Here is a 57,671-nt window from a genome sequence, read left to right as displayed (position 1 = left end):
TGGGTGCATCTACACAGCAAAAAAAGGGCAAACGCAAGCTGTTCCAAGGATTTCCCGGAAAAGAAAGCGGCTGCCGTCTTGTCCCTGCCGGCCGCACGCCCCTGTTTCCCGGGCGCGAACAGGCCCGCCACCCCTTTGGAAAACTGGCAGCCCGCGTACTGGAGGCTTCCCCATGGCGCTGAGCAAACGCGAACGCATCGTGCGCGACATTCTGGCTGCGGTGCAGTCCCTGGACTGGGTAACCACGGTGGTGCGGCGCCCCTATGCCTGGGCAGAGGAACTGGACGGTTTTGCGCAGACCCAGTTTCCCGTGGTCTCGGCCCTGGCCCACCTGCCCAAACCGGTTCAAGAGCGCCGCGCTGGAGCAGGCAAGGAATTTGTCTCCACATTGGACGTGGACATCTATGTTTTCGCCCTGGAAGCCGCAACGCCGGATGCGACCCTTTCGCAAATGCTGGACGGGCTGTGGCAGGCGCTGTTCGCTGACCGCAGACGCGGGGGGCTGGCCATGGATACCACGGTGTTGCCGGAAACCGAGGCTGCCCATCGCCCTCCCTATGTTGGGGCGTGGCTACGCGCACGTATCACATACGTACATGACCACACAGGTATGTAGTCCGGTGGCGCCACCCCAATGTTACCTGGCCGTTTCACTGAAACAATAACAATTATCGCAACACAATACGCATGAGCATCCAAACCTTTTCAGGGGTGCAATGCTCGCCAACGTCACAACCAAGGAGCACTTCCATGCCTACCGGTCTCTCTTCCAATAACGGTTTCATCGGTTCGGGCGATTTGCTGGTAAAGGACCTTGCCGACGCCACGGGTGGCTACCGCCCCGTCGGCAACGCCAGCCTGTTCCAGCTCACCCCAAAAGTGGAGCAGCTCGAACGCAAAAGTTTTCAACGCGCCTCCAGGGGGCAGACGCTGGACACCGTCAAACGCCTGGACGGTGTGGATATCCGCATCGAGGTGGACACCTTTGGCCGCGACAACCTGGCGCTGGCCCTGGCCGGCGCGGCAGCGGATTTCAGCCAGAGTGAGGTGACCGCCCAGAGCGTCACTATTTCCCTGCCCCATTCGCAGTGGATGGAGTTGGGCGCCTACAATGTTTCCGGGGTTACCATCGCCGACAAAACCGAAGGCGTGGATTTTCTGGTCAAGCCCGAAGCTGGCCTGATCATGGCCTTGCCGGATGGAAGCATTGCCGATGGAGACGCAAGCGAAGTGACGTTCAATGCCGCCGCCATTGCAGCGGGAGAAGGGTACGGCATAGACGGCGGCGTAAAGGCCGACATCCTGCTGGCCCTGCGCCTGGACGGCTACGACGACGTAAGCGGTCTGAGCATGATCACCGATGTGTGGCGCGTGCGCGTCAGCCCCACCGAGGCTTTTGGCTTCATCACCCCGGAATTCAACAAGCTGGTCCTCACCGGTACGGCCGAAACCCCGGACGACAAAGCCAGCCCTTTCCGCACACGCATATTGCCTGCCATGAGCTGAGCCCCCCACCATGACCAGGGCGGTGGAGCTTCTTCCACCGCCTGCAACATTTTACGCATTTACCGGAGATGACATGCTCAGACGACAGAAGGTTGTAACCCTGGACACCTTGCCAACCATAGAAGGCGGCCAACAGGAATCCCTTGGCGTTCTGGTGCGGGAGATAACGCCGCTGCTGGCGCCACTGCTGCACAAGGCAGTGCTCGGCGCCATAGGGTCTTCAGAAGAATCGGAAAATGGACCCAAAACCCTGTCCATGCGGGATGTTGCCGACATGCTCCTGGGAGACCCCGAGCTCAAGCTGCAACTTTTGGAAGCCTGCTGCGACCTGGGGGAAGAGGTGCGCAACATTGGCGGCTACACGTTTCTGCAGCTTTGGGAAGGGTTTGAGGAGGTGAACGCCCCTTTTTTGGAACGGCTGGTCGCGAGCCTGAACCTGCCCCCCACTCAGGAAGAAGACGCCGCAACGCAGCAAAGCGCGGCCGCAAGCTGAGAACAGGCGTTCTGGACATGGCAGCCATCTGCCGCGCCGTTTCCTTTCTGGTGCGCAGGGGGCACGGGCAGGCCCATGCCTACGGGTGGGAGTGGTTTGCCCTTTGCCTGAAAAGTGAACGCGAAGCTGCCAGTCAGGAACGTCGCGCCCGCCTCGCGGATATGGCCCTTGCCACGCGGGGGGCGCCAGAAGCCCTAGAACGCCATTTGAAGGAGCTCTCGTGAACAGAGCAACCATACAACTCATCCTGGAAGCCCGAGACCTGGCGACACCAGCCCTGACACGACTGCGCGACGCCACACGCCAGGCAGAGCGCGACAGCCTGCGCGCCGCCAAAGGCATGACCACTCTGGGGCGCGCTACAAACAGCCTGGCCCCTGCTTCTGAAGCCATGGAGCGCATGCGCCACGCCTTTATGGGACTGGGCAGCAAAAGCGATCCTGCCGGTTCCGGACTGGAGCGCATCCGCTCGGTATTCGGCGAGCTGGCCGGTAAGGGCGCCCCCGGCATGCTGCGCGCCATGGCGGAACACGCCACTGCCCTGCCCCGTGCTGCGGTTGCAGCATCCCGCGCCTTTGACCAATTGCGGGGCGTCTCCCCCCTGCCGCCGGAAAAATACGCTGCCGGAGGAAGAGTCTTCCGCCGGCTTGCCTCCCCACACATCACCATTGGGGGCGGTCACGAAGACGACGTCCCGGCTATGCTGATGCGCGGTGAATTCGTACTGCGCAAGGAAGCAGTCCGCAAATATGGCCTTGGCTTTTTGCAGGCCCTGAACGGCATGCGGCTGCCGGAAGTTCCCTTGACCGTCACCCCGCGCTTTGCGGCCGGGGGGCTGGTTCTGCCGCCCCACCTTGTAGACATGCTCCCCCGGTTCGCCTCTGGCGGGCTGGCCACCACGGGGATTCCTGAGGCAGATGCCCTGCTGCGCAACAACCATGTGCGCAGCACATCACAGATCGCATCCCGCCACGGCTCCATGGTGCAGAGCGTGGTGCAGAAGCTGCAATTGCCTCAGTTGCGCAATGCGCCCGCACAATACCTTTCCCAGGTCATTGGTGCGGCAACAAAGGGATTGCAGGTTTTTGAAAACACCACCACACCCCCCCAGGAAAAAGCCGACGGACTGCTGGGCGCAGCAGCGGAATTGGCCCAGAGCAAGGACCTGATGAACCAGGACTTTGTGCAACGCATCAATGCCGCCAAGCAGGAGGGCAACGAAGAACTTGCCGCCATGCTGGAAATGCAGCGGCTGGAGCTGGAAAGCCTTGTGGATGAGCTGCGCATGATGCTGGAGGAAATCGCCGACGAATACGTGGCCGAGGTGCAGAACACGGCCATTAAAGCGGCGTCCAACATCGAGGAAATGCGCGCCAATATCCAGAAGCTGCGCGATGAGATGGCAAGCCAGCAACTGGTGCGCGGGCACATGGGGGGCAGTTACAACGCCCGGGGCGCGGAAGGCACAGCCCAATACCTGCGTCGCCAGGCCATTGTGAACGCCATGAACGGCGCATCGGGCTCCGGCTATTACGGCAATTACGGGGTCCGCAATCAATACACCATCGAGATGACGCGTCTGGAGAAGCTGGTGCGGGCGGAAGAGCGGCGCGCCGGCGTCATGATCCGCTCGCTTGAGCGTAAGCTGGACCGTGAATCCAGCCGGGCCGTGCGCCAAACCGAGCGCGAAGGCATCAACACGGAGCGCTCCGGGCGTCTGGAAATGCGCAAATATTACCTGGAGACGCTACACCGCATCCAGGAGCTGGAAATTGACTGGAATAAATCACTGAACGACCTGAACACGCAATACGGCAGTGCAGACATCACCGGTTTCAGGCACTGGCTCGCGACAGGCGGACCAGTCGGCTTTGCCAAAGGGGGCCAAGTGCCCCGTACGCCCGGCTCCATTCCAGGGCGCGATTCCGTGCCCGCCCTTTTGATGCCGGGGGAATTCGTGCTGCGAAAAGAGGCGGTGCAAAACCTTGGCCTGGATGCACTGGAAAAATTGAACAGCCTTGACGCGGCCCTGTCCCAGACTCTTGGCCCGGCGCTGCACCGCCCTGGCGCGACGCGTCATTTCGCAACTGGCGGTCTGGTTGCGGGGCAATCCGTCTCCCGTTCGCTTGCCCCGCAACCAGGCGGGGCCGATTTCGGATCCATCACCCTGAATATCGGTGGCGGCGCCCATACCCTGTGGGCGGAGCGCCAGGTCGCGCGCTCCCTGCGTAAAGGGCTGACACAACTCGCAAAGGGGACACTATGAACGACCTTAAAAGCCTGCGTTCTCTCTTGGATTCCGGCACACCCGGCCTTCGCCTGGGCACGGTGGAAAGCGTACTGGACGCCGCACGCATCGTGGTGCGTTTTTCCACCGGAGCACGCCGCAAGGTATACGGCCAGGCGCCAGAAGGCGCTCAGGTCGTGGTCAGGGCAGATCAACTTGTAAGCCGCGTTTCCGCCCCAGCGGCGACAACGCTCACCATACGTTGAGGACATCATGGCCATAACACTCGACGCACTCACCCTGCCACCGGATTTGCTCTGGCAGGACGAATTCGCCTGGACCCGCACGTCGGGCTCTGCGCAACGCACAGTCTCGGGCCGGCTTGTCTCCATGGCTGCCGCCGCGCCCGGCGATTCGGGCCGCCCCATAACCCTTGGCAACGACCATGCCTGGATCCTGCGCTCTGACCTGAAAGTATTGCAGGAATGGGCCGGCTTTCCTGGCAGAGAAATGCTGCTGACCCTGCATGACGGTGCTTCCTTTCTCGTATTGTTTCGCCATTGGGATGCACCGATCATGGAAACCGCCCCTGTCGTGGACTACGCCGATCCGGATGACGCCACGCTATACCGCCTGCAGGCGCTCAAGCTGGTGATACCATGAGCGATCCGACAATTGTGCTGGACTTTTCCGAAGAGCAAAAGGAGCAGGACTGCCCCTTGTTGTATGTGGAAGTGCCCCAGGGAGAAATCGCCCCTGGCGATGCCCTGGAGGTTAGGCTGTGGGGACCGGAGGAACTATTGCAGGGGTGGAACCTGTGCGCTGCCCACGAATCCCTGGGGCCGGGGCGTCTGGGCGGGCTCACCAGGCAAGAGGCGCTTTACTCCCAACAGCTGAACCTGGCGGCCGCCACGGTGGCGCCCCTTGAGTACCCATTTGTAGAAACAGTTTCGGTGACGGCGCTGACGCCTCTTGTCTGGGTGGACCCTGCCGCACCCCACCCCCCTGCCATCTGGCAACCATAGGGGCGCAACCTTCTCTCCCAATGTGCGCGCAAAGGCTACTCCTGCCTGGAGTTCCTGCACGATGCACCGCTTTATGGCTCTGTGCTGGCCACGGTGCGGCGTGTTGCCAGCTACCGCAGCTGGACCTGGACCCTGCCTGTCAATTTTGTGGGGGACCTCTGGTTCTTTCTTTATGATGATCTGGAAACCGAGCCCTACCGAATTTTCAGCATAGAAATGCCCGAGCTTGCCGCCACATCTGTGGAATACAAGGCACTTTCCATCTTTGTGCAGGATTTTTCCACCGAGGCAGCCGTCCCAGGAGCGCAGATTTATCTGGATGGCAACCTGGCAGGCATCACTGACACAGACGGCCTACTGCACCTCACCAATATCGCAACCGGGGAGCATCTCTTCAAAGCGGTGAAGGAAGGCTATCTGGACACTGACGTGGACGGACTCTCCAACGACAGGATAGTTGTAAGATGACGACTCGCAGACTCCGCTCACCCATCACCTGGTTTGGCGGCAAGGGACGGCTTGCCCCCCGGTTGTTGCCACTGCTGCCGCCCCATAGAACGTATGTGGAGCCTTTTGGCGGGGGCGCTTCGGTTCTGTTGGCCAAGGCGCCCGCAGCCGTGGAGGTCTATAATGATCTGGATAGCGGGCTGGTGCATTTTTTTCGCACCCTCCGCGATCCCGTGCTCTTTGCGCGACTCTGCCACATGGCGTCGCTCACGCCCTACTCGCGCGAGGAGTATTTTAACTGCCTGAAGACCTGGGAGCAGAGCCCGGACCCCGTGGAGCGCGCCTGGAGATGGTTTGTGGTCGCTCGCATGTCCTTTTCTGGGCGTTTTGGCGGCTCTATTTCCATGAATGTGGCCAATTCGGCGCGGGGCATGGCCGGCACTTGCTCCCGCTGGCTCTCCATCATGGAAATGCTGCCCGCAATCGCCAGGCGCATGCAGTGCGTGCAGATCGAACATCTGGACTACCGGCGAGTGCTTGCGCTCTACGATACGCCAGAAACCCTGTTTTACTGCGACCCCCCTTACATGCCCCAATCCCGACGGGGTGGTGTCTACCGGCACGATTTCAGTGACGCGGATCATGACTCCTTGCTCGATGCGTTGCAAAACCTTTCCGGCATGGTGGCGCTCAGCGGATACGCAAGCCCGCTGTATGCCCGGCTGGAAAAGGCTGGCTGGCGCAGGGAGGATTTTTCCATCACCTGCAGCGCGGCAGGGCGCACTGCCCGCGCCGGCCTGCAAGGTCCAGGCAGCGCCCGCCTGAAACAATCCAGGGTGGAATCCCTCTGGCTCTGCCCCAAGGCCGCGGCCAGGCTTGATGAACAGGGGGGGCAATCATGACCGGCATAAACAGAGACCTGCAAAGGGTTTCGCTCAGACGCCGTACCCCGCAAACCATGCGCGTGCAGGGGCAAGGGCAAGATCTGGGCGTCCTCTACAAGGACCCCGACGCCGGCGCAACCTGGGGACCATACGTCACCGGTTGCCGCATACAAAACGGGCTCTGCTACGACGTGACAATGCAGCGTTTTGCCGCTGAAAGCGGCGTGTGCGTCTTCATGCAGCCGGAGCCGAACTACCTTGTGCGCCCCATCCAGGCGGTGGCCGCCCTGGACAGTTACTACGCCCTGCTCTCCGACGGCACCGTCGTTCCCGTTGTTGCCCTGGACCGAAACCGCGGCCAGACAAACTGCGTCAACTGGACAGGCATAACCGGCATTGCCGCCTCCAGTTCGTATGTTCTTGGCATACAGGAAGGGGGCGGTGTCATATTCGCCGGCGAACCTTTCCAGGATCCAGACTATCCCCATTTTGGGGCATGGTCCGGCGTGCAAAGCGTGGTGACCGGCTCCTCCGTTGCCATCGGTATCACCGGTGATGCGCCTTTCGTCGCCACCTATGAGATGATTTTCTGGGAAAATCTCTGGCGTGATGCGGCCAATCTGCGAAATGTGGTCGGCTTTGACCTGAACGACGAAGGCGGTGCATACGCCGGCGGTGTTTTTCTGCATGCAGACGGCACCTGCACCTATTATGGGATGCGCCCTTCCGATCCATACGCCCAGGTCGCGTCCTGGAGTGGCGTGCGCCAGATAGCCTGCTGCCGCTACGACACCATAGGTCTGCTGCATGACGGCACTTGCATTGCCGTTGGCGACAACTATCTGGGCGTGATCGACGACGTGCTCTCCTGGACCGATATTGTCAGCATATCTGCCAACTACGACAGCATCATAGGCCTGAAAAACGACGGCTCGCTGGTGGCGGGAGGCCATGGTGACGTACCCCCTGCTTACATGGAGCTTGAAAACATCGAAGGCATAGACTGCGGCCCTGGCAACAAGATCATTTGCACCGAATGCAGCGCCATTGCCCACTGTGCAGACAACGAAGAAACCATGGAACTGGCCGCCATGGCCACCACCCTGTTCAACTATTGCTTTTGATCCAATTACCGGAGGATTCCCATGGCCATACTTCCCAGTGAAATCGCATACTACCGCTCAGAAACCGTTACCAACACCGCAGACAACGGGGGGCGCATGGCCGCCGCCCGTGTTGTTGATGGCGTTAAAAACAACTTTTTCCCGGATGTCACCCAGGCGGGGCGCACGGCCGGGGTGACCCGACTGCGTAAACTCTTTGCCGCCGTGGAAAATGCAGACAACCTCTCGCTTCTGAAAGCAGGCGCACACCTTGCCTCCTGCACACAAGGGCAAGGGTGGTTGACCATATTCACCGCAACCCAGCGCCAGACGCAGGGAGATATCCCTGCCGACCCCGCCCCCCGAGAATATGCCGCCGCGCCGCTGCATGCGTCGGTGGAAGCCGGCGCCGCCTCTTTTGTGCTGGCTCTGGAGGACACGTCCTTGGCCACCTGTTTCCAAGACGGGGACACGATCTGGCTGGGGAACACAAACGGGGGGCAATACTTCGAGAATGTCAGCGTGGACGTGTCAGGCAGCCTGGTCACAGTGACGCTCGATGGTACTAATCAATTGGCGGAATCACACACAGCAGGGCAATCATTCTGCGCTTCCGTACTCCCGGTGGAAGGGGGCGATATCAACGCCACCTATGACGCATGGAGTGCAAACAGCACTGGTGGCAGTTACGATGAAGAAAACACACCGTTGGAAGTCGATGGCATCGGGGCTGTAGAAGACGACTGGCTGCTGACCTTTACCAGCGCAACAAGCTTCAACGTGACGGGCGCCTATTCCGGAGACCAGGCAGCGGGCGAAATATCCAGCGACTATGCGCCTTCCAATCCGGATGGCGGCGTGTTTTTCACCCTGCGCGCAGCAGGGTTTGGCGGAACCTGGCAGGCCGGGGACAGCATAGCCTTCACCACCCACCCGGCGACCATGCCCTTGTGGGTCAGGCATATGGTCCCTGCCGGCGCGGCCGCTGTCGCCAGCATAAGCGCCAACATCGTGCTTGTGGGGGAGAGTGAATAACCTATGGTCACCTCCCAGCAAGTACTTTTGGTATGGGGGCAGGCGCTGCTTGCCCCCCGTCTGCACATGCAGTTCGCAATCCGCGGTCTGGTAACAACGCCCTGCCGCCTTGTTTGGGCAATGACCACGGAACTGAGCAAAGAGCTGCGCCTGCATTGGGCGTTGCCCCCCAGGGACAGGATAGCCGCCCCCCTGCTTTTGCTTTGGAGCGAGCCGGAACAAGAACCGCTTCAGGCACTGCCTCTGTCTGCAACCCTGAACGAAAGGGAGGTGGATTTTCTTTCCCTGGAGCTGGTTGCGGATGAAGACAATCAGGCCATGCAATGCACCCTGCAGATGGCAGACATGAACGACTGGCTGACCGCACTTCCCGGCAGCTCCTTGACCTTGCGGCTCGGCGAGCAGGAAATACGGCTGCTGGTGGATACCCGCTCCCGCACGCGACAATTCGCCAATGACGAGTACCTCATCGAAGCATCAAGCCCAGTATCCAGGCTGGCGGCCCCTTTTGCCGCACCAATGACGCGCACCTGGAGCGAAGGCACGGCCAAGGAAGCCGTTCAGTCATTATGCCAAACAGCCGCCATCACCCTGGACTGGCGCGTGTGCGACTGGCCCGTTCAGGGCGTTGCGTTCGAATCCCTGACTCCGGCGCAGATGCTGCAACAGCTGGCCACGGAGGCCTGTGTGGCCATTTCCACCCTTGGCGGAGAGGTTGTGGTGCAATACCGGTATCCTGTCAGCCCGTCGCTCTATGGCACCGTCAATCCGGACATCGTATTTTCCGACCATGACTCCCTGCTCTCATTGCAGCAACAGAACGAGTACTCCCCCGGGTATGACGCCGTGGAGCTTCTGGTGGAGGCGACAGGAAGCGCCGATGCGCTGCGCATTGTGGAGTGGCATGGCCCTGACGGTGATGCGGAAAACACACTGCCGGCATCCCAAAGACTGGTGGCCGTGTTTGCCTGGCCATTCCAGGAAGTGCAACTCTCCACCTCGGGCTGCCAGGTGACCATTCATGATCAGGGCGCACTGGATTTCAACCATGAAGAAACCATTGAGATTGTAGAAGGCAAGGGCGCCCTTACCTATCCCGTGCATGCACTGCTGGAAAACGAATATCGTTGCGCGCACCTCGGTAATGTCACTGTATCCGGGTATGATGCCGTGACCGAAGAGCCCGGCAATTCCCTGGTGCGCATCCGCTACCAAAGCCGTTGCCGGTTGTTTCTGGTGCAAAGCGCAACAAGAGAGCCCGTGCAATGCTGGGTAACCGGCGCAGGAACAGGAATCGACAGCAACAGCCAGGCGCGGCTGTACCGCATTCAAAGAGGCCAGGGGCAACGGCCGGCGCCTGAACTGGTGGTGGACGGCATCTGCCGTACCCCGGCCATTGCCAGAGAACGGGGGCGCAACTACCTTGATGCCGTAGGCACAAGCAAAGAACGCTACGAAGCGCAAACACCCCTTGTTCCCCTGGCATTGCCGGGCGCACTGGCCCTGGTGCAGGACGCCAGCCTTGGCGAGCGATTCATGGCCAAGGTGACAGGCTGGACCCTTTCGGCCAATGGAGGTGATCCCGAAACGCCCCAACAAGCCTGGATACGCTGGGATCTGGAGCGCAGCCTTACCGAGGGGTAGCTTATCATTATTATAGCGGGCCTCATCCTGCCACTCGCCATTAATACGCCCCTTGCCCGGGTATTGGGGTAAAGGGCGATACGTACGGCCAGTCACCTGCCCATTATTTAATCAACGATTTCAGCATTCTTAATTGATAAGGAAAATTATTTTCCAGAAAACACAATTTTTTGCCTTTCAGTACTTGACGGTTCGGGAAAAACCTGTGAGAACCCAAATCAGAATGATTCTGATTAAGCGCAACTGAACGAAGCACGGGAGAATGAGAAGGCAATGGAAATGGAACGGACGCAACCACAGGCATTTGTGGACGATAAGATTGAGGCGCTGCACCAGTGTTGCAAGCAAACCGGTCTCAAGCTCACGCAGCAGCGGGTAGAAATTTTGCGTGAACTGGCCAGCACCAAAACCCACCCCTCTGCCGAAATGGTCTACCACAGCGTACGAGAACGCCTCCCTGGTGTTTCTCTGGATACGGTCTACCGTACCCTTTCCACCTTTGAAAAACTCGGCCTCGTGGACAAGCTCAACGTATCCCAGGAGCAAAGCAGGTACGACGCTGACCGTTCGCTGCACCACCACATGGTTTGTCGCTGCTGCAAGGAAATCTACGATTTCAGTTGGAACGACATTCACACCCAGGCACTGCCCGAGGATGTTACGGATTGGGGGGAACCCGACGGCGTGCATGTTGTCGTAACAGGAATTTGCCGCAGCTGTTCTGAAAAGGTTCAGGCACAAGAGCATTCTGAGTAGCCAGAACCCATCCTATAGGTTACATCAATACCATCCATCAAAATCCAATCTAGGAGGACGTAAAAATGGAACACGGAATCCCCCTTCTCGGCGAAGCTTTCCCCCCTATGACCGTAAAGACCACTCATGGCCCCCTGGAACTGCCCAAGGCATACGCAGGCAAATGGTTTGTACTTTTCAGCCATCCAGCTGATTTTACCCCTGTTTGCACCACTGAATTTGCTGGCTTCCAGAAGCTGTATGACAAGTTCCGCGAAGTTGACTGTGAACTGGTTGGCCTTTCCATCGACCAGGTGTTTTCGCACATCAAATGGGTAGACTGGATCGACGAGAAACTGGGCATCAAGATTGAATTTCCCGTGATTGCCGACGATATGGGCAATGTCGCAAAAGCCCTGGGCATGGTGCATCCCGGCAAGGGCACCAACACCGTTCGCGCTGTCTTCATCATAGACCCCAACGGTCTGCTCAGGCTGATGATTTACTATCCTCAGGAAGTCGGCCGCAACATGGAGGAAATCTTGCGCGCCGTGAAGGCCCTGCAGACTTCCGACACCAAGGGTGTGGCAATGCCCGCCAATTGGCCCAACAACGACCTTATCGGCGATCACGTCATTATACCCCCGGCAGCCAGTCAGAAGGAAGCCGACGCCCGTAAGGGCCAGGACGGCTGCTACGACTGGTGGTTCTGCCACAAGCAGCTCTAACCCCAGCGCTCCCTCCTCCTCGCGTGTAGGGGTACTGCCCCCTTAGGCAGGACCAGAGCAGTGAAAAAAGGCGAAGCCCCTGGAAGGAATTCCTTCCAGGGGCTTCGAGCCGTATTTGATGCCCCCCGGATGCCCGCATCGTATGGCGGCGCTTACGCGCCTGTAGGCGGCACACCGTTTCCGGTTCCCCCCGGTCGGCTGTTTTTTCTAACCATGGAAGGCTTCGAAGATCATACCGACAAGCAGAACCGTCATCACCGCGATCATGAAAGCATGGGCTATGCGTGTCGTGTCCATTCCTTCACCTCCCAGAAACTTTGGGCTCCTGGTATTCCAAGAGCGCGTTCTTGATGTGCCTGCCTCTTAGTTAGCCATTTCCGTGCCAAAACATGCTTTTCATATTTCATCAATAATAAAAGCCTATTACTTACTATCCATCGTTTCCTGCACACCACGCTGCCTGAACATATTCTGAAGATATAAGATTTTAACGATATTTCATTAATCCCACACAATTTCACCACGCATCGCCCCTGCAAAGCAGGGGCAAGCGCGGCAAAAACATCACAACATTCTGTTATTTAATATTTTATTAAAAATAAAGAGAAGTTGGCACAACTCTGGCTAAGGAAAAACCGGAGCAAGACCTCTGGGGCCTCCGCCCGCGTTTTTGTCCGGTAAAGGCTTGGGACGAGCCTGAACATGCACCAATAACGGTGCAACCGGGGAAGATCGGTGAGCATATCGCTCGCGGATTAAACGGACAGGACGAGGGAGGAGGCCCCCTCTTTTCCCATCATAAAAAATCTACGACACAACAGCTACTAGCGGATCATTGCCCTTGCTGTGGGCTCCCTTTCTTGCAGTGCTTTGCGATGAGTTCTTCTGCACGCTTTGCATCATGCAGGCTTTCCTTGACGAACATGGCGTAGCTGCACCAGGCCGCATCTGCTGACTCGGGGTCTTTGAACAGGGCAAGCGCTTTCAGAAAAAAGCTGTCCGCTTTTTCCAGATCGCCCGCTTTTTCATAGATGCCTGCCATATTCCAATAGTGGCGCGGATTATCAGGCTGCAGTTCTATAGCTTTTTCCGCGTACTCCAGCGCCTTGTCTGGCTGTCCGCCCCTGGCTGCAAATGCGGCAAGGTTGCTCAGCAATTTTGGGTTGTTGGGATACTTTTCCGCAAGTACCTTCAGATACTGCAGCCCCGGGTCATAGGCCTTTGTTTCCCAGAATTCACGGGTAAAGGACAACCACGGATCAAAAGATTCCTTGCCAGTGTAGCGTTGCAGACTATCTTCCAATGCCTGGGGCGCTTTTTCCGCCTGCCCGGAACGCAAAAGAATGAAAAGGCGCATCTGGTGCAGGCTCAAGTCGTCCGTCGCCATGCGCATGGCCAGTTCCAGCTGTTCAATGGCAGCGTCAGCGCCCTCGCGGGTCCACCCCATATGTGGGGCGCCTCCTGTCTGCCCTGCCATATCCTGCCCACCGGTTCTGCTTTTATACAGAATGGTGTTGGCCATGCACTTGTGCCCCTCAACGCGGTCCGCCTGAGATTTCTGCTCCAGCAGTTTTTTGCACACTGCTTCAGATTTGTCGGTTTCACCCTGGCGTAGAAAAGATTGCCAGTCCGTGGCGGATGACGGATGTTCCTGCCCTGCCTTTGAAGGGAAGGCGCCCGCAGCTCCGGCAAAAAGCAGTGAACAGGCGCAAGCAAAAACAAGCAGCAGAAGTGGGCGGGAAAAAAGCGTCATCAGGCGGAACCTCCGTGGCTTTGGTGCGGGAGAAGCCCCATGGCTGGCGTCATCGCATGGTTATGCGCAGGGCATCTTACATACCTGCAACGTGTTTGTAGAGCATGGGCGCATTCTAAGCAATAGCCCATCGGAGTTATATGTACAGGTCTAATCGGCTCGACTTCCACAGCTGATCGTGGCAATGTCCTGGTGATTTCCACGGGCGTTTTCCGCCCAAACAACTGTCCGCCACATCTGATGTATCTAAACGATTACTGGCCGCAAGGCCTGAAAAGGGGATTTTCCATGCTCCATAACGACTCGCCTCTGAAAAAAGGCGTTAGTTTCATCACGCGCGGCCTGACCGCCCTGTTGCTGCCACTAGTCGCATTTGCCCCTGCCACGGCACTTGCCAATGATAATCCGCGCGTGGTGCTGCACACCTCCATGGGCGACATTGTGCTTGAACTGGATCCGGGCAAAGCGCCGACAACAGTAGAGAACTTTCTGCAATACGTGCGCGACGGTTTTTATGACGGAACGATCTTTCACCGCGTCATCAGCAACTTCATGATTCAGGGTGGCGGACTGACTGCGGACATGCAACCCAAGCCCACCAGGGACCCCATTGAGAACGAAGCCGACAATGGCCTGAACAATGATATCTACACCATTGCCATGGCCCGCACCATGGAGCCACACTCTGCAACGGCGCAGTTTTTCATCAACGTCAAGGACAACACCCCCCTGAATCATCGCAACAAGAGCTTGCAAGGCTGGGGGTACACGGTGTTCGGCAAAGTAGTCGAGGGGCAGGACGTGGTGGAGGCCATCAAAGCCGTACCCACACACACTGTGGGTATGAACGAGAATGTGCCCTCTGAGCCGGTGACCATCGAGAAGGCGGAAGTCCTTTAAACAGGAGTGTGTTTTTCCCCTTCGGGGAGTGATACAACACATTCCGTTTAACCAAGTGTTTCACGCAAGGGCAAATGAGAAAAAATGCCGCAACTTTTTTCCATTATTGTCATTTTTTCTAAAACGCGGTTTTCTTTTCCGCAAAGATTGTGTACTTCTGGTGACTCTCGACACGGGTTTGACGAATAATTCGAGGCAACTTTCTTAAGGAGGAAACAGATGAAAAGACTGCTGCTAGGTATCGTGGCACTGCTGCTTCTGTCCTCGCCGGCTTTCGGCCAGGACTCCATCAAGATCGGTTTTGACATTCCCCTGACCGGTGACATTCCGGATGTGGGTGAATCCACCAAGAACGCAGCTGAAATGCTCAAAGAAAAGGTTAATGCTGCTGGTGGCCTGGAAGTTGGCGGCACCAAGTACATGCTGAATTTCATCTACGAAGATAACGAGTCCAAAGCCGAATCCGCAGTGAAGGCAGCCACCAAGCTGATCACTGAAGACGGCGTGCTCGCCATCGTCGGTCCTCAGTCCTCCAAGCAGGCCGTACCTGCTGCCGGTGTGGCCAACCAGTACGAAACGCCGCTGATCAGCCCCTGGTCCACCAACCCCAATACCACCATGGACCGCCCCTTTGCTTTCCGCGGCTGCTTCCTGGACCCCTTCCAGGGCCCCGTTGCCGCCAACTTCGCCACGGAAGAATTCGGCGCCAAGAAAGCCGCTGTGCTGTATGACATCGCCAGCGACTACCCCAAGGGCCTTGCCGAATACTTCAAGAGCGCTTTTGAAAAGATTCATGGCGAAGGTTCCGTTGTTGCCTTTGAAAGCTTCACCACCAAGGACGTTGACTTCAGCGCCCAGTTGACCAACATCGTCAAAAGCGGCGCCGACGTTATGTTCGTTCCCCAGTACTACAACGAAGTTCCCCAGATCGTGGAACAAGCCCGTTCCCTGGGCTGGAACAAGCCGATCATGGGCTCCGACTCCTGGGGCAGCGGCGACCTGATGGGCCTTTGCGGCGATATGTGCAAAGGTTACTTCTTCAGCACGCACTACGCTGCTGCCGGTGCCAAAGGCGCCACCAAGGAATTCATCGACGCTTACAGCGAAAAGTACGGCAAGACGCCTGACGACGTCGCCGCGCTGACCTGGGACTCCGCCAACATCATGCTCGAAGCCATCAAGAGCGCTGGCAAAATCTCCGGCGATCTGAAATCAGACCGCGTTGCTGTCAAGGACGCCCTGGTCAAGATCAAGGACTTTGCCGGTATCACCGGTAACATGACCTTTACCCCTGAAGGCGACCCGATCAAGTGCGCCGTGGTGGTCAAGATCAACGAAGCCGGCGAGTACGAGTTCTACAAGTCGGTATGCCCGTAGGATTTCATAGCAAACAGGCGGACGGTTCTTTTCCGTCCGACAGCCAGAAGGCCCGGAGTGCATCACTCCGGGCCTTCCCCATCCAGCAGGAGCGAGCCTGATGTCGTTCACTTTCTTCATGCAAAACGTGATCAACGCGCTCCAATGGGGAAGCTTCTACGCGATCATCGCACTGGGCTACTCCATGGTGTACTCGATCCTCATGCTCTTCAACTTCGCCCATGGCGATATTTTCATGGTCGGCACCTACATTGGTTTCGGCCTCGCCACGCTGTTCATTGGACTTTCCGAGTCCATGGGACTGGGCCTGCCCAACTGGGTCATGCTGGGCATGACGGTTTTGGGTTCCGTGATGCTTACGTCCCTTTTGGGCGTCACGGTCGAGCGCGTTGGCTACCGCCCTTTGCGGGGGGCGCCCAGAGCATCTGCAGCCATCACCGGCCTTATGATAGGCATTATTCTGGAAACCGCTGTTCTCGCCATCATGGGCGGACAGCGCGTACGTTTCCCAACATTGATGGCCACCGCCACCTTTGATGTAGGCGGTGTTTTCATTACCAGCAAAAAGATAATGATCGTGGTTGTTTCACTCATTATGATGCTGGGAATGCACTTTTTCGTAAAAAGCACCAAGTGGGGCATGGCCATGCGTGCCATGGCCTTCGACTTCGTGGTCGTGCCGCTTCTTGGCGTGCCTTTGAACCGCATTGCCGCCCTTACCTTTGCCATCGGCTCCGGTCTGGCTGCGGTGGCGGGCTGCATGTTCGGCATAGCCTACCCGGTGCTCGCCCCCTACATGGGCATCGTCTTCGGATGGAAGGCTTTTGTGGCCGCCATTCTCGGCGGGCGCGGGTCCATCATGGGCGCCACACTTGCGGGCTTTTTACTTGGATTCATCGAGATTTTCGTGGCCATGATCTTCCCGTCTACATTGCGCGACCTCATCGCCTACTCGATCATCCTGGTGATCCTGGTTTTCAGGCCTCACGGGTTCTTTGGCGAACCTTACAGCGCCAAGCTCAGGCTGTAGGAATGAATCGCCTTGCCGACCCGTTTTTCGTACCGGAAACATGCTGCGTGCATCGCGGCTGAACAGACATACTCGTGCCAAGCTGTGAAGGAACGACTGCCATGACGACAAAAACCAAGACAGCGGGAGACAATAGCCCCGGCATGTGGGGGCGCTTTCTCCAGGCTTTTGCCAATGTCCCGCTCCTGGGCTGGTTCCTGGGTGGACTCGCTGCCGTGATCCTTGAGCACTTCTTTGGCGGCGCTTTGGCCAATGCCCTGGGCCTGCCCAAAGTGCCGGTGCTTTTCGGTTTCATGGTCATGCTTAAAACACCGGCCCTCATCCCCGGTTCCCTGGGCTTCGTCTTACTGATCTATCTCATCCCCATCCTGTTGGTGGCCAAAATAGCTGCGCCTATTACCAATCCCATCTCGGGGGGGCTGTTGAAAACATCGGTAACACTGTCTGCTGTTGTCCACCTGATCCTGCTCTACATGATCTTCCACATATGGACAGACATCAGCGACTACCGTCTGATTACATTGAAATTGATGCTGGTTGCCATCCTGCTGACACTTTCATTGAACCTGATCAACGGCTACATGGGTGAATTCTCATGCTCGCATCCGGGCTTCATGGCTCTGGGCGCATACGGCGCTTCAGTCTTCACCGTGGGTCTTTTTGTCAACGATCAGGTCTTTGGCCCAGCGCTGATTTCAGGCGCATGGGGGCAGGCGCTCTTCCCCATCGGCCTCTTTTTCGGCGGCGCTGTCGCCGCACTCGGAGCGCTGATCATTGCCTTCCCCAGCTTCAAAACCCGTGGCGACTATCTGGCCATTATTTCTTTGGCGTTTCTCTTCATCGTCAAGAGCCTGATAGAAAACCTCGAGTTTGTCGGCGGCCCCCGCGGCCTTGGCAATCAGCCCGACTGGGCCACTTTGCCCATGGTCTTTGCCGTGGTCGTTTTCGGTGTCTGGGTCATAAACAACTTTGTGACCTGTACCGTGGGCAAGGCGATGAATGCTGTGCGCGACGATGAAAGCGCAGCAGACGCCATGACCGTTGACACCCGCAAAACCAAGATGACCGCTTTCCTCTTCGCCGCCTTTTGGGCGGGCGTGGCCGGCGGCCTTTTTGCACACGTGCTGCGTTACGTGAACCCGGCAACCTTTGGCGTGCAGAAACTGGCTGAGGTGCTGGCCATGGTTTATTTTGGCGGGCTCAACTCGGTCTACGGCTCCATTGTCGGAGCAGTCAGCATCAGCATGCTGGGTGAAATGCTGCGGCCCTTGGAAATATTCAAGTGGATATGCATTCCGCTGCTGCTCATCCTGGTGATGATCTACCGGCCAACCGGCCTGGTTGCCTTCAAGGAATTCAACCTGCGCGAGATTCTCAAGCCGCGTAAGGCCTAGGAAAAGGACAGAGTCATGGCGCTTCTCGAAGTCCATAACATGAGCCATAATTTCGGCGGCCTGCGCGCCGTTAACATGTACAACCTCAAGATCGAAGAGGGTGAAATCGTCGGCCTTATCGGCGCCAACGGCGCAGGCAAGACCACGATCTTCAACCTGATCACCGGCGTCTACCGCCCCACCGAAGGAAGCATCACCTTCGACGGGCATGAGATTGTCGGTCTCAGACCCAACCAGATCGCTTCGCTGGGGATAGCCCGCACCTTTCAGGAAATGCGGCTCTGGCGACACATGAGCGTGCTCGAACACGTCATGATGGCGCGCTATTCCAAGCTGCAGTACGGCCTAATAGGGGCATTTTTCGATACCCCACGCCGCCAGCGCGAAGAGCAAAAGGCCAAGGAACTGGCCATGCATTACCTTGAAATCATGAACGTGGCGCGCTTTGCCGACCAGTGGGTGATAAACCTGCCCTACGGCGCAGCCAGGCGTGTGGAAATGGCAAGGGCCCTGGTTACCGAGCCCAAGCTGCTGTTTCTGGACGAGCCCACCGTGGGCATGACGCCTGAGGAAATGCACGACATGATCGACGTTGTGCGCAAGATTCATGACCGCTTCAAGCCGGCCATCTTCCTCATTGAACACAGGCTTCGCGTGGTTACCGACCTCTGCTCCCGCATCCAGAGCCTCTTTTTCGGCGAGGTGCTGGCAGAGGGCGAACCCAAGGAAGTGCTCAACAATCCCAAGGTCGTCGAGGCCTATCTGGGCGAAGAAAGGGTGGACTGATGCTTCTCACCGTGGAAAATCTGCACGTATCGTACGGGCGAATCAGAGCCCTGCACGGTATCAATTTCCAGATCGACAAGGGCGAAATCGTCACCATCATCGGCGCCAACGGCGCTGGAAAAAGCTCGACCCTGCGGGCCATTTCCCGTGTGGTCCCTGCGGACCCGGGTTCGAAAATGACCTTTGACGGGCACGACCTGCTTAAATACCAGCCCGACAAGGTCGTCAGCCAGTTGGGCATTTCCCACGTGCCAGAGGGCAGACGCCTCTTTGGAAACCTGACCGTTCTCGAAAACATGCAGCTCGCCGCCTTTGCCCGCAAGGACAAAAAGCAGGTTGAGCAGGATATTGAACGGATGTTCTCCATTTTCACCAGGCTTGAAGAACGCAAGGTGCAAAAGGCAGGCACGCTGTCCGGGGGCGAGCAGCAAATGCTGGCCGTGGCGCGGGCCTTTATCAGCGCCCGTAAGCTCATGATCCTGGACGAACCCTCCATGGGACTTTCGCCACTGTTGATGCAACGCGTGTTTGATTCGCTGCGTGAAATCAACCAGGAAGGCACCACCATTCTGCTGGTGGAACAGAACGCACGCATGGCGCTGAAATTCGCCAACCGCGCCTATCTGCTGGAAACCGGAGAAGTTGTTACCTCCGGCAAATGCGAAGACCTGTTGAACGACCCTGAGGTTACCAAGGCCTACCTGGGCGGCTGATGCACGGCTGTTTGCGCTTTTTTTGATAGCTGCACCACTTTTACACGAGGGCTCCGGGTATGTGAGTCCTCGTGTTTTTTTCGCCCGGTGCCGTGCTTCGGCTCCAGGAAAAAAAGCGTACGCCATACTGTAGGGAAAACTACGGGCAACGATACGGATAAAGGGCCGAGGCCGATTCCAGAACGTTGCCACAGCTACCCGTCAGCATAACGCCAACCTGTAGATGAACCGCTCGTAGTACCCCATCAGCCGTGTGGCGCGGGCATCGCTTATGCCCATCTCACGCAGCCGACAGTATACGTGCAGCGGATTCAGTCTGTGTTGCAATCTGTTTCTGAACGAGCCCATCTTGCCTCTCCTCGTTTACCAGCATATCGTCTGGTCGGGAAAAAACCTTTACCGTTTTTCAAGCAAAACGTGTGCCCTCCATAAGTTGTATACAAAATTCAAGGGGCTGCACGTTGCTCCTTTATGTTGGGCAAAGTTTGCAGTATAGTAAAAGTGACGCTTCTCAGACGTTTTCCATTTTTTCCGGACTGCATCTGTCATAATTTGCATTACATACTCACCCAAAACGTCACCGCAACGTCATGCACCACGTCTATCTCTCTCCCCTTCCCTTGACCTTTGTATATCTCATCACTTATGTTATGCTAAGAAGTGTAAAAGTAAGGAAGACATGCCCGCCTTGTCAGGTAATCATGTCCCTGATAATCGTTTGAAATTACAATGTCCCTTCGTAGACACTAGTTTTGGAACAATAAGGAGCTTCGATGCAGGTTCGTTCTAGCGGTATACTTCTGCACATATCTTCTCTTCCTTCAGATTTCGGCATCGGCGACATGGGGCCCTGGGCCTTCAGATTCGCTGCATATCTCGAAACCCTGGGGCAAAGTTTCTGGCAAATTCTGCCTCTTTCCCCCACGTCGCCCGCCATGGGCAACTCACCTTATTCCAGTTCCAGCGCCTTTGCCGGCAACTTGCTTCTTCTCAGTCCTGAGATGCTTGTCGCCGAGGGGTATCTTGCCGCGGAAGACCTCCCTCCATTTGAGGAGCAGGACCCGCGCCGCTCAAACTACGAAAAGGCGTTCGAATATAAATATGGCATCATGCGTACCGCGTTCGAACGCTGCCGCCGCGACCTCACCGCCTCACCAGATTTCCGGCGTTTTACAGAAAAGAACCAGCGCTGGCTTGACGACTACGCATTGTTCACCACACTGAAAAAGCGTTTTTCCGGCGCCCCTTGGACTGAATGGCCAGACCCCTACCGCGACCGCCACGCAGATGTACTTGAATCGTGGCGCAACGAAGCCGCCGAGGAATTGCTGTTCGAGCAATTCATCCAATACATCTTTCACTTGCAATGGAGCGGGCTCAAAGAGCACTGCAACGCCAAGGGCATCAGCATAATCGGGGATATTCCCATCTACGTGACCCTGGATAGCGCAGACGTCTGGGGACATCCTGAAATTTTCAAGCTCGGTGATAAGCGCGAACCGGATTATGTGGCTGGCGTGCCCCCCGACTATTTCAGCAAAACCGGGCAAAGGTGGGGCAATCCCGTCTACAACTGGGACATTCTGCGTGACAGGAACTACGACTGGTGGGTCATGCGAATGGAGCACTCCCTGCAGTTGTACGATGTGGTCAGGCTGGATCATTTCAGGGCCTTTGCCGCCTACTGGGAAGTGCCGGCCGAGGAAGAAACCGCCATCAACGGCGAATGGATCGACGGTCCCGGCAATCGTCTTTTCGATACGCTATTGCGTCGCATGCCCACCCTGCCCATCATTGCGGAAGATCTGGGGTACATCACTGCCGACGTCCGTGAACTCAAAGACCACTACCGGTTCCCGGGCATGGTAATCCTGCAGTTCTGCTTTGGCTCCAACGTGCACGAGAACCCCTACGCCCCGCATATGCACGTGCACAACAGCGTGGTCTACACCGGCACCCATGATAACAACACCATCAACGGCTGGTTTTTTGACGAGGCTCCCGAAGACGACAAGCACCGCATGCTTGAATATGCCGGTTGCCAGGACGGACAGGCGCCACACATAGTGTGCATACGGCTGGCCATGGGCAGCGTGGCGAATCTCGCCATTTTCCCGATGCAGGATATTCTCGGGCTTGGTGCGGATTCCCGCATGAACACCCCCTCCACCAGCAGCGGCAACTGGACCTGGCGTATTCTGCCTGAAGAACTCGACTACGAACGTTCACGGGCCTTCCATTCTCTGGCTCGACTCTATGGCAGAGCCTGACATTTTTAGCGATTGCCTGGATGTCGTGAGGAGGCTGTAGGTGGAAAAGATCGATTGCCCACATATTGATCCTGACGCAAGCGGTACAAGCGGAGATCAGGATTTTCAGCTCCACCATCTTGGGCGCTATGCTGAGATCGGCCTGGCTCTCTCCGGCGAAGAAGACATTCCTAAACTCTTGGAAATGATCGTCTATGAAGCCAGGGAAATTACCAATGCCGATGCCGGTACGCTCTACATGGTCAATGAAGACCGCACCCATCTCGAATTTGTCATTCTGCAAAACGAGAGTATGCGCACCTTTCTTGGCGGTGTGGACAACAAAAAGCCATCAATGCCGCCTGTGCCCTTGTTCGTAGATGGACAGGAAAACCATGCCCATGTTTCCGCACACGTGGCCCTGACCGGAAATATCGTCAACATTCAAGATGTTTACACATCAAGCAAGTTCGACTTTTCCGGTACGCGCAGTTACGACGCGGCATCCGGCTACCGTTCCAAGTCCATGCTGGTCATTCCCATGCGCAATCATGAGCAGGACATCATCGGCGTGTTGCAGCTGCTCAATGCCCGGCCCTTTGCTCCCGCCAATGACGACAAAGATGCGATCATAGAATTCAGCGACAAATACGTGGCGCTTGTAGCGGCGCTTGCCTCCCAGGCAGCCGTCACGCTGACCAAGACAAAACTGCTCTACGACTTCAAGGAACTTCTCGATTCGTTTGTCAGGTCCATTGCCGCAGCCATCGAAACAAAATCCCGCTACACAGGGGGGCACATCGCCCGCGTCAGCAGACTGGCGCTCATGCTGGCCCAAAAAATAAACGAAACCGAAAACGGCCCCTTTGCGGACACGCATTTTTCATCAAAGGAGCTGGAAGAATTGCGGCTGGCGGCCTGGCTGCACGATGTGGGAAAAATCGCCACCCCGGAATATGTTGTGGACAAATCCACCAAGCTGGAAGGAATCTTTGACCGCATCCATTATATAGAAGCCAGATACGCCTTCATCCGCCAGACATTGGAAAACCAGAAACTCCAGCTTCGCCTGACCGCCCTGGAAAAGGGACTGTCCCCCGATACGGCGGCGGAGCAGGAATGTATCCGGCAAATGGCGGAGCTTGACGACGACCTGGAATTCATCAAGGCATGCAACAAGCCTGGTGAATTTCTCACCGACGACAAGATCATGCGGTTGCAGGAAATAGAGGGCAAGACTTGGGAACATGACGGTGAGCACCACCCTTTCCTGGAAAAGGACGAGCTTGCCAACCTCTCCATCCGCAAGGGCACTCTCAACCCGCAGGAGCGTCAGATTATCGAAGCCCATGCAGAACTCACCTACAAGATGCTGTCGGAGTTGCCCTTTCCCAAACACCTCAGACGCGTGCCCGACTTCGCCTCCCAGCATCACGAAAAGCTGGACGGTTCGGGCTATCCTTTTGGCCTGGGCAGCGAAGACCTGTCCCTGCAGGCCAGAATCATGGCAGTGGCGGACATTTTCGAGGCCCTTACGGCGCCGGACCGCCCCTATAAGAAACCCATGCCCCTCTCAATGGCCATACGCATCCTCGGCCAGATGAAAGACGAGGGGCACGTTGATCCCCGGGTCCATGATCTGTTGCTCGATAGCGGGCTCATTTCGACGTACGCCCGGGAAGAACTCGCCCCTGCCCAGGTGGACATCCCCCTTGAACCAACCGTGCCATCACTTCAAGAGGACAAGTTCACCCAATATATAGAGCAGCTTTTCGCCGCCGCCCCTGTAAAGGACACCGCCAGGGAAAAGAACTCCCTGAAGCAGTCCCTGCTGGTGGTGGACAGCTCCCACGTCAATCGCATGCTGCTCTCGTACTACCTGCAGGAAACGCCCTTTGCGCTGGAGTTCGCCGGTGAAGGCGCAGAAGGGCTGGAGCTATTGGTGCAACAGGGGCATGAATGGGTCTTGCTGGCGCTGGAAATGCGCCCCTTGGACGGATACGAACTGGCCCGGCGCATCCGGGAGTGGGAGGACAGGCACAATCTGCAGCGCCGTAAGATTCTGGCCCTTGCCGCGCCTTTTCTCCCCTTGAATCAAAACCGCCTGTGCGATGTGGGCTTTTCTGGTGTGGTCAGGCGTCCCTTTGGAAAAAAGGTCCTGTTGGAATTCCTGAAAAAGCACGCCGACTGAATCTTTCTCAAAACATCCGTATTTTTGGGCACATGGACTTGGGTGGCAGGTATACGCTGAACTGCAGGTCGTGGTGCAAGCCCTTGCCCAGGCTGGTGCGCAGAAACGATTGCGGGTGGTTACGCAACTGTTTCAGGTTTGCGGTGACCTTTTGGCAATACAGCTCGCCCCAGTTTGTTGCGTACACCAGCGTCACTTCACGAATTTCACGTTCTTCTCGAGGGGTCATGAAGTTCACGACACAAAGCGCGTAGGCGATCTCTTCCTGCCGCAAGTATTCGTTGATGTCGCTGTCGAACACTTTTTCCAGGGGGAGAAAATCGCAAAGGAACTCCAGTAAGTCGCTGATATCTCCCAGTGACACAGGGTATTCCAGGTTCGCCCCTTGCAAGGGCTTGCCAGATGAAAACGCCTTGTTCGCCACCAGCCAGACAAGCATGGGCACCAGTTCTTTGGCGCGTCGGATTTCTTCCTTTTTTGAGCGTTTTCCCTTGGATTTGGGCGCCTCTCCCAGGCATATCCATGTGGTGGCCGTGCCCGCCAGGCCTTCGCAGGTAAACTCCAGCGATGCGAACAGCTTCCGGGCGCCGCCGGCCTCAGCCATGAAGGGCAGGCGCATAATCTTGCCTGGGCGGGGGTTCAGATAGCTGAGAATCTTGCGCCCCAGTTTGGTCATGTCCTCTTCGGTAACACGGGTGTCTATGTCCAGGCGGGACCACAGCGTATGGATGCGCTCATAGGTTTTGAGCATGAAACGCACCATCAACTGCCCCAGCGCCACCAGTTCGCCATAGGTTTGCGCGACCTTGATCTCTTCTGTGAGTACGCCGCGCCCCGGCTCTACATGGCTTGCTATCTCCGCTTCGGAATAGGGAAAAAAGAACTCCATATAGCTGTAGTCCTGCATCTCATAAAACCGCCCCGTACTCTGCGCCGCGAGGTACAGCCCCGTTTTTTGCAGAAATGCCAGCCGCATCAGGTCCTGCGCGTCGGTATCGTCATTCTCGGCATAATATTCAAACACCTCGCGGAACATCAGGGCGTAGGGGTCTATGTCCCACAAGTCTTTGGCGCCCAGAAACAAATTGTGCTTTACCCGGTTGCAAAGCAGCACATTGGTACTCATGCCGCTGATATACTTGTCCAGGAGGGCCAGCTTCATTGCCGACTTGAAGGGACTTTTGATGGCCTTCACGATCTGCCAGAGCGATGCGCCGAAGAACTCTCCCTTTGGAATCTCTTCCAGGTGTCCCAGATCGAGAACGCTGCGGTCCAGGGGGCCTACCGCGTCCTGAAAACGCTGGATGACACGCTTGTAGCCCTTTGCGTCCACGCCCACGGGCAAATACCACCACACAGGTTTTTTCCCCGCCACATATACGCCAGTACGGTAAAATTCCTCTTTCAAAAGCTGCGCCTGGGAAGACCCTGCGCTTTCCTTGTCGGTAAAGCCGAATTCGTTTTCCCGCACGCTTTCCAGGTCCATGAGAAAGAAATGGACCTCCACGTTCATGTTTTTCTGGGCCCATTTTTCAATGCGCTCCAGCTTGCTCTGCAACGTGGTCACGTTTTCAGGGGAGACAAGCGCCGGGTCGTAACACACCCACAGGTCCACATCCGAAAATCGAGCGTGGGCAATGGTGCCCGTGCTGCCAATGGTATAGAGTCCCTCGATGGGGATTGCCGCGTCCCTCTCGGCCTCCCCCTGCGGTCCTGGCGGAATGCGGCTGTCCACCAACATCTGCAGCACGCTCCAGTCAGGGGCATAGCCATGGATGGCGCACGGAGGCCAAGCGGGCTCGTCTTCCTGTTCAGGCGCCTGTCGCGGTCCAGGCAACGGGCCAGGACTTTCCACCAGGGAGGGCAACATGCGCAAAAAAGCGTCAGAAGCGCCGGGCAGCATGCAATAGGCCCAATCAAGCCGGCGCCGGTTGTTTTCCAGAAAGAGCGCCTCGCGCTCCTTGAGGTCCTTTTCGTAATACCACTGCTCAATGAGGCGGAACATCAACCGCATACCGGCTGCGCTTCCCAGTTGGGGGGCCATCCGCGCAGGACGCACCCCCTTTGCCACCGCAGCCATCCCCTCCACGGCCGTCTTGCGCCCCTGGCCCAAAAAGCCGGGTTCGTCGGTATCCATATCGTAAAAGCGGCAGTCCGTGAAAACCGATGTGGAAGCCGAACTGTTCCGCATGAATCCCCTGTCCATCGAGGTTTTCTGGAACCTGCAATCCACAAACTCCACGCCAAGAAACTCAGGCTCGCGCGCATCTACATGGGCAAAATGCACGGAGTGCAGCAAACAGGCCTGCATGATCAGTTCATCCATGCGCGAGCCGGAAAAATCGCATTCCGTAAGCTTGGTCGTGGAAAACGTCAGCTCCTCGTGCATGCTGTTGGAAAACTGCCCCGCATTGACCGTGCACCCATGCAGGGTAACGTTCTGCGTGCGGCAGGAAGCCATGCGGCAATTCGTCAATTCACAGTCCAGGAAAACAACGCCCTCGAATGTGGAGCCTGCAAGATCCACATTGCGCAGCACGCACTTTTCAAAACGGACGTTTTTGAAATAGCTTTCCGTGACATTGTTGGTGCCCAGGGTGCAGCGGATCAATTCGGCATCGGTTACGCGCAGGCCCGGCTGCTCCTGCCCTTCCATGACGATGCGCTCTATGCGCCCGCCCTGGGCCAGTTTTCGTACCAGGGCGTCCCCATGCAGCGTTCGCCCCGAGCCTGCGTCTTCTGCGGGTTTTGCAATCCCGGAAACGCTTCCCTTGAGCTTTTCCAGCAAGGCAAAAGCGGCTTTTTCCTGCTCCTTGCTGGCGCGGCGGGTTGTTTCGCCCCTGGAATCACGCGGAGCGGAAGTAGGCCGATATCCCGATTCTCTGGCCACCGGCTGGTGCGCCAACAAAAAATCCTCCATGATCTTGAGTAACTGTCTGGAATCCTTATCCTGCCCCTGGCCAATCTTGGCTTGCAATTGCAGGGCTTCGACCATCCACACGGGATTGAATGTGGTGAACAGCGCAACAAGCCGCGGCAACAGCTCCAGGCGCTCCACCTTTGGCAGCCGCTCGAAAAATATTCTGAGGCCAGTCGCATTCATGCGCAGCAAAAGCGGCAACAGCCGGTTACGCAAACCTTCCTGTCGCGTCCAGGCCCAGGCCAGAGCATGGGGCAGTTTTTCCGCCTGCAACTTGCCCATGGCTGCAAGCGCCGCCAGACAAACAGCAGGGTCATCGTTGCGCACAAAGGGCAGCACCCTGTTGATGAGCGTTGCATCCTGCTTGCGGCCGCACTCCCCTATGCAGACGAGCAGTCTGGCAAGCATCGCGCCATCGGCCCGAGTCAAGGAGCGCAGCAGGCTGAGCGCTATCTGGTGCGACCCCAGCCGGCGTGTGGTCTCCAGCATAAAGCCGAGTTGTTCCTCATCCAGCTCCAGATGCAGCAGCCTGTGCAGCCAGACCCCGAAACGCCCCCGCAAGAGTTCACGCTGCAAAGGATTGGAGAGCCGTCCTTCGCTTTCGTGCATATTTTCGAGGAACAGCAGGACTTCTTCCGGGTCCTCGCCTTGAATTTCCTTGGCGATTTCGTGCGCCCATTCAAGGAACCAGGGCTCATGTTTATGAGGGTGGCGGAAAAACCTGTCCGCCAGGGAAAGCTTGCGCACAGGCTCAAAGCCATTCAGCGTGGTCAGCAGGGTCTGCCGGGGAACCTTGTTCTTGCGGAGGTAGGTGGCCGCCAATATCTCGCCGATGCCCTTGATGTGCAGCAACATGCCAAGACAGACGCGAATGACTGAATTGTCCTGGGTATGCTCAAGCATAACGGCGATATTGAACGCCAGATCAGACCGGTTCACGTCCGTGGCCGGGGCGTTCTGATCCTCAAAGCCCAAAAGCACGTAAGCCTGCTCCACCAGTGGCAGCACATCGGCCATCATGGAGTAACGGGTGGAGCGCAACACATCCCTGAGCTGCGCTATGATCTGCGAAAGGGGTGATTTCTGCTGGTTCATGGTCGCATGTGCCCTTCCCGAGCATGTAAAGCATACCATTTCCCAGCCAAACGGTATAGCGGGCGGTTGCAAACAGCCCTAATGCGCCAAAATGGGTAGGATTACTCGCCCATGACGTCTGCGTAGTAGCTGATTTGCCGTGTCGGGCTCAGGTAGGCGAACACCTCGCGGGGTAATTCCTCGGGGCGCAGCGTCTTTTTGATCTCCAGTTCTTCCTCTGTACTCAGATCCACAACCAAGGCCTCGCGCTTGGGAACGTCAGGGTGGTAGATCAATATCCCGGGCCGCGCAGACTGCTTCAGGTTGGTCGAAACCACCATGCCTATGGCGCCGTTTGAAAGCTGCACAAGCGTTCCCGGAGGGTACACGCCCAGATTGCGGATGAACATGGCCAGAAGCCCGTTGTCCAGCTTGGCGCGCATCTTGGTGAACATGTGGCGCAGGGCCTCGTGGGGTGTGAGATTTTCCTTGTCATTGCCCTTGTTGCACAAATTATCATAGGCGTCGGCCACAGCCACTACCCGGGCCAAGGGGGCAATGCCCTTGCCCTTGAGCCTGGCAGGAAACCCCTTGCCATCCATGGTCTCATGATGTTGCAGGATCACCTGCTGGCTGTCCTGGGGAAAACTGGGCAGATCACCTACGATCTTCTGCCCCAATTGCGGGTGCAGTTCATAGTGGCGCTGCACGGCATACTTCATGGTCGTGGCCTTGCCCATGGACATTTCCGTAATGGGCACCCGCCCCTTGCCTATGTCGTGGAACATGGCCCCCATGCCTAAAGACTGCATGTTCGTGGCGGAAAGCTTCAGCTCCTTGCCCAGCATCATGGCCAGCACCGTGACATTGAAGGCATGCAGGTGCTGTTTTTCTTCCTTTGGCTTGTTGGTCATCAGGTTCACGAACACATCGCGGTCGGAAAGAAACGTATCCACAAGCTGATTGACCACCTTGGCGGCCTGCTCCACGGCCTCGTCCGACTTGCCCGAAACACGCCTGAGCATGACAGCCACGTTGGAAACAGCTTCGTCGTAGTGTTTTTCGCATTTGGAGAGTTGCTGGCGACGCTCTTTGTTACGCTCTATGGTTTCCCGCTTGAGACCAAACAGTTCCTTGGAGATGGGCGTCTTGGCCTTGTTTTCCCCAGCAGCGTCAGGCCCTGTTTGCCCCGGGTGCCGGACCACAACGGGCTTCTTCTTCTCGCGCAGGCTTTCTGCGCCCACCGGTATAGGCAACCGGTCGCTTTTATTCAGCACGCAGGTCACGTGGGTCAAACCGCTGCGTTTAATCTTCTCGATCTGCTCTTCGTTCTTGATTTTGAACCCCTTACGCAAGGACAAAAAGCGCTTGTTCTTCTCGTCCAGGCGCACATACAGCCCGACAACGAGCTGATTCACATGAATGGGGTATTCGGAAAAGGACATGGTCTCTCTAAAATTTCAAAAACGTTTTGCCGCTTCTGTAAATGTTGGTGAAAAGGGTCTTTGGTACGCAGCGCATCCATCAACAGGAATAATACCATTTATTACCAGTAAGTATCCTGGCAAATCCATTAGCACAAAAAAAAGGTTTCTGCCGCACTCCATATTATCGGCGTTCTAACGCGATACATTATCTGTCGGCTTTTTCCGGTGTCAACGCGCAATATCGCATCAGAGGCATTTCCTGCCCCAGTCCTCAATCTGCCAGTGCCTTACGTTACACTACCATACCACACTTTTTTCGTTCCTTACCCGAAAAGCTTGATTTTCCGCAGTGCTTGATAGACAAAAACCCCTTGCGGCCGAAATGCCGCCCACTTTGCTGCAAGGAGATCCATGTGAGCGTATTCGATAGCTTCAAGGATCCGGAGCTTTCCAAGAAGCTGCTCAAGCAGCTGGAAACAGAGCTTTCCGGGTCATTCCGGTTCATGGAAGTCTGCGGCACGCACACCGTTGCCATCTTTCAAAGCGGGCTGCATTCCCTGCTGCCCGAAGCCATTGTGCACGTATCCGGGCCCGGGTGCCCGGTCTGTGTAACACATGAAAGCGAAGTCGCAGCATACATCGACCTGGCCGGCAAGGATGGCGTGATCATCGCCACCTTTGGCGATCTGATGCGGGTGCCCGGCCCCGGCGGCGCCACACTGAAATCGGCAAAGGCCGACGGTGCGCGCATAGAAGTCGTGTACTCTGCCTTTGATGCCCTTGCCCTGGCGCAAAAAAACAAGGACGCCACCGTGGTGTTTCTGGGCATCGGCTTTGAGACCACGGCCCCCACCATTGCCGCCACGGTGCAAATGGCAAAGGCCCAGGGGATCGACAACTTCAAGGTGCTCTCGTTCCACAAGCTGGTGCCCCCTGCTTTGGCGGCCTTGATCCAGGACCCCGACGCCGCGGTGGACGCTTTTATTCTTCCCGGCCACGTGTCCACGGTCATCGGCCTGGAACCATACGAATTTCTCGCGCGGGATCATAATCTGCCCGCAGTGGTTGCGGGCTTTGACCCGCTGGACATCCTGAGCGCCCTGCTCTCTTTGGTCCGGCAACGCAACCAGGGTGAAGCCCGGGTGGAGAACGCATATCCCAGAGCGGTTTCCAGTGAAGGCAGCCCAAAAGCCAGACGCGTGATGCTGGAAGTTTTTCAACCAAAGGACGCGCTTTGGCGCGGCATAGGCAATATTCCCGGCAGCGGCCTTGGCTTTGCTCCAGACTATGCCGCCTACGACGCCTTTGCCCACTTTTCCCTCACCTTGTCCGAGTCCAACCCCCTGCCGGGGTGCCGCTGCGGCGAGGTGCTCAAGGGCAAATTGCGCCCAGACCAGTGCCCCTTGTTCAAAAAGGCGTGCACCCCCATGAACCCTGTCGGCCCCTGCATGGTTTCCACGGAAGGCAGTTGCGCGGCCTACTACAAATACCGGCTGGAGGCCTGAGATGGCAGAAGGCAAGCTTCTCCTCGACTACGGTAGCGGCGGCCAGGCCTCACACCGCCTTATCGGCGAGTTGTTCCTGCGGCATTTCGACAACCCGACCCTGGCGGCCCTCGATGATGCAGCCACCCTGGATATTTCCGGACCAGTGGCCATGAGCACGGACACCTTTACTGTGGACCCGATCTTTTTTCCTGGCGGCGACATCGGCTCCCTGGCCGTGCACGGCACTGTAAACGACGTGGCCATGCTTGGCGCGCGCCCCCGCTATTTAAGCAGCGCTTTTCTGCTTGAAGAGGGGCTGGACATGGAGATTCTGGAAAAAGTGGTGATTTCCATGGCGGCGGCTGCTCGCGAGGCCGGCGTTATCATCGTGACAGGCGATACCAAGGTAGTGCCCAGAGGCACAGCAGACAAAATATTCATCAATACCACTGGAGTAGGCGAAATAATTGCAAACCCAGCCCCTTCGGGACACCGCGCCCAACCAGGGGACGCCGTGCTCATCAGTGGCGACCTGGGCGACCACGGCCTTACCGTGCTCTCCCAGCGTGAAGGGCTCAATTTCGGCTCCAGCGTGAAGAGCGACAGCGCATGTCTCAGCCACATGATCGCAGCGCTGCTTGACGGGTTAGGGCGTGAGGGGCAGGTCCACGTATTGCGTGATCCCACCCGCGGCGGACTGGCCACCACACTGAATGAAATCGCCCTGCAATCCAAAGTGGCTTGCAGTATTGAAGAAGGCGCACTGCCAGTGAACCCGGAAGTTGCAGCAGGGTGCTCTTTCCTGGGGCTGGACCCCCTGTACCTGGCCAATGAAGGCAAACTTATCTGCATTGTGCCACAGGACATGGCGGACAAGGCGCTGGACATCATGCGCAAAGACCCCAACGGCGCCCGCGCTACGCAGATTGGCACGGTGGATGCGCCCGAGGGTCCCATGCAAGCCGGCCAGGTAGCCTTGGTCACACACCTCGGTGGCCGCCGGCTGTTGCACATGTTGGAAGGCGAGCAACTGCCCAGGATTTGCTAACGGCAGCACATTCATTTTCCGGGGAGGAGCCTTTCTACAGCAGGGTTCCTCCCCGGCTCCACAAAGCCTTCATCGCCCAGCAAGAAAACCGGCGCTGAGTCCTTTACTGTCCCAACATGTTTTATTTCCGCTCAAGCACGGCCACGCTTTCCACATGGTGGGCCTGGGGAAACAGGTCCACGGGGTGCACGCCGGCAAGGGTATAGGAACCGAGCAGGCGTCCCACATCGCGGGCCTGGGTGGCTGGATTGCAGGAAATATAGACGATGCGCTGGGGCGCCCGTGCAATGAGTTCGTCAACAACTTCCGGAGCCAGTCCCACCCGCGGCGGGTCCAGCACCACAATGTCCGGGGCCTCACGCTCGGCCTGCAGCATCCTGCGGACTTCTCCGGAGCGAAATACGCAGTTGGACAAATCATTGGCCGCGGCGTTGCGTCTCGCATCGGCAACGGCTTCGCGGTTGCCATCAAAGCCCACCAGCATGGCGGCGTCTCTTGCCAGCCAGAGACCGGCGCCGCCCCCGCCGCAATAGACATCCCAAACCACGTCGTTTTTCTCTGCCCGGGCCACTTTACGCACCAGGCTGAACAAACGGGCGGCCGCATCGGTATTTGTCTGGAAAAAAGCACCGGCCGAAATATGGTAGGTAAACGTTTCTCCGCTATCGGGGTCTTGCAGCGCCGCTTGCAGAGAATCTTCGCCATGCACCGCCAGCACCCGCTCCACCATGGCAATCTGGTTGGGCGCGGTCCGCGCTCCGTGCACGAAGCCGACAATTTTTGGAAACCGCTCCATGAGTTCGGACGCAATCGAATCCACAACGGCAACGCCCGCTCCCTTGCCGGTGGTGATGCACTGGATCAGTACGCGCTCCCCTTCGTCCTCCGCATCAGGGGCTATTTGCCCTGGCATGGAGCGCACCACCAGAAAACGCCAAAAACCTTCTCGCGTTTCAGGATCATAGGGGGGCAAGCCGCTTGAAGCACACAATTCGCGAACTGCGAGCAAAATATCCAGCACCCCGGGATGCGGCAACAGGCAGGTCTCCAGGTTGAGCACATCATGGGAGGCGCGGTGGCGCAAGCCCAATGCCAAACCGCCTCCGAGATCTTCGCCAAAAGCGAATTCCATTTTGTTGCGGTACCCATATTCCAGGGGCGAAGGCAGCGTGTCCGCCACCAGATCATCCACCTCGCCGGCTCCACCCAGGCGTTGCAATGCTTCTGCCGTAAGCCGGCGCTTCCAGTGCAATTGCGAAGGATAATCAAGATTTTGCCAGTCACAACCCCCGCAATCGCCAAAATGCGGACACGGGGCAGATACCTCGTTGGGCGCATGGCGCACCACTTCCAGCAAGGCGGCCTCGGCAAACCGTTTTTTACGCTTCAAAAGCAACGCGCGAACCCGTTGCCCGGGAAGGGCGCGCTCTATGAAAACAACCATGCCGGCGATGCGGGCAAGGCCCTTGCCCCCTGCGGCCATGGTCATGATTTCGCACTCCACTTCCACACCGGGCTGCAATTCGTCTGCATCCGGTTCTGTATAAGGGGCGCTTCCTTCTGTCTCTTCCATTGATTTTTCGTCGTTCATTGACGGCATGCCTTTATATAGCTTTCGCGCAATCTCTGTACCCGCGCGCGGTTGACGCCAAGATCACTGTACCCCACCCTGGCTGCGGAGCGTACATGAATGACATCCTGCTCTTTGTCCACCAGAAATTCCACGTCATCCACAAAACCGAATACACGGCTGCGAAAGGTTGCGTGGATATACTCAGGGGTCTGCCCCTTAATCTCACAGCGATCCTGCTTCTGTAAAAGATCCACCAGGCAAGCCATGGATTCGCGGATGTTTACAATGATTGGGAGCGGCTCGGTGGCAGCGTCTTCCTTGTCACTCTGACTGGAAACACAGTTCGGAGTATCCGGGCAAGCAGCCAAACGCCCGTCATGCGGGCCCAGGTTGTCCGGCTTTTGCCCTGAACATGCCGTCAAAAACAGCATTGAAACCAGCAGCATTCCTTTGGCGCATCGTGATGTAGAAAATCGTAATCGTTTTTTTGAAATAACAGTGCTCATCTCCCGAACCTACACGCTTTACACGCTGTGTCAAAGCGAGATGCTCTTCAAAGAGACAAGCGTTGGCCTGTACGGCTACTCACCAAGCGTTTCTGGCACCCCTGGCACTTGTCTGGCACCAAACGGACCGCCATCCCCATATTTTTCCAGATGCTCCAGAAACGCCTGCAGCGCCGGAAACATGCTGTTACTTTTGTACATGGCGTAAAGCCGGACAAGGGGCAGCTCGCCATCAATATCACGGTACACAACGCCCGGGCGCCGCACCAGCCGCATGGATCTGGGCGTGAAACCAATGCCCATGCCCGCCCCAACCAGGGCAGTGGTCGTGTACTTATGCGTGGCTTCCTGAATGATATTTGGCTGCACCCCCGCCTTGCGCAGGCAATGCAACATGGATTCATGCAACATGGGGTGGGAGCGTTTGGGAAACAGGACCAGAGGCTCGTCCTTCAAGGCTTTCAGAGGCACACGCTCCATCCCGGCCAAAGGATTGTTTTGCGGTATGGCCATGACATACGGCTCGCAATGATACAATCTGGCCGTAAATCCCGGATAAGGGGTTTCCAACAGACGTACCAGCCCCAGATCCAGCTCTCCCCTGCGCAGCATCTCCAACTGCTTCTGGGTTCCGTATTCCCTGAGCACCAATTTCACCAAGGGGCGCTCCTGCCGAAAATGACTGAGCGCATTCGGAAATGTGGTGTCCATGAACGTGGAGACAAAGGCCATCTCTACACTGCCGGCCAATCCTTGCGCCGCCAGTCTCGCCTGCTCCGCGGCTTTTTCCAGTTTTGCCAGCAAGGGGCGCGTCTCGGCATACAGCAACTCCCCCGCCTGAGTCAGCTTAACGGAACGGCTCGTACGCTCAAAAAGCTTTGTGTCCAATTCCTTTTCAAGCAGCTTGATCTGTTGCGTCAAAGGCGGCTGTGTCATGAACAGCCGCTCGGCAGCTCGCCCAAAATGCCGTTCTTCCGCCACGGCCAGAAAATATTTCAAGCGCCCCAGGTACATGATTGATTTGTATCTCGAATCAATAAGCATGTAAAACAATATTAGACATATCGATCACCCCTTTCTACAACTGACTCCTCACGAAATAAAACGTGTCTCAAAATCCAAAGGAGAAGCATGATGTCCAGCCGGGCGCCGACAATCATGGCTGAGGAAAGCCCCAATGGGGCGCTGCGCATGCCACGTATTTCTTTTGCAAATACCACAGGGAAGCCTGCGCACAAACAGCACATCGGCGTTCTGATGACATGGGGCGGGTGCACACTGCTGCTTCTCCTTGTGGCCAGCATTTTCGCCACACTGCTTGGCGGTTGCCAAAAGCCGAAAACACCGCGCTGGGTTCATGCCGGACAAGCACCCAATATGATGGTGATGGACGACAAGGGGCTCATTTTCGCTGCAGACGCCGCGGCAGGGGTGATTTTTGTTTGCTGCCCCGAGCTGCCCCCCACGCCGTTTGTGGAAGGACTAAAGTCCATAGGCGGCATGGTATTTCTTGGCAAAACGCTCTATGTCGCAGACACCAGGGATGGAACTGTGCTGTCGATTACCCCGGACAGGAAAAAAGAGGTTGTTCTCTCAGGCCTTCACGAGCCATCTGGTCTGGCGGTGGACAGGCGCGGCGACCTGCTGGTTGCCGAAACAGGAGCGGACCGCATACGCAGATGGACCCCCACCACCGGGGCGAACAGCGTATACATGCAAGCGTCTGCCCCCGGCAGCCTCACCTGGACGCAGGCCGGCCTGTTTATTGCGACCAATGAAGGCGTACTGCTGGTGGATGATTACCGTTCGCGGCGTGTTCTGGACAGCAGTTTCGGCCCGCTCCGACTCTCCCCAGCTGGCAAGACTGCTGTCTTTGCCTTCAATGATGGCGGTGCATGGATCCTTGATGGCAACGGGGGCGTTCAAGGAATCCGCTTACAATCCGCCACTCCCAGCGCCCTGTTGCGCGACCGCGACGGAGGGCTTATTGCGCTTGCACCGGCGCGTATGCTCGACTGACAGCCAAAAAGACCTTGACAGAAACACCCCTGTCATGGTTGAGTTCGTGTCGTTAGTCACAAGCTAAAAATACCGGAGAGGAGAAGAGATATGATCGCAGAACTGTGGAACAACATGATGCACTCCACGCCCCAGGGCTTTGTGGGCGTAATCGGAATTTTTGTTTACATGGCCATCATCATCTCCTCGGCCATTTATCGTATTCGCAAGGGCGAGCATCTCCATTAAGCCCACCCTTTTTACCAGCTTTTTATAAAAAAACGCGCTCCAGCCCATACGGTGTGGAGCGCGTTTTTTGTTTCGCCTTCAGGCGCATATATGCCGCAGGGTTGCCTAATCGAACGTGTCCTCGCTATTGGCAAGCTCCATAAGGTACTTTCCATAATCATTTTTTATCATTTCCGCGGCCAGTTCTTCCAGCTGGCTCCGGCTGATATACCCTTTGCGGTAGGCTATTTCCTCCACGCTTGAAATCTTTGTCCCCTGGCGCGCCTGCACAGCTTGCACGAAATTGGCCGCCTGGTGCAAGGATTCGTGGGTTCCGGTATCCAGCCAGGCAAACCCGCGCCCCATGATTTCAACCTTCAAGCGCCCTTTTTTCAGGTAGATGTTATTCACGTCCGTAATCTCCAGCTCGCCCCTTGCGGATGGTTTCAGGTCGCGCACGATGTCCACCACTTCGCTGTCGTAAAAATAGAGCCCGGTGACAGCGTACCGGGAACGCGGCTTTTCGGGCTTTTCTTCGATGGAAAGCACATTCTGGATTTCGTCAAATTCCACAACGCCGTATCGTTCGGGATCGCGAACCTTGTATCCGAAAACAATACCCCCCTTTTCCAGCTCCGTGCAGCCGCTCAAAAGAGCGGACATGCCATGGCCGTAAAAGACGTTATCCCCCAGCACAAGGCAAACACGGTTTCCATCGATAAAATCTTCCGCCAGGAGAAAGGCCTGAGCGATGCCTTCGGGCTTGGGTTGCGTCACGTACGTAAAGGAAAGCCCCAGTTTGGAGCCGTCGCCGAACATGCTCTTGAAACGCGGCAGGTCTTCTGGCGTGGAAATTATACAGATATCACGGATACCTGCCAGCATCAGTACTGACAGCGGGTAGTAGATCATGGGCTTGTCATAAATGGGCAGGAGCTGTTTGCAAACGCCCCTGGTGATGGGGTATAGACGCGTACCCGAACCGCCCGCTAAGATGATGCCTTTCATCCTGATATCCTTTGTTAACACATTGTTCTTTATCTGGCGCGCCACAGGGGTGAGAAGCATATTGCCGGATAACATAGTGCGCCGCATGGCATTGCAAAACGCCCAGACATTCGCGCTACCGCTTGCCTGATACGACAAGCCAAGGCAAAATGAAAGTCCGCGATACATCTTTCCGAGGAGAATGCAATGACCGCCACGACCGTTCAGGAATGCCCCAGACTGACGCTTCACACTGGCGCCTATGATTTTGAAGCTGATGTGGAATTTTTTATCAGCTTTACCCCAGCCCCTTTTGAGTGGCGTGACGCCACCGCCATAGAAGTGCAAGGGGCGCCGCCGTTGCTACCGGCAGGGAGTGAATTGCGTGGGGACGGCGCAAACTTGCTGGTTTTGGCAAATCAGTGGGCGCCATGGGGCACGCCCCATGCGGAACAGGGGGTGCTGGTGCGTACCCTGGGCGAGATTACTGCTGGCGCAAGAACGCCCCTTACTCCTGTAAAGGAAGGCTTCAGCCTGGCCTGGATCACCTTGAGCGATACCTGTGCCGCCGGGGGGCGCGAGGACTTGAGCGGCCCTTTGATGGAAGAACTGGTGGACGAAGCCTTGCCCCTTACTCATAGCCAGGGTTTTGTCATGCCGGATGAACCGTTGCGGCTGCGCGGACTGGTGGCAGAATTGGCTCTTACCCAGCGGTTCGACCTGATCCTTACATCCGGGGGCACTGGCGTTGGCCCGCGGGACACCACCCCAGAGGCGATAGCGCCCTTGTTGGACAAGTCATTGCCCGGTTTTTCCCAGGCAATGATGCAAGCCAGCCTGACCAAAACGCCCCATGCCGTAATCAGCCGGGCGCTTGCCGGCGCAATCGGCCGCTCCCTGGTTATAACACTACCTGGCTCAAAAAAGGCCGTGGCTGAAAATTTGGCGGCCGTCCTGCCGGCGGTACGACACACTATTGAAAAATTGCAAGGGGATACTGCCCCTTGTGGTGGGTAATATTCCATGGTTTTACGAAAATCCCCTGCTTTGTTGACCGGCAAACGCTGGCGTCTTGCCGCACCTTCCTTTGTCATGCCTGGAACCGTGGCGGAAAATTGCCGTTTTCTGTCCGGCCAGGTGGATGAAATCGCCCTTTGTATTTTCCAAACGGAAGCTTGCCTTGCCTACGGAGAAAACGACCTGCCCGCATGGTTGGCCGACCTGCCGGGACGTACCAGCAGAATGCTCTATCATGTGCATCTGCCCCTTGATTTGCCCTGGAACGAAGGACCGGAACAGGCGGCGGCTGCAGCGGCCAAAGTTGCCCGCAAAGCCGAATTTCTCACACCCCGGGCCTATGTGCTGCACCCTCCCAAAACGGCTGCGGAGCTGCAGGCCTTTTTTTACGCCTGGCGCAAGCACGGTTTTGCATCAGAACGTATTCTGCTGGAGAACATTGCAGACAATGACCTTGCTGAAACGCTCCGTGGTGCGTATGGAATTGACTGCGGCATCTGCCTGGATTTTGGCCATGCCATGGCCTACAGTCATAACGAATTGCTGGAATCCTCGCGATTGCTGCAGCGGGTGCGCATGCTGCATGTTTATACGGCAGAAACACACGCCGCGCCGGACGGTGCGACGCACAGGCACAAACACCTGCCCATGGACCGTATGAGCCGGGAAGATCTGGACAGGCTGGATGCGCTTATTGGCCGCCTGGCGCCATACGGCACCGCAGCGGGGCGCACTCTTCTGCTCGAGTTATTCGACTGGGACGCGTTCCAAAATTCAGTCCCGTTTGTTGCACGCTGGACGGAAACGCCCTCTGCAAATGGAAAAAATGGTGAGAAGAAGGTTTCCGGGAAGCTTGCAGAATGATGTACCTTGTCCTTGGTGGACAAAAATCAGGCAAATCGCACTTTGCCCTGGAAAAGCTGCTGCAGGGCAAGGGGCCGCACTGCCTGCTGGTGACGGGCAAACCCGCCGATCAGGCCTTCCGCAAGCAGGTGCAGGCTCACCGCCTGGCGCGCCCTGCAAAACTTCCTGTGATTGAAACGGGCACCGAATTGTTTGGGAGCATCCATTCCTGCCTGGAGCAAGGATACAAAGGGGTGCTGGCAGACAGTCTGGATTTCTGGTTGTTTGCCTGCATGCAAAAGGGGCGCTCCGCTCTCGACGACCTGGAACAAAGGCTTGATGAGCTCGAAGCGCTGCTCGATGGTCATGGCGCGTTGCTGGGATTCGTTTCCAGCGAAATCAGCCTGGGCCCTGTGGCGGCCGACGTCTTTACCCGCAGGTTCACGCGTGATCTCGGGCAATTGCACCAAATGCTTGCAGCGCGTTGCGCCGCTGCCTGGTTGCTGGTGGCGGGCATGCCTCTGGAACTCAAAAAAGGTGGCACATGGCATACTTCAGAAAGCTAGACGCTCAGCTGGACCTCCTTTCCGAACTTTTTTCCCGGGGAGAACGCTGGCTGATCATGATCAACGCCGACCCGGACGCCCTGGCCTCCGCCCTTGCCTTGAAACGCATAATGAGCCACAGGGTAAGCGAAGTGGGCATAGCGCATGTCAATGAAGTGCGCAGGCCGGACAATCTGGCCATGATTCAGTACCTACGCATTCCCACGGTGCGACTGACGCCGAATGTAGCAGCGCAATACGACCGCTTTGCCGTAGTCGACTCCCAACCCCACCATCACCCTTTTTTCAAGGATTACCATTTTTCTCTGGTGCTGGATCACCACCCTCTGGTCAAGGAAGAGCCCGTCCTGGCCGATTTCAAGGAGATAAAACCCGAGTACGGGTCCAACAGCACCCTGCTTACGGAGTACCTGTACAACCTGAACATCCGCCCTGGTAAATTGCTCGCCACAGCGCTGCTGTACGGCATCAAAAACGATACCCAGAGCTTTGAGCGCGAATTTTGCGATGTAGACGTCCGAGCTTTCCGCTACCTGAGCAAATTTTCCAACATGATGCTTTTGCGCAAGATCGTGCGCAGCGAATTCCGGCTGGAGTGGCTGAGCTATTTTTCCAAGGCGTTCCAGTGTATCCGCTTTCTCAAACATGGCTTCTACATCTTTATGGATGAAGTGGAGAATCCGGACATTCTGGTGGTGCTGGCCGATTTCTTTATGCGGGTGCACGAAATCACCTGGACGGGCGTTGCCGGCATCTATCAGGACAAGGTTGTGCTGATTCTTCGTGGCGACGGCTATTCGCGGGGTATGAGCAACGTAGGCAAGCTTGCTGCCGAACTGTTCAATGACGTTGGTTCCGGCGGGGGGCACACTGCATTGGCAAGAGCAGAGATACCACTGGAGAATCTGGGGGACACCCCCCCTGATACGTTTGTATGGAAACGCCTGAGCCGCACAGACACGGCCAAGAATACGAAAAAGAGCTGTGAGTCCCCGGAAAACAGCGACTAGTGCAGGCCTGGCAGCCAGTTCTTGCTAGGCTTCAGCCCTACTGTTCGAAGACGCCACAGAGCTCTCTTGCGCGGGATTGAGAAATAGTACCGAGTAGTAGCCTGGGCCGCCAAGCTTCACATCCAGCGTGTGGCAGCAACCATTCAGCGTGCGCTGGCAACCGTCCCCATCCACACAGGTAAGCTCCCCTTCCCAAGTGCCGCTTTGCAATATCTGTGGCACGACCTCTTGCTGAAATCGCTGCATACCGGCTTCGTCCAGCAATTGCCTGAGAGACGACTGCTGAAAGCACTCCCGGTCTTTTCCGCACAGCGCAGCCGCGGCTTCGTTGGCGAAGATAACCTTGTTCAACGCGTCGCAAACAAGCACCCCTTCACCGCTCTGTTCAAGGGTGGCCTTGAGTATTCCCAGCTCCTCGCGCATGTGGCGCCTGGATTCCATGTCCTCGAACAGGGGCAAAAAGAATCGGGCATTGCCCTCAATATCCCTGATGCATCTGACCCACAGCCTGAGCAGCTTATTCTTGCCGCTTCTGGTAACACATCGCACATCCAGTCTGCAGAGATCCTTTTCCTGATCCTCGAGCATGCGCAACTGCTCCACGAAGTCAGGCAAATCCTCCGGCTCAATGAGGTGGGCCAGTCCCATACGCAACAATTCAAGTTGAGAATATCCCGTGATGCGGCACAACTCTGCATTGACCTCCCGAAACAGATAATCGAGGGATACAAGGGCCGCACCCATGGGCGAATGTTCAAAGATGTGACGAAGTTGCTGCTCACTCTGGCGGAGATTCTTTTCCGTAAGCCGGCTGGCCTTGACGTTTTTCTGCAATTCAGAATTGGCCTGCAGGAGCTGTTCGGTGCGCTCGTTCACCAGTTGCTCCAGATTGCGCCGGTAACGCTCGTTTTCCAATTCCAGAGAACGCTTTTCGTCATACAACTGCTTGTAGGCCGTGGCCTTGTGGATGGTGCGCTCCAGCTCCCGCTTTTTTACCGGCTTGACCAGATAGTCAAAGGCCTCCAGCCTGAGGGCCTCTGAGGCGCTTTCCACCGAAGGCTGCCCCGTGACAATGATCACCGGCAGCACCAGCTTGGTGCGCTTGACATATTCCAGTACGGACATTCCGGAAGAACTCTTGAGCACCAGGTCCACGATGGCGGCGTCGAAATTTTTTTCTTCCAGCAAGGCCAGCGCGTCTTCACCATTTGACACGGCGGTGGTATTGAATCCGGCGTCGTCCAGGATTCTGCCGTAGGCGTAGCGAATGCCTTCTTCGTCATCCACAATGAGAATGTTATTTTCCATGACCATACTCTGCCCCGGGAATATCAACTATTGCTTTTGTAAATCGCTCAGGCTCACTCTCGTACCAGATTTTTCCACCATGGTCTTTTATAATTTTATAGCTGATTGAAAGCCCCAGTCCAGTACCCTCATTACGGGGTTTTGTGCTGAAAAAGGGCTCGAACAGTCGTTGCATCACAGCCGGCTCTATACCCGATCCATTATCCGTGATGGCGATGCGTACTATCTTGCCGGTTTCGTTTTCCACATTCTTCAGGGTAATGTCCACTTGCTTGTCCGCATCGGGCACACCGTCAAATTTCACATTCACGGCAAAACGGGCATTGGAAAGCAAATTGATGAACACCTGCTGCAGTTCGCTTGGCTTGCCAAAAACAGGGAGAAGATCTTTATCCTGTTCCACAACCGAAAGGGTGATGCCATCCTTTTCCATCTGGTTGCGGCAAAGCCGCAGCGCGTCCTGCAGCGCCTCTTCGACCCTATAGTAGTAAGGGGGCTCATCCTGCCCTCTGGAGAAATTCAATAGCGTGCGCACTATGGTTGCGATGCGCTCGCCTTCCTTGATGATCCGTTCTGGAAGCTCTTCATAGCTGAGGCGCTTGTTTTCATCGTCTCGGATAATCTCGGCGAAATTGATGATCCCATTGATGGGGTTGTTGATTTCATGGGCCACACCTGCGGCAAGTTCACCCAGCGAGGCCAGTTGGGCGGTACGCATGGCCTCTGCCTGCAAGCGTTTTTTCTCTGTGATATCGCGCCCTATTGTCAGCAGGGCTTCGCCTTCCATAAAGGTGATGGGCACTGTTGCCATTTCAACGCTGACAAGCGCCCCTCCTGCGTCAACAAGCTGGATTTCCTGCAATTTTGCTGCACCTCTACGCAACCAGGCCTGATCGAACAGGTCTTGCAGGGCAGGCACCTGCTCGTCGGGAGTCAGGGAAAGCATGGAGCGCCCCCGTATTGCCTCCGGCCCCGGCACGCCCAGAATTTTGGCGGCGGCATTATTGGCAAAGAGGATGCCGCAATGGTCGTGGACCATGATGGCGTCCGGAGAAATCTCCGCGATGCGACGGTATATCTGTTCCGATTCGAGTCTGGCTTTTTCCGCTTCCACACGCTGGGTCACGTTGTGCGCTACAATCATGCCCGACAGCACCTGGCCGTCCTCATCTGCAATGGGGACCATGCGTATTTCAAATTCTCTGCCCAGAATGCGTACATCAAAAGCACTGTTCGAGCCGTCCAAAGCCTTGCGCATGGGCTGTTCCAGCCTCTGGGAGATATTCTTGGGAAAGGCCTCGGCAACTGTTTTTCCCATCAGGGAGCCTGGCGTCATTCCCAACTCGGAGAGCCCTGCGCCATCGGCCACGGAAAAGCGCAAATCTGCATCAAACAATCCGACAAAGCCCTCTGGGAAGTTGGCTGCAAGCCCCCTGTAACGCGCCTGACTGGCGCGCAGGTCGTCTTCGGCCTGCTTACGCTCGCTGATATCCGTGGCGATGAGGCACACTGAAAACGGCGCGCCGCTTTCAGTGCGCAGTGCAAAAAGTTGTATAATGAAGGTTCGCGCGTTGTGTTCCATCTCGAAGGTCGCAGGCGTGCCTGTCTGCAACACCCCCCTGCATGCCAGCTCCAGCTTTGCAGCCGTCTCAGGGGGGAAATAGTCCTTGTCGCTCCCCAAGGATGCGGTTTCGTCACCTTCATGGAAAAAACGGCGGAATTGCGGATTGACCCTTGTGTACCTGCACGCATCGTCCTTGAGGGCGATGGCGCTGGGGGAATAAAACATCAGCCCTTCAACCTGGGCATAAGCGCTGGCAAGTTCCTGGGTGCGTTCTTCCACCAGTTGCTGCAATAATCTACGCTGTCGCTTCAAACTTCTGGTTCTGAATTCATAAAACAACACGGCCGCCATGATAACCAGCAACACCAGCAACGTTCGAAACCACAGGGTCGCCCAGAAAGGTGGAGTTATTATCAGGCGGAGGGTTGTCGGTTCTTCACTCCACACGCCATCGCAGTTGGCCGCACGCACCTTGAACTCGTATTCACCGGGATTTATGTTTGTGTAGGTTGCCGTGTGCGACGTCCCAGCGTTTACCCATTCCTTGTCAAAGCCCTCCAGCTTGTACGCATAGGTGTTTCTTTCCGGATTCATGAAGTCCAGCCCCGCAAAGCTCAATGCAAAAAAGACATCCTTGTAGCTCAAGGTCAGCGACTCAAGCTGGCTCACATTCTGGTCGAATTTCATGGCTTTGTTCATGACCTTTACGCTGGTCAGAACAACAGGCGGGGCATGGGTGTTGAAATCTATATTCTGGGGCTGAAAAAACGTAAGCCCGTTCACACCTCCAAAAAACAGGGTGCCGTCATGGTCCTTGAATGTTGCATTGTCCAGGAACTCATACCCCTGCAATCCATCGGCAGGGGTGAAGTTACGAATGTCACCAGTGCGCGGATCAAACCGGGAAAGTCCTTTGAAACTGCTGACCCAGAGGTGCCCCTGGTTATCACGCAACAAGCCCGTCACCGCCTCACTGGGGAAGGCATAGCCCCGCTCTGTGGTATAGCGGACAAATTCTTCCGTACGCGTATCAAAGCTGGCCAAACCGTGGTTCGTACCCACCCATATCGTATGGGGTTTTTCACTGGGGAGTAGGGTCGTTACCAAATCATCCGGCAGCCCCTCTTTTGCCCCATCCACGTGAAGCCAGCGCTTAAAAACCCCTGTCTTCACATCAAGACGGTCAAGTCCATTGTTGGTGCCAAGCCAGAGGTAGCCGTCCATTTCAGTCATGACGCGTACACGCCTGTGGCTTAGCCCCTTGGGGTTGTCCGGCTCCGGTGGATAACGCACGGCCTTGCCCGTGGCCTTGTCCAACCGGTTCAGCCCCCCTTTGCTCATGCCCACCCAAATCGACCCTTTGCCGTCATCGTAAACCGTATAGACGTTATTGTGGCTGAGCGATTCCGGATCATCCGGGTCGTTACGGAAGGTAACAAACGTACCGGACTCGGTATCCATGCGCACCACGCCGGCATCCGCCGTGCCGATCCAGAGCGCCCCTTCCCTGTCCAGAACCATGGCCCGGATTTCTTCTGCAGGGAAGCTTGCAGGGTCGTCATCATCATGCATGAAGGTGACAATATCGTCGCTATGCAGGTCCACCCTGCTCAAACCGCTATAGGCAGTGCCAACCCACAAGAATCCCTGGAGGTCCTTTTTCACGGCGCTGACCCGCTCCCCTGGTATGGAGTGTGGGTTCCAGGCTTCGTTCCGCAACAGTTGAAATTCCTGGACCCTGGGGTCCATTTTGGCCAGACCGGCCCCGTATGTGCCAACCCAAAGCACCCCGGCGTTGTCCTCGAGGATGCTGGTGATATCATCATGGGGCAGGCTGCTAGGATCAAAGGGATTCTTGCGATACAGCAGGAAATCTTCCCCCTGCCGTCTGGCCAGGCCTTCTTCGGTTCCAGCCCATAAAATCCCCCTGCTGTCCTTGAACATGGATGTCACCCAGGCGCCGGGAAAGAACTTTTTCGCCTCTCCCGTGCTGAGATTCACCCGAAAAAGACCGTCTTCACCAATGCCAAGCCACAACATCCCGGCATCATTACCATCACCGGCAGCAGAAGGCTCATATATCAATTTGTATACGGGCCCATCCGGGAGTGCTTCAAAACCTTTCAGACATTTTGCAGCGTCAAGCCACTCGCCTGTAGCTGGGTCGAAACAGACAAGCTCTTCTTGCGTGCCCACAAGCAGCACCCCGGCTGGCCCTTTACCTATGGTCAACACCGAATTGTTACGGTGACTTTCCGCTTCACCTTCCGCAGGTGCGTAGCGTACAAAGCCACCCTCATTGGTCATTGCATTCAGACCATTTGCGGTGCCAACCCACAGAGTACCCTGCTCATCCTCGTAGAGTGAACGCACTTCATCGTTGCTCAGGCTTGTGGGGTCATCAGGAGAGTTGGCGTAAACAATAAAGCTGTCCGTCTCCACATCATAACGGTTCAACCCACCGTTACTCGTGCCCACCCAAAGAACACCCTCATTATCAACCAACAACGCACGGATGACATTATCCGAAATGGAACCGGGATCGCCCACATGTTTGTTATAAACTTTAAATCCTTGCCCATCGTAGCGATTCAGCCCGTTGTAGGTGCCAAACCAGAGAAAACCTTGCCTGTCCATGGCGGAACAGAGCATGGAGACCTGGGACAGGCCCTCTTCCAGCCCGATACGCTTGAAACGCAGATTATTCGGCAGGGTATAAGCAAGAGAAGGTGCGAGAAGAACGGTCAGTAATGCCAGCAGAATCGCGACAAGTGGCAGTGAATACCAAAAGCCCTCTTTCCTGGAAGAGGACTGTTGAATCTCAACTGCACCCGGTATCGTCGGTACTGTATGCAATAAAATTCTCCAAGATGAACAGATTTAGTTCTACCCTAGACTACTACGAAAAATCAATGCAGAAATAGCATTCGGCTTATTTTGCAAACAATACTATGCGCACACCGACCTTTGACGTCACAGGGGGGGTGTCTTATTGTGCCCCATGCCCATATCATCAAACGATTCCTGGCGCCTGGATGCGCTGCAAAAACTCTCGGTTTTGGACACCCCCCGTGTCGTGCTGCGCGAATCCACGCTCATGGCGAACATTATGAGCATGCAAAAACGGGCTGCCGACGCCGGCGTTGCATTGCGCCCCCATGTGAAAACGCACAAGAGTCTGGAGATAGCACGTCGCCAGCTTCAGGCTGGCGCAACCGGGCTTACGGCCTCCAAACCTGGCGAAGCGCTTGTTTTTCTGCAAGCCGGTCTGGCCCCCGTCACTGTGGCCTATCCTCTGCTCAATAAGGAAAGCATCTCTTCTTTGATTGAAGCAGCAAAAAACATCGATGCGCACACGCTGCCCCTACGCTGCATTGCCGACAGCATCCCCGTGGCACAAGCCCTTGCAGACGCGGCGCGGGATGCCGGCGTCAGGCTGCCAGTGGACATCAAGGTGGATGTGGGACTCAAACGCTGCGGCGTTTTGCCCCACAGCCGCGAGCTCGTCGAACTGGCAACCTTTATCCGCTCCTGCCCTTCCCTTGCGCTCCATGGTCTGCTTTCTCATGCAGGGCAGGCCTACGGCGCCAAAGATACCAAAGAAGCCGCCGACATGGCAGAAAGCGAGCGCACCCAGATGCTGGCCGCCAGAGAACTTATTACCGAGGGCGATGACGACTCCCTCCGCATTTCCGTGGGCAGCACGCCCACGGTTCTTGCCGCGGCAAATTTTGACGGTATCGACGAGCTGCGCCCTGGAAATTACGTCTTTCTGGACCGCACCCCCATTCGCCTTGGCCTCGCTTTAGAACGTAACGTTGCCCTGCGCGTGCTTGCCAGCGTCATCAGCATGAACAAATCGTTCATTATCATTGATGCCGGATCAAAAACCCTGGGCATGGACACAGCGCCCCATGGCTATGCAGCAGGAGGGCAGCTCGGCTATGGCCTTGCGCGCCCCTTGAACATGAAAAGCGACAGCGGCGAAACATTTTCTGTTGCGCGGCTCTCTGAGGAGCATGGCTTTCTTTCTCGCAACGAATCCATGTCTGACCTGCGCATTGGAGACAAGGTGCTTGTTCTTCCAAACCACTCCTGCGTGGTTGCCAACCTGGCCCGCGAGTACACCGTTTTGGCCGAAGATGGGGCGATACGTCACTGGGCCATAGAAGCCAGTGGCAAGGTGCGCTGAAAATGTGCGCCAATACCCCCTGTAAACGCATCGATGTGGTGGCCGCCATCATTTGGAGCAAAGGGCGCTATCTTGCAGTCAAACGCCCCCCTGGCAAACCCTTGGCCGGTTTCTGGGAATTCCCAGGGGGAAAGGTCGAGGCAGGCGAAGACCTGGAGCAGGCGCTAGCCCGGGAGCTGCAGGAAGAGTTGGGCATAACCCCGGAAGAGACCAAATTCTGGCGTGTTGCCAGGCATGATTATGACCACGCCAGCGTCAGACTGCATTTTTTCCATGTGTCACACTACTCCGGCGCCCCCACTCCCTATGAAGGACACGAACTCGCCTGGCTCACCCCTGCTGCTGCATGCGCAATGCCCTTTCTTGAAGCAGACCTGGAGCTGGTGCGGGAACTCGCCGCTTCCTCGGCAGATTGAGGCGTAGCAAAAGGCGGCGCCCGCGAGTTGATGCGGGACCCGTTGGATAATCCTGAAGCTGATGCAGACGATATTTTCGGCGGAGGACTCTGAACTACTGCGGCAACGGGGGGACAACGATTTCCGTGGGGCCTGGGGGAGTGGCTGCCACAGGTGTTGTGGATTGGCACTGTTTTTCAGTCAAAGGGCGCCCCATACGCAATAACTCGCTTATAGTGACAAACATGAAACCTTCTCTTCTGAGCTGCGGGATAAACAGAGGGAGCGCCTCGGCTGTTGCCTTGCCATGGCCATCTGCATGCAGGTAAACGATGGCGCCTGCCGCCGCGGCTTTACGGATGCTGTCTGCCAAGGCTACGGGCGATAGTTCGGAGTCTGAATCACCACCGCCGATGTTCCACTGCACCACAGGCAGCCCATTGTCGTCCACAGTCGCAATGGAGTCTGCGCCGCAAGCGTTATACGGGAAGCGGAAAGTCTGGGGCAAAGCAGGAATCCGGGCCAGTTCCTCATTATCTATGCCCTTCTTCCGAGCGCTGGCCACGAGCTTCTCCCAAATCAACTCATACTGCGCCTGGGGCCAAAACACTTGGTTTAACAGCCGCCTTCCGGTGAACGTGCTGCTGTCCACATTGATCCAGGAGTGGCTGCCCACTTCAAAAAGCGGATCGGCCATAAGCTGCATGGTGCGTTTCTCATGGCTGCGCATCCACTTGCCCCCGGCGTAAAATGTCGCCGGGACCCGCGCTTTCCGCAGATAATCCACAACCTGGACATCATAGCCAGAGACCTCATCCGCCTTTTCCGTAAGAACAAAGGTCAACGCAATTGGCTTTGCGTCGCCTTCTGTTACCACGTTGCGGATCGCCCCTTTATAGGTAGGGGCGACCGGCGCCAGCCTGCGCTCCGGCAGCAGTCTTCCCGGAGGGATGCGATCCACTTCAGGCAATGATGTCAGTCTGGAATCGGACGAGATGCCGGAAAGGTCCTGCGGCGTGAACAGCGCATCCAAAACAACCTGAGAACCAAAGACCGGGGGAGGCAAATAATATTGGATGTTTGCATTCTCCGGCGCTTGTCGCAAAATATCAAACTCCAGTTGCGCAGGAATATTCACAACAGGAGGCGTGAGTGCTTCCGAGCCATCCGGAGGCGCAGCAGCTTCAAAAGAAGGCGCGGCATCGGGCGCGGTCACAGGTTTTTCCGGTACTTCAGGCGCGGGTTCCTGATCGGCCTCTTCCTCCATGACGGCCTCTTCCTCCATGACGGCCACTTCTTCCATGACGGCCACTTCTTCCATGACGGGCGCCAGGTTTTCCGATGCAGGAAGGTTTGCTGCAGGAGGCGGGGGCAAATCGCCATCTATTCCAGCCGCATCCGCCCCCAGAACAGCGCCCAGCTCGGCTGCCGAGCCACCAGCACAGGCAGGGTCCAATGCATGCACCTTGCGCAGATACGTGGCGGCATCAAGTCTGCCCTTTTTCTGCTCCAGGCTATGGTAGGATTTTGCGGTGATGCGCCAGCCATCCTCTGCGCGTTCCGCCAGGGCGTAGCCCTCAAAAGTACGCTTCCTGTCAGGAGAGCTCTTGAGAGTATACTCGACGCGCAGCCTGAAGGCCGCGTTGTCCGCTCCCTGACAAATAAGGTCGAGGCTGGGCAGGCTGGCAGTGGCAATATCGCGACAGCGTCCGCGGGAGTATTCGGGCCGCAGTTCCAGGGCGCGGTTGCAATCCCCCGTGTCCAAGGCCGTGTAAAACTGCTCAAAGGCCTGCTCGGGATACTGGGGCAGTTCCCCCCGCGCGTGCGTGACACTGGACAAAAGCAAAACGGCAGACAGCACCCCCATCCAGACAGGGGCGAAGCCTCCCCTTGTTGGACGGTCGGTGCGCTTCCCCCAATGCTTGGCCACGTGTCTGGCCATGCTCACTCCTTCTCGATGCGCGACTCAAACAACTTGCGGTCAATGAGATTTACGTAGCAGTCTTTGCCTTCCTTTTGCCGAAAGGCTTTGGCCGCTTTGCGTGCAGCGGCAGCGTTGTCATAGCGCCCTACATATACGATGATCCAGGGATTTTCCTCCTGGTCATGCAGCAGCACCATGCCCGGTTCATAGCCTTTTGCCTTGTATTGCTCCAGACGCTCGTGGGCGTGTTCGCGCTCCACAAAAGCGCCCACCTGCAAAAAATACAGCCCGTCATCAAGAACCATCTCTTGCGTGTCTTTCTTTTCTTGCGTGTCTTCCAGGGGGGCTCCAGTATAAGGGGCGACACTGCCAAGCAAAGTCACCACGCCCTTTTCCCCGCTTTTGGCCTGAAAAGCCTCTTTTGCCTTGTTCGCAGCAGCCAGGGTGGCGTGCAGGGAGACGCGCACGGCATACTGCACGTTCTTGCCAGTTGCCGCTCGCACGGCCAACACATAGGGATCAAAACCTCGCTCACGCAGAATTTCCGCCTGCTCAAAGGCCTTATCCTCGGAAGAGTAAGCGCCGGCCTGCAAGGCGTAGCGATCCTTTGCAGCGTCGCTGGCTGCCGCGTCTGCATCCACGTTCACGAGTTTCGCCTCGGTCCAGCTCGCCGCGGCCGGCTGCGCCCAGGCCATGGGAAAAAGCAGCATGCCCAAGAGTACAAGCAACGCATATGTTTTTATTCTCATGTATTATCCTCGCTGTTTGCACAGAGTGTTGGCCTCAAAGTCCAAAAAATGCAAGCCCGCCCCTGCCTCTTGCGCAATCGCGATGTTCACGGCGCTTGTTTTTTTGCAAAGCGTTTGCAGATGTGGGCCTCCAGCCTCTTGCAGGCCGTTCGGCATTGTGCAATTGTCACAGTTTAGACTTTGCTGAAACAGTGACCCCCGCACCATTTGCGGGCAACAACCGAAAGGAGCCGAGCATGGGCAAGGACGGCCTTGTAGTGGCAGTGGCAGGCGCAACGGGCGCCGTGGGCAGAGAAATGCTGTCCATTCTCGAACAGCGCGATTTTCCGGCCAAGGAAATCATCCCTCTGGCTTCCTCCCGCTCGGCCGGCACCACCGTGACCTGTAAAGACAAAGAGCTGGTGGTCCGCGAGATGCAGGAGGATTCTTTCGAAGGTGTGGACATTGCTCTTTTTTCTGCGGGCGGTTCCACTTCAGAAAAATTCGCCCCCTGCGCTGCACGTTCCGGCTGCGTAGTGGTGGACAACTCCAGCGCATGGCGCATGGATGAGCGTTGCCCTCTGGTTGTGCCGGAAGTCAATCCGCATGACCTGGACTGGCACAAGGGCATCATCGCCAACCCCAACTGCTCCACCATCCAGATGGTGGTGGTCCTCAAACCCCTGCATGACGTGCAGCCCATCAAGCGCGTTGTGGTTTCCACGTATCAGGCGGTTTCCGGTTCAGGGCAAAAGGCCATCCAGGAGCTGGAAGGCCAGGTGCGCGAACTGATGAACATGCAGGACCCCACGGTGAAGGTTTACCCCCATCGTATTGCCTTCAACTGCCTGCCGCAAATCGATGTCTTCCTGGAGAACGACTACACCAAGGAAGAAATGAAGATGGTTCACGAAACCGTGAAAATCATGGGTGACGAGCGCGTGAAGGTCACGGCGACCACGGTCCGCGTCCCCGTATTTTACGGGCACAGCGAATCCGTTAATATTGAGTTCGAAGGCAAGCTCACGGCCAAGGATGCCCGGGTGGTGCTTACCCAGGCGCCTGGCATCACCGTGTTGGACAACCCTTCCGAGAAAATCTACCCCATGGCGCTCAACGCCGCAGGGGAAGACGATACGTTCGTGGGACGCATCCGCGACGACGAAACCATTGATAACGGCCTGAACCTGTGGATTGTTGCAGACAACATCCGCAAGGGAGCTGCCCTGAACACCATCCAGATCGCTGAAACGCTCATGGAGCGCGACCTGGTGCGCGTGACGGACAGGAATGTATTCTAAACAAAGCGATCAAGACAATGACTGAGATTCTCGACAGCGAAGCATACCTCAAGCGGTTCCTGGCGGCGCCCAGACCCAACAGCGAAAAGGTTCTCGCCTTTTACGACAACCGTGTAGGCGCCATTTGCCGTGATGCAAGACTGATGGTCGCCCCTTTGGATGACCACCTTGTGCACCGTGGTGACGGTCTTTTCGAAGCCCTCAAATTCGTGGACTCCAAACTGTATCAACTGGAGTCCCATCTCAAGCGCATGCAACGAGGCACCAAGGCCATCGACCTGACACCTCCCTGCACATGGGAGCGCATTTCCGAACTTGTACTTGAGGTCTGCCGCGCAGCCCAGACCCCAAACGGCATCCTGCGCATGTTCATGGGGCGCGGTCCCGGTGGGTTTGGCGTCGATCCTAACGAGTCGGTTTTCCAAACGCTCTATATCGTGGCTTACGCCTTCAAGCCAAAACCCGAAGCATACTTTGAAAAAGGCGTCACCGCCTTCCATACCAGCTACCCGGCAAAGCAGCCTTACCTGGCGAAAATCAAGTCGGTGAACTACCTGCCCAACGTGCTGATGAAAAAGGAAGCTGTGGAAAAGGGGTACGACTTTCCGGTGTGCTTTACGAGCGACGGCTTTCTGGCTGAAGGCAGCACGGAAAACGTCTGCCTGGTAGACCAGAAAGGCGTGCTGGTGGCGCCGGAATTCACCAATTCGCTGATGGGCACCACCCTGATGCGCGGCCTGGACCTGATCAAAGATGAGGTGCAGGTGCAGTTCCGCCAGATTCGCGAAGAAGAACTTTACCACGCCAAAGAGCTGATGGTGGTAGGCACAACCCTGGATGCCATACCCATCGTGCGCTACAACGACAAGCCCATCCATGACGTACGCCCCGGGCCTGTTTCCACGCGCATGCGCGAACTGCTGGTGCAGGACATGCGCGAAAACGGCACGCCCATCGACTGAGTCGTTTAGGTCATAGCAATGCAAAAAAGCCCACCGCTTGCGGTGGGCTTTTTTGCATAATTTTGGTCAATCTTATATTTTATAAAGTTACTGGGCCATCGATACAAAAGTCTAACTAAATAGTGTGTGTACTACAAAAGAAAAGTCGAAAACATAAGTAGAAATTCCCAATTATAACCCCTTTTAAACTTCATAGACAACACTAGACAATTTACAGAAAATTTAATATCTTATCTAGACAAAACGAAGTTCATTTCATATCTTAGCAGCTATTCTCTACTCCGAAAAGATACAAACTATTTACATTTTTTCATAATCCATCTTTTTTAATCAGCACGGTTAAATTATGAGCCAAGAATATATCATAATTGTTAGGTTAAAGAAGAATATTCTATGTCATAAAGAATTACTAAGCAAAAAATTCCTATGTAAATATGAGGATAAACCCTTAACGATTCATTTTCCTCAACAAGATTCTAATCATAAAGACCTGGGTAAACTTCTCCCACCAAAGCTCCTAGAGAAGGCAAAGTTGCTGAATCAAACCCCATGGGGAGAAATGATTGGGCCAATTATTAAACCTGGAACTGACATCATGACAGTAGTTAGTGGTGGATATAAGGAAAAATTACAATACCATCCATCTATTAAATCTCTATGTATTCAATTTCCTTCTGCGGATTTCGGTATTAGCAATCCAGAATCTTATGCTAGCTCTTTTTCTGATGAACTAATATCACACTTTTACAATCTAATTAATCATAACATATCCACTAAATATTCTGAACGTGGCAATACTACAGAAATCATTGCAGGACCCTCACTCGGCATGTCATCAAGAATTGGATCCGCAACGATACATTTTCCAAGTTTCAATAATTTTGCTACAGAATTACAATTTACAACAATTCTAATGAAAATTGAAAAAAATATGTCTCCTTCTACTGAGCAGAAATTCCTTTCACAAGCATGGAAGGATTTATATGACGAAAATTATAGGGCAGCCATACTTCATGCATCTCTCTCCTGTTAAATTGCTATATTGGAAGTTCTTTCAAACTACTTTTCACATAACTTCAATAAAAATTTTTCCGAACATCTACTGTTCAAACTAAAACCAACTTTTGGAACGCTTGTAGGATACTTATCATCTATTTTTAATTTTGACGTTGATGAAATAAAAATTATTAATAAAAATAGAAACATTGCGGCTCATAAAAGCATCCAAATAGAGCAAGAACGCGCTTCTGAAACAATAAAACATACTCAACAATTTCTTAAACTGATCTCGAGTTTAAAAACAACGATCACCTAATCTAACTATTACTTCCTACATTTTTTCAACTAAAGACACAGCGATAAAACGCGTGGCATACAGAGTTTCACAAGGCGGCCATAACATTCCGACGAATGTTATTAAACGACGTTTTCATAATGGGCTTGAAAACTTTTATTCTACATACAAAAATAGCGTTGATAGTTGGTTTCTCTTTGATAACATGGGAGACAGGCCAATATTGATTGATTCGGGAGGCAAATGAAATGCCCACTAAAAAGCAGGAAGAAATGATCACGCTCATTGAGAAAGGGTTAAAACGTGCAGCCTTGCGTGCTCGCGAAGTCGCCTTTGCGACCAATACGCCAATTGTCATTATGGTTGATGGAGAAGTTAAAGAGGTTATGGTGTCAGAACAGGACATTATTGAATATCGGGAATCCATCAAGGATGCTTTGTAGCAGTCAGCCTTTTTCATGCGTAGATTAGAAAAGCCCACCGCTTGCGGTGGGCTTTTCTCGTTGAACAGCAAACAAAATTACGGGCGATCCGGTGGCGGCGGCGCGTGTCCTGCGCCTTGCGCCCGCCCTGCGTCAGGGCTCTTGATCTCCACATCACCCTTGGCGATGTTCTTCATGATGTCTTCGTCGCTCATCCCGGAGTAGTCGGGATTGCTGCGGATATTTTCGTACAGCACAGAGCCTGGGCCGGAAAGAGGCTTGAAGAGTTTGCCGCTTGCGCCACAAAAGGGACAGGTCCAGCCTTCAGGCAGGTCTTCAAACTTTGTCCCGGCAGGCACGTTACGCTTGGGATCGCCGACATCGGGATCATATACATAACCACAGTAATGCATCTGGCATTGCCACATTTGGCTTGCTTCCGCCATGACACTCTCCTTTTGTTTTACAGCTTTCTTAGCCGCATTGTAGCCGTATTCCTTTCACACAGTAATCATTAAAGTGCGAAAGCTATTCCGACATTCGCATTCTTCCGGCTACAGCAATCTTTCTCAAGGGGAGATGCAGGGGGGAAATCGGGTACCCCATACCCATGCCACTGGAGCTTTTACAATAGCAGATACAAATTATGGCGCTGATTCCAGGCGCACAGACGCCGCTCAGACAGGAGCTTGTCCATGGGCATTCCATGATGCAAGGCGTAAAATGCTTGTGACACCGATCTTTCGCATCTGCTTCACGGTCTTGTAACTTTTGAGCGACACCATGGAGGCTCATATCCCGGGCAGGCATCACTGCACACCCCGGACACGCCACACTCCTTTCCTCCCTCCTCTTAAACGTCAAAAGCCCCGCCGAAGCGGGGCTTCAGAATGCTGACAAACCCTCGCCAATCGGCGAGGGTTTTCTTATACTATCTTCATGCTAAAGCCGCCCAAAAATCAGCAGGTGAAAATGGAGTTTGTTTCGATCAACGAACTTGTCCCCATGAATCATCTGCTTCGCAAAATTGCCAAGGTTATTGATTTCTCCTTTATTCATGAGCTCACCAAGGATTTGTATTGCGAGGGCAATGGCCGTCCGGCCATTGAACCGGTGGTGCTCTTCAAAATGCTATTCATCGGCTATCTGTTTGGCATCCGCAGCGAGCGTCAGCTTGTCAAGGAAATCCAGGTCAATGTTGCCTATCGCTGGTTCCTTGGCCTGGGATTGCAGGACAAAGTGCCCGATGCCAGCACCATCAGCCAAAACCGGCGGCGCAGATTTAACGACACCAGCGTTGCCCAGGACATTTTTGACGGTATAGTGTTCCAGGCCATGAAAAAGAGGCTTGTCGGCGGACACACGCTTTACACCGATTCCACCCACCTGAAAGCCAACGCCAACAAGCATAAATTTACGGAAAAGCTCGTTGCCCAAAGCACGAAGTCATACTTGGGCGAACTTGAAGACGCCGTGGAGGAAGACAGGCGCAGGCATGGAAAGAAACCGCTGAAGCAGGACAACCGCGAAGCGGGGTCCAAGCGGATCAAGCAGAGCACAACCGATCCGGACAGCGGGTACATGGTACGCGAGGGCAAGCCTAAGGGCTTCTTTTACTTGGATCATCGCACTGTGGACAGCCGACACAACATTATCACCGACAGTTACGTAACTCCGGCCTCGGTGCATGACAGCATGCCCTATCTCGATCGGCTGGACCGACAAATCAACCGCTTCGGCTTTGCTGTGAAGCACGTCGGCCTCGATGCAGGATATTTCACCTCACACATTTGCAAGACGCTGGAAGAAAAGCATATTTATGGTGTCATTGGCTATCGTCGTCCCACTCGTCGCAAAGGGATGCTCCCCAAACGCGCCTTTGAATACCTGCCGGACAAGGACTGCTATCTTTGCCCCGAAGGCCAGGAGCTTCACTACTCCACCACCAACCGCGAAGGATATCGTCTCTATGACTCGTTACCAAAGATTTGCCGCCGCTGTCCGTTACTGAAAGAGTGCACAACAAACCGGAATTGCAAGAAAACAGTGACACGCCATGTGTGGCGGGAATACGTGGATACGGTGGATGCGCACCGGCTCACGGAATTCGGAAAAAGAATCTATGCTCGCCGGAAAGAGACCGTAGAGCGCAGCTTTGCCGACGCCAAACAACTGCACGGGCAACGCTATGCTCGGTTCTGCGGCCTGGCTAAGGTCCAGGTTCAAAGCCTGCTTTCCGCCACATGTCAAAACATGAAGAAAATGGCCTTGCTGCTGGCCCCTTTGGAGCTGTCATACAAATATTTGCAGCCCAAATGCCTGTACTTTCTACCTCAGTCTCTCTGTCTCGTTCGATTGGGGCCGATCGAGCCAACATCCCAGCTGGCAGCGGCCTGAAAAGAAATCGGTTCATAAAAACAAACCCCACTTTGCAAAAAGCGGGGTTTGTCAATGAGCTGAAAAGCCCCGCCGAAGCGGGGCTTTTGATTATTGTAGCAGATCAGACTTGCAGCCTACATCGGATGGACGTTATCGCGCGCCCAGAATACCAAGCGATACTTGCCTGTGATCTCCTCGATCAAGGCGTCCTCCTTGGCGCGGTCCATGGGCATGATGCGCACGTAAGCCTTGCGGCCCTGGTCATCATAAGACGTCAGAATGCTGTTGATCCGCGCGC

52 protein-coding genes and 1 pseudogene (2 of these 53 only partly in view) are annotated in these 57,671 nt (G+C 55.9%); 39 read left to right on the top strand and 14 right to left on the bottom strand.

Annotation, left to right across the window (positions count from 1 at the left end; all coding sequences use genetic code 11):
- The 16 genes from ACZ5EH_RS10520 to ACZ5EH_RS10445 form a co-directional block, all read left to right on the top strand.
- Positions 1-182, top strand: partial view of a hypothetical protein gene (locus ACZ5EH_RS10520; RefSeq protein WP_464278081.1) — the 3' portion only. Its footprint begins 130 nt before the window's first position; only the last 182 of its 312 coding nucleotides appear in the window; its start codon lies off the left edge, out of view; the stop codon is at positions 180-182.
- Positions 173-616 carry a hypothetical protein gene (locus ACZ5EH_RS10515; protein ID WP_464278080.1) on the top strand — a complete coding sequence of 148 codons (444 nt, stop codon included), beginning with the start codon at positions 173-175 and terminating at the stop codon, positions 614-616. Before ACZ5EH_RS10520 ends, ACZ5EH_RS10515 begins: the two co-directional genes overlap by 10 nt.
- Before the next feature lie 134 nt (positions 617-750).
- A complete protein-coding gene (locus tag ACZ5EH_RS10510; RefSeq protein ID WP_464278079.1) occupies positions 751-1,506 on the top strand; it encodes a phage tail tube protein in 756 nt (251 codons plus the stop codon).
- 73 nt (positions 1,507-1,579) lie between these two features.
- The gene (locus ACZ5EH_RS10505) at positions 1,580-1,999 is read left to right on the top strand and encodes a hypothetical protein (protein ID WP_464278078.1); all 420 of its coding nucleotides are present in this window, start codon (positions 1,580-1,582) and stop codon (positions 1,997-1,999) included.
- 17 nt (positions 2,000-2,016) lie between these two features.
- A complete protein-coding gene (locus ACZ5EH_RS10500; protein ID WP_464278077.1) occupies positions 2,017-2,223 on the top strand; it encodes a hypothetical protein in 207 nt (68 codons plus the stop codon).
- The gene (locus ACZ5EH_RS10495) at positions 2,220-4,265 is read left to right on the top strand and encodes a hypothetical protein (protein ID WP_464278076.1); all 2,046 of its coding nucleotides are present in this window, start codon (positions 2,220-2,222) and stop codon (positions 4,263-4,265) included. Before ACZ5EH_RS10500 ends, ACZ5EH_RS10495 begins: the two co-directional genes overlap by 4 nt.
- On the top strand, positions 4,262-4,492 hold the full coding sequence (locus tag ACZ5EH_RS10490) for a hypothetical protein (RefSeq protein WP_464278075.1): 231 nt from the start codon (positions 4,262-4,264) through the stop codon (positions 4,490-4,492). Before ACZ5EH_RS10495 ends, ACZ5EH_RS10490 begins: the two co-directional genes overlap by 4 nt.
- 7 nt (positions 4,493-4,499) lie before the next feature.
- Positions 4,500-4,889, top strand: coding sequence for a hypothetical protein (locus tag ACZ5EH_RS10485; RefSeq protein ID WP_464278074.1), 390 nt, complete (start codon positions 4,500-4,502; stop codon positions 4,887-4,889).
- Positions 4,886-5,251, top strand: a complete 366-nt coding sequence (locus tag ACZ5EH_RS10480) for a hypothetical protein (RefSeq protein WP_464278073.1) — start codon at positions 4,886-4,888, stop codon at positions 5,249-5,251. Before ACZ5EH_RS10485 ends, ACZ5EH_RS10480 begins: the two co-directional genes overlap by 4 nt.
- A 93-nt stretch (positions 5,252-5,344) precedes the next feature.
- A complete protein-coding gene (locus ACZ5EH_RS10475; protein WP_464278072.1) occupies positions 5,345-5,719 on the top strand; it encodes a peptidase associated/transthyretin-like domain-containing protein in 375 nt (124 codons plus the stop codon).
- Positions 5,716-6,600 (top strand): DNA adenine methylase, encoded by an 885-nt coding sequence (locus ACZ5EH_RS10470; RefSeq protein WP_464278071.1) that lies wholly within the window; start codon positions 5,716-5,718, stop codon positions 6,598-6,600. The genes ACZ5EH_RS10475 and ACZ5EH_RS10470 overlap by 4 nt, the downstream gene beginning before the upstream one ends.
- Entirely contained in the window at positions 6,597-7,706 is a 1,110-nt protein-coding gene (locus ACZ5EH_RS10465; protein WP_464278070.1) for a hypothetical protein, read from the top strand. The genes ACZ5EH_RS10470 and ACZ5EH_RS10465 overlap by 4 nt, the downstream gene beginning before the upstream one ends.
- Before the next feature lie 21 nt (positions 7,707-7,727).
- Complete coding sequence (locus ACZ5EH_RS10460) at positions 7,728-8,720, top strand: hypothetical protein (RefSeq protein WP_464278069.1); 993 nt, start codon at positions 7,728-7,730, stop codon at positions 8,718-8,720.
- A gap of 3 nt (positions 8,721-8,723) precedes the next feature.
- Positions 8,724-10,364 (top strand): hypothetical protein, encoded by a 1,641-nt coding sequence (locus ACZ5EH_RS10455; protein WP_464278068.1) that lies wholly within the window; start codon positions 8,724-8,726, stop codon positions 10,362-10,364.
- Positions 10,365-10,637: 273 nt separating this feature from the next.
- Entirely contained in the window at positions 10,638-11,120 is a 483-nt protein-coding gene (locus ACZ5EH_RS10450) for a Fur family transcriptional regulator (protein ID WP_464278067.1), read from the top strand.
- Positions 11,121-11,185: 65 nt separating this feature from the next.
- Entirely contained in the window at positions 11,186-11,827 is a 642-nt protein-coding gene (locus ACZ5EH_RS10445) for a peroxiredoxin (RefSeq protein ID WP_464278066.1), read from the top strand.
- Between the two features lie 832 nt (positions 11,828-12,659).
- Here the strand turns inward: ACZ5EH_RS10445 and ACZ5EH_RS10440 are convergent.
- Complete coding sequence (locus ACZ5EH_RS10440) at positions 12,660-13,580, bottom strand: tetratricopeptide repeat protein (protein WP_464278065.1); 921 nt, start codon at positions 13,578-13,580, stop codon at positions 12,660-12,662.
- Positions 13,581-13,868: 288 nt separating this feature from the next.
- On the opposite strand from ACZ5EH_RS10440, the gene ACZ5EH_RS10435 reads away from it, so the two are divergent.
- The 6 genes from ACZ5EH_RS10435 (at position 13,869) to ACZ5EH_RS10410 (ending at position 19,780) form a co-directional block, all read left to right on the top strand.
- A complete protein-coding gene (locus ACZ5EH_RS10435) occupies positions 13,869-14,480 on the top strand; it encodes a peptidylprolyl isomerase (RefSeq protein ID WP_464278064.1) in 612 nt (203 codons plus the stop codon).
- A 219-nt stretch (positions 14,481-14,699) separates the two neighbouring features.
- Positions 14,700-15,857 carry an ABC transporter substrate-binding protein gene (locus tag ACZ5EH_RS10430; protein WP_464278063.1) on the top strand — a complete coding sequence of 386 codons (1,158 nt, stop codon included), beginning with the start codon at positions 14,700-14,702 and terminating at the stop codon, positions 15,855-15,857.
- Between the two features lie 100 nt (positions 15,858-15,957).
- Positions 15,958-16,887: a branched-chain amino acid ABC transporter permease gene (locus ACZ5EH_RS10425; protein WP_464278062.1), complete on the top strand. Its 930-nt coding sequence runs from the start codon at positions 15,958-15,960 to the stop codon at positions 16,885-16,887.
- Between the two features lie 101 nt (positions 16,888-16,988).
- On the top strand, positions 16,989-18,281 hold the full coding sequence (locus ACZ5EH_RS10420; protein WP_464278061.1) for a branched-chain amino acid ABC transporter permease: 1,293 nt from the start codon (positions 16,989-16,991) through the stop codon (positions 18,279-18,281).
- A 15-nt stretch (positions 18,282-18,296) separates the two neighbouring features.
- A complete protein-coding gene (locus ACZ5EH_RS10415; RefSeq protein WP_464278060.1) occupies positions 18,297-19,067 on the top strand; it encodes an ABC transporter ATP-binding protein in 771 nt (256 codons plus the stop codon).
- On the top strand, positions 19,067-19,780 hold the full coding sequence (locus ACZ5EH_RS10410) for an ABC transporter ATP-binding protein (RefSeq protein WP_464278059.1): 714 nt from the start codon (positions 19,067-19,069) through the stop codon (positions 19,778-19,780). The genes ACZ5EH_RS10415 and ACZ5EH_RS10410 overlap by 1 nt, the downstream gene beginning before the upstream one ends.
- 201 nt (positions 19,781-19,981) lie before the next feature.
- On the opposite strand, the gene ACZ5EH_RS10405 is transcribed toward ACZ5EH_RS10410, so the two are convergent.
- Positions 19,982-20,128: a hypothetical protein gene (locus tag ACZ5EH_RS10405; RefSeq protein ID WP_464278058.1), complete on the bottom strand. Its 147-nt coding sequence runs from the start codon at positions 20,126-20,128 to the stop codon at positions 19,982-19,984.
- Between the two features lie 425 nt (positions 20,129-20,553).
- On the opposite strand from ACZ5EH_RS10405, the gene malQ reads away from it, so the two are divergent.
- The gene (gene malQ, locus ACZ5EH_RS10400; RefSeq protein WP_464278057.1) at positions 20,554-22,050 is read left to right on the top strand and encodes a 4-alpha-glucanotransferase; all 1,497 of its coding nucleotides are present in this window, start codon (positions 20,554-20,556) and stop codon (positions 22,048-22,050) included.
- Between the two features lie 40 nt (positions 22,051-22,090).
- Positions 22,091-24,220 (top strand): HD domain-containing phosphohydrolase, encoded by a 2,130-nt coding sequence (locus ACZ5EH_RS10395; RefSeq protein WP_464278056.1) that lies wholly within the window; start codon positions 22,091-22,093, stop codon positions 24,218-24,220.
- Between the two features lie 7 nt (positions 24,221-24,227).
- On the opposite strand, the gene ACZ5EH_RS10390 is transcribed toward ACZ5EH_RS10395, so the two are convergent.
- Both ACZ5EH_RS10390 and ACZ5EH_RS10385 read right to left on the bottom strand, forming a co-directional pair.
- A complete protein-coding gene (locus ACZ5EH_RS10390) occupies positions 24,228-28,235 on the bottom strand; it encodes a class I adenylate cyclase (protein WP_464278055.1) in 4,008 nt (1,335 codons plus the stop codon).
- A 101-nt stretch (positions 28,236-28,336) separates the two neighbouring features.
- Entirely contained in the window at positions 28,337-29,659 is a 1,323-nt protein-coding gene (locus tag ACZ5EH_RS10385; protein ID WP_464278054.1) for an HD-GYP domain-containing protein, read from the bottom strand.
- A gap of 395 nt (positions 29,660-30,054) precedes the next feature.
- Between ACZ5EH_RS10385 and hypD the strand changes: the two genes are divergently transcribed.
- Entirely contained in the window at positions 30,055-31,146 is a 1,092-nt protein-coding gene (gene hypD, locus ACZ5EH_RS10380) for a hydrogenase formation protein HypD (RefSeq protein ID WP_464278053.1), read from the top strand.
- 1 nt (position 31,147) lies between these two features.
- Entirely contained in the window at positions 31,148-32,176 is a 1,029-nt protein-coding gene (gene hypE / locus ACZ5EH_RS10375; RefSeq protein WP_464278052.1) for a hydrogenase expression/formation protein HypE, read from the top strand.
- Between the two features lie 121 nt (positions 32,177-32,297).
- Here hypE and rlmD read toward each other — a convergent pair whose 3' ends face one another.
- The 3 genes from rlmD to ACZ5EH_RS10360 all read right to left on the bottom strand — a co-directional run bounded on the left by rlmD (position 32,298) and on the right by ACZ5EH_RS10360 (position 35,299).
- Complete coding sequence (gene rlmD, locus ACZ5EH_RS10370) at positions 32,298-33,767, bottom strand: 23S rRNA (uracil(1939)-C(5))-methyltransferase RlmD (protein ID WP_464278051.1); 1,470 nt, start codon at positions 33,765-33,767, stop codon at positions 32,298-32,300.
- Positions 33,764-34,195: a DUF1499 domain-containing protein gene (locus tag ACZ5EH_RS10365; protein ID WP_464278050.1), complete on the bottom strand. Its 432-nt coding sequence runs from the start codon at positions 34,193-34,195 to the stop codon at positions 33,764-33,766. The genes rlmD and ACZ5EH_RS10365 overlap by 4 nt, the downstream gene beginning before the upstream one ends.
- 135 nt (positions 34,196-34,330) lie before the next feature.
- The gene (locus ACZ5EH_RS10360) at positions 34,331-35,299 is read right to left on the bottom strand and encodes a LysR substrate-binding domain-containing protein (protein WP_464278049.1); all 969 of its coding nucleotides are present in this window, start codon (positions 35,297-35,299) and stop codon (positions 34,331-34,333) included.
- A gap of 87 nt (positions 35,300-35,386) precedes the next feature.
- On the opposite strand from ACZ5EH_RS10360, the gene ACZ5EH_RS10355 reads away from it, so the two are divergent.
- Both ACZ5EH_RS10355 and ACZ5EH_RS10350 read left to right on the top strand, forming a co-directional pair.
- Positions 35,387-36,274 (top strand): hypothetical protein, encoded by an 888-nt coding sequence (locus tag ACZ5EH_RS10355; RefSeq protein ID WP_464278048.1) that lies wholly within the window; start codon positions 35,387-35,389, stop codon positions 36,272-36,274.
- A gap of 90 nt (positions 36,275-36,364) precedes the next feature.
- Entirely contained in the window at positions 36,365-36,502 is a 138-nt protein-coding gene (locus ACZ5EH_RS10350; RefSeq protein WP_464278047.1) for a hypothetical protein, read from the top strand.
- Between the two features lie 105 nt (positions 36,503-36,607).
- Here ACZ5EH_RS10350 and rfbA read toward each other — a convergent pair whose 3' ends face one another.
- Positions 36,608-37,489 (bottom strand): glucose-1-phosphate thymidylyltransferase RfbA, encoded by an 882-nt coding sequence (gene rfbA, locus ACZ5EH_RS10345; RefSeq protein ID WP_464278046.1) that lies wholly within the window; start codon positions 37,487-37,489, stop codon positions 36,608-36,610.
- 186 nt (positions 37,490-37,675) lie between these two features.
- On the opposite strand from rfbA, the gene ACZ5EH_RS10340 reads away from it, so the two are divergent.
- Genes ACZ5EH_RS10340 through ACZ5EH_RS10325 form a run of 4 tightly spaced genes read left to right on the top strand, consistent with a single transcriptional unit; the run spans position 37,676 to position 40,904 of the window.
- Complete coding sequence (locus ACZ5EH_RS10340) at positions 37,676-38,485, top strand: MogA/MoaB family molybdenum cofactor biosynthesis protein (RefSeq protein WP_464278045.1); 810 nt, start codon at positions 37,676-37,678, stop codon at positions 38,483-38,485.
- Between the two features lie 6 nt (positions 38,486-38,491).
- The gene (gene cbiR, locus ACZ5EH_RS10335; RefSeq protein ID WP_464278044.1) at positions 38,492-39,349 is read left to right on the top strand and encodes a cobamide remodeling phosphodiesterase CbiR; all 858 of its coding nucleotides are present in this window, start codon (positions 38,492-38,494) and stop codon (positions 39,347-39,349) included.
- A complete protein-coding gene (locus ACZ5EH_RS10330; protein WP_464278043.1) occupies positions 39,346-39,894 on the top strand; it encodes a bifunctional adenosylcobinamide kinase/adenosylcobinamide-phosphate guanylyltransferase in 549 nt (182 codons plus the stop codon). Before cbiR ends, ACZ5EH_RS10330 begins: the two co-directional genes overlap by 4 nt.
- The gene (locus ACZ5EH_RS10325; RefSeq protein ID WP_464278042.1) at positions 39,873-40,904 is read left to right on the top strand and encodes a DHH family phosphoesterase; all 1,032 of its coding nucleotides are present in this window, start codon (positions 39,873-39,875) and stop codon (positions 40,902-40,904) included. The genes ACZ5EH_RS10330 and ACZ5EH_RS10325 overlap by 22 nt, the downstream gene beginning before the upstream one ends.
- 24 nt (positions 40,905-40,928) lie before the next feature.
- Here ACZ5EH_RS10325 and ACZ5EH_RS10320 read toward each other — a convergent pair whose 3' ends face one another.
- Positions 40,929-42,212, bottom strand: coding sequence for a PAS domain-containing protein (locus tag ACZ5EH_RS10320; RefSeq protein ID WP_464278041.1), 1,284 nt, complete (start codon positions 42,210-42,212; stop codon positions 40,929-40,931).
- Positions 42,202-46,632 (bottom strand): two-component regulator propeller domain-containing protein, encoded by a 4,431-nt coding sequence (locus tag ACZ5EH_RS10315; protein ID WP_464278040.1) that lies wholly within the window; start codon positions 46,630-46,632, stop codon positions 42,202-42,204. The genes ACZ5EH_RS10320 and ACZ5EH_RS10315 overlap by 11 nt, the downstream gene beginning before the upstream one ends.
- A 145-nt stretch (positions 46,633-46,777) precedes the next feature.
- On the opposite strand from ACZ5EH_RS10315, the gene ACZ5EH_RS10310 reads away from it, so the two are divergent.
- Positions 46,778-47,968 carry an alanine racemase gene (locus ACZ5EH_RS10310; protein WP_464278039.1) on the top strand — a complete coding sequence of 397 codons (1,191 nt, stop codon included), beginning with the start codon at positions 46,778-46,780 and terminating at the stop codon, positions 47,966-47,968.
- A gap of 2 nt (positions 47,969-47,970) precedes the next feature.
- Complete coding sequence (locus tag ACZ5EH_RS10305) at positions 47,971-48,384, top strand: (deoxy)nucleoside triphosphate pyrophosphohydrolase (protein ID WP_464278038.1); 414 nt, start codon at positions 47,971-47,973, stop codon at positions 48,382-48,384.
- Positions 48,385-48,478: 94 nt separating this feature from the next.
- On the opposite strand, the gene ACZ5EH_RS10300 is transcribed toward ACZ5EH_RS10305, so the two are convergent.
- A complete protein-coding gene (locus ACZ5EH_RS10300) occupies positions 48,479-50,305 on the bottom strand; it encodes a polysaccharide deacetylase family protein (RefSeq protein WP_464278037.1) in 1,827 nt (608 codons plus the stop codon).
- Positions 50,306-50,307: 2 nt separating this feature from the next.
- A complete protein-coding gene (locus ACZ5EH_RS10295) occupies positions 50,308-51,036 on the bottom strand; it encodes an SPOR domain-containing protein (protein WP_464278036.1) in 729 nt (242 codons plus the stop codon).
- A gap of 236 nt (positions 51,037-51,272) precedes the next feature.
- On the opposite strand from ACZ5EH_RS10295, the gene ACZ5EH_RS10290 reads away from it, so the two are divergent.
- The 4 genes from ACZ5EH_RS10290 to ACZ5EH_RS10275 all read left to right on the top strand — a co-directional run bounded on the left by ACZ5EH_RS10290 (position 51,273) and on the right by ACZ5EH_RS10275 (position 55,015).
- The gene (locus tag ACZ5EH_RS10290) at positions 51,273-52,316 is read left to right on the top strand and encodes an aspartate-semialdehyde dehydrogenase (protein ID WP_464278035.1); all 1,044 of its coding nucleotides are present in this window, start codon (positions 51,273-51,275) and stop codon (positions 52,314-52,316) included.
- Between the two features lie 17 nt (positions 52,317-52,333).
- Entirely contained in the window at positions 52,334-53,278 is a 945-nt protein-coding gene (locus ACZ5EH_RS10285) for an aminotransferase class IV (protein ID WP_464278034.1), read from the top strand.
- Between the two features lie 346 nt (positions 53,279-53,624).
- On the top strand, positions 53,625-54,311 hold the full coding sequence (locus tag ACZ5EH_RS10280) for a hypothetical protein (protein WP_464278033.1): 687 nt from the start codon (positions 53,625-53,627) through the stop codon (positions 54,309-54,311).
- A gap of 509 nt (positions 54,312-54,820) precedes the next feature.
- Positions 54,821-55,015, top strand: coding sequence for a hypothetical protein (locus ACZ5EH_RS10275; protein ID WP_464278032.1), 195 nt, complete (start codon positions 54,821-54,823; stop codon positions 55,013-55,015).
- Positions 55,016-55,251: 236 nt separating this feature from the next.
- Here the strand turns inward: ACZ5EH_RS10275 and ACZ5EH_RS10270 are convergent.
- Positions 55,252-55,440, bottom strand: a pseudogene (locus ACZ5EH_RS10270) (rubredoxin); the annotation flags it as partial.
- 493 nt (positions 55,441-55,933) lie between these two features.
- Here ACZ5EH_RS10270 and ACZ5EH_RS10265 point away from each other — a divergent pair.
- The gene (locus ACZ5EH_RS10265; RefSeq protein ID WP_464275709.1) at positions 55,934-57,391 is read left to right on the top strand and encodes an IS1182 family transposase; all 1,458 of its coding nucleotides are present in this window, start codon (positions 55,934-55,936) and stop codon (positions 57,389-57,391) included.
- A gap of 116 nt (positions 57,392-57,507) precedes the next feature.
- On the opposite strand, the gene ACZ5EH_RS10260 is transcribed toward ACZ5EH_RS10265, so the two are convergent.
- A protein-coding gene (locus ACZ5EH_RS10260) for a CBS and ACT domain-containing protein (RefSeq protein WP_464278031.1) crosses the window boundary here: on the bottom strand, positions 57,508-57,671 show its 3' portion. 499 nt of this gene lie beyond the right edge of the window; 164 of the gene's 663 nt are visible here — the last part of the coding sequence; the start codon falls outside the window, past its right edge; the stop codon is at positions 57,508-57,510.

The sequence above is a fragment of the Desulfovibrio biadhensis genome (genome assembly GCF_055388615.1).
The sequence above is the reverse complement of the archived record's forward strand: the minus strand, read 5'-3'. Positions and strand labels throughout refer to the sequence as shown.

Bases quoted from the DNA above. Each gene is read 5' to 3' on its own strand.
- ACZ5EH_RS10515 (WP_464278080.1), top strand. From the start codon at position 173: ATGGCGCTGAGCAAACGCGAACGCATCGTGCGCGACATTCTGGCTGCG.
- ACZ5EH_RS10510 (WP_464278079.1), top strand. From the start codon at position 751: ATGCCTACCGGTCTCTCTTCCAATAACGGTTTCATCGGTTCGGGCGAT.
- ACZ5EH_RS10505 (WP_464278078.1), top strand. From the start codon at position 1,580: ATGCTCAGACGACAGAAGGTTGTAACCCTGGACACCTTGCCAACCATA.
- ACZ5EH_RS10500 (WP_464278077.1), top strand. From the start codon at position 2,017: ATGGCAGCCATCTGCCGCGCCGTTTCCTTTCTGGTGCGCAGGGGGCAC.
- ACZ5EH_RS10490 (WP_464278075.1), top strand. From the start codon at position 4,262: ATGAACGACCTTAAAAGCCTGCGTTCTCTCTTGGATTCCGGCACACCC.
- ACZ5EH_RS10485 (WP_464278074.1), top strand. From the start codon at position 4,500: ATGGCCATAACACTCGACGCACTCACCCTGCCACCGGATTTGCTCTGG.
- ACZ5EH_RS10480 (WP_464278073.1), top strand. From the start codon at position 4,886: ATGAGCGATCCGACAATTGTGCTGGACTTTTCCGAAGAGCAAAAGGAG.
- ACZ5EH_RS10470 (WP_464278071.1), top strand. From the start codon at position 5,716: ATGACGACTCGCAGACTCCGCTCACCCATCACCTGGTTTGGCGGCAAG.
- ACZ5EH_RS10465 (WP_464278070.1), top strand. From the start codon at position 6,597: ATGACCGGCATAAACAGAGACCTGCAAAGGGTTTCGCTCAGACGCCGT.
- ACZ5EH_RS10460 (WP_464278069.1), top strand. From the start codon at position 7,728: ATGGCCATACTTCCCAGTGAAATCGCATACTACCGCTCAGAAACCGTT.
- ACZ5EH_RS10455 (WP_464278068.1), top strand. From the start codon at position 8,724: ATGGTCACCTCCCAGCAAGTACTTTTGGTATGGGGGCAGGCGCTGCTT.
- ACZ5EH_RS10450 (WP_464278067.1), top strand. From the start codon at position 10,638: ATGGAAATGGAACGGACGCAACCACAGGCATTTGTGGACGATAAGATT.
- ACZ5EH_RS10445 (WP_464278066.1), top strand. From the start codon at position 11,186: ATGGAACACGGAATCCCCCTTCTCGGCGAAGCTTTCCCCCCTATGACC.
- ACZ5EH_RS10440 (WP_464278065.1), bottom strand. From the start codon at position 13,580: ATGACGCTTTTTTCCCGCCCACTTCTGCTGCTTGTTTTTGCTTGCGCC.
- ACZ5EH_RS10435 (WP_464278064.1), top strand. From the start codon at position 13,869: ATGCTCCATAACGACTCGCCTCTGAAAAAAGGCGTTAGTTTCATCACG.
- ACZ5EH_RS10430 (WP_464278063.1), top strand. From the start codon at position 14,700: ATGAAAAGACTGCTGCTAGGTATCGTGGCACTGCTGCTTCTGTCCTCG.
- ACZ5EH_RS10425 (WP_464278062.1), top strand. From the start codon at position 15,958: ATGTCGTTCACTTTCTTCATGCAAAACGTGATCAACGCGCTCCAATGG.
- ACZ5EH_RS10420 (WP_464278061.1), top strand. From the start codon at position 16,989: ATGACGACAAAAACCAAGACAGCGGGAGACAATAGCCCCGGCATGTGG.
- ACZ5EH_RS10415 (WP_464278060.1), top strand. From the start codon at position 18,297: ATGGCGCTTCTCGAAGTCCATAACATGAGCCATAATTTCGGCGGCCTG.
- ACZ5EH_RS10410 (WP_464278059.1), top strand. From the start codon at position 19,067: ATGCTTCTCACCGTGGAAAATCTGCACGTATCGTACGGGCGAATCAGA.
- ACZ5EH_RS10405 (WP_464278058.1), bottom strand. From the start codon at position 20,128: ATGGGCTCGTTCAGAAACAGATTGCAACACAGACTGAATCCGCTGCAC.
- malQ (WP_464278057.1), top strand. From the start codon at position 20,554: ATGCAGGTTCGTTCTAGCGGTATACTTCTGCACATATCTTCTCTTCCT.
- ACZ5EH_RS10390 (WP_464278055.1), bottom strand. From the start codon at position 28,235: ATGAACCAGCAGAAATCACCCCTTTCGCAGATCATAGCGCAGCTCAGG.
- ACZ5EH_RS10385 (WP_464278054.1), bottom strand. From the start codon at position 29,659: ATGTCCTTTTCCGAATACCCCATTCATGTGAATCAGCTCGTTGTCGGG.
- hypE (WP_464278052.1), top strand. From the start codon at position 31,148: ATGGCAGAAGGCAAGCTTCTCCTCGACTACGGTAGCGGCGGCCAGGCC.
- rlmD (WP_464278051.1), bottom strand. From the start codon at position 33,767: ATGAACGACGAAAAATCAATGGAAGAGACAGAAGGAAGCGCCCCTTAT.
- ACZ5EH_RS10365 (WP_464278050.1), bottom strand. From the start codon at position 34,195: ATGCTGCTGGTTTCAATGCTGTTTTTGACGGCATGTTCAGGGCAAAAG.
- ACZ5EH_RS10360 (WP_464278049.1), bottom strand. From the start codon at position 35,299: ATGCTTATTGATTCGAGATACAAATCAATCATGTACCTGGGGCGCTTG.
- ACZ5EH_RS10355 (WP_464278048.1), top strand. From the start codon at position 35,387: ATGATGTCCAGCCGGGCGCCGACAATCATGGCTGAGGAAAGCCCCAAT.
- ACZ5EH_RS10350 (WP_464278047.1), top strand. From the start codon at position 36,365: ATGATCGCAGAACTGTGGAACAACATGATGCACTCCACGCCCCAGGGC.
- rfbA (WP_464278046.1), bottom strand. From the start codon at position 37,489: ATGAAAGGCATCATCTTAGCGGGCGGTTCGGGTACGCGTCTATACCCC.
- ACZ5EH_RS10340 (WP_464278045.1), top strand. From the start codon at position 37,676: ATGACCGCCACGACCGTTCAGGAATGCCCCAGACTGACGCTTCACACT.
- cbiR (WP_464278044.1), top strand. From the start codon at position 38,492: ATGGTTTTACGAAAATCCCCTGCTTTGTTGACCGGCAAACGCTGGCGT.
- ACZ5EH_RS10330 (WP_464278043.1), top strand. From the start codon at position 39,346: ATGATGTACCTTGTCCTTGGTGGACAAAAATCAGGCAAATCGCACTTT.
- ACZ5EH_RS10325 (WP_464278042.1), top strand. From the start codon at position 39,873: ATGGCATACTTCAGAAAGCTAGACGCTCAGCTGGACCTCCTTTCCGAA.
- ACZ5EH_RS10320 (WP_464278041.1), bottom strand. From the start codon at position 42,212: ATGGAAAATAACATTCTCATTGTGGATGACGAAGAAGGCATTCGCTAC.
- ACZ5EH_RS10310 (WP_464278039.1), top strand. From the start codon at position 46,778: ATGCCCATATCATCAAACGATTCCTGGCGCCTGGATGCGCTGCAAAAA.
- ACZ5EH_RS10305 (WP_464278038.1), top strand. From the start codon at position 47,971: ATGTGCGCCAATACCCCCTGTAAACGCATCGATGTGGTGGCCGCCATC.
- ACZ5EH_RS10300 (WP_464278037.1), bottom strand. From the start codon at position 50,305: ATGGCCAGACACGTGGCCAAGCATTGGGGGAAGCGCACCGACCGTCCA.
- ACZ5EH_RS10295 (WP_464278036.1), bottom strand. From the start codon at position 51,036: ATGAGAATAAAAACATATGCGTTGCTTGTACTCTTGGGCATGCTGCTT.
- ACZ5EH_RS10290 (WP_464278035.1), top strand. From the start codon at position 51,273: ATGGGCAAGGACGGCCTTGTAGTGGCAGTGGCAGGCGCAACGGGCGCC.
- ACZ5EH_RS10285 (WP_464278034.1), top strand. From the start codon at position 52,334: ATGACTGAGATTCTCGACAGCGAAGCATACCTCAAGCGGTTCCTGGCG.
- ACZ5EH_RS10280 (WP_464278033.1), top strand. From the start codon at position 53,625: ATGAGCCAAGAATATATCATAATTGTTAGGTTAAAGAAGAATATTCTA.
- ACZ5EH_RS10275 (WP_464278032.1), top strand. From the start codon at position 54,821: ATGCCCACTAAAAAGCAGGAAGAAATGATCACGCTCATTGAGAAAGGG.
- ACZ5EH_RS10265 (WP_464275709.1), top strand. From the start codon at position 55,934: ATGCTAAAGCCGCCCAAAAATCAGCAGGTGAAAATGGAGTTTGTTTCG.